This window comes from Priestia sp. P1_B12_1 (genome assembly GCF_056406695.1).
The window spans coordinates 339,230-396,900 of record NZ_JBFTZR010000001.1 but is presented as its reverse complement, the minus strand read 5'-3'; the positions used below and the strand labels follow the sequence as shown (position 1 = coordinate 396,900).

General features: G+C 39.5%; 57 protein-coding genes and 1 pseudogene (2 of these 58 running past the window's edge). All 58 read left to right on the top strand.

Annotated elements, in window-relative coordinates:
* Positions 1-242 carry the 3' end of a flagellar hook-length control protein FliK gene (locus AC1D0Y_RS02080; protein ID WP_477707318.1) on the top strand. Its footprint begins 2,398 nt before the window's first position, so only the last 242 of its 2,640 coding nucleotides appear in the window; its start codon lies off the left edge, out of view; the stop codon is at positions 240-242.
* Positions 243-251: 9 nt separating this feature from the next.
* Complete coding sequence (flgD, locus tag AC1D0Y_RS02075) at positions 252-680, top strand: flagellar hook assembly protein FlgD (protein WP_477707317.1); 429 nt, start codon at positions 252-254, stop codon at positions 678-680.
* A gap of 25 nt (positions 681-705) precedes the next feature.
* On the top strand, positions 706-1,509 hold the full coding sequence (gene flgG / locus AC1D0Y_RS02070; protein WP_028410817.1) for a flagellar basal body rod protein FlgG: 804 nt from the start codon (positions 706-708) through the stop codon (positions 1,507-1,509).
* Between the two features lie 35 nt (positions 1,510-1,544).
* Positions 1,545-1,754, top strand: coding sequence for a flagellar FlbD family protein (locus AC1D0Y_RS02065; RefSeq protein ID WP_025750317.1), 210 nt, complete (start codon positions 1,545-1,547; stop codon positions 1,752-1,754).
* 3 nt (positions 1,755-1,757) lie between these two features.
* A complete protein-coding gene (gene fliL / locus AC1D0Y_RS02060; protein ID WP_028410818.1) occupies positions 1,758-2,189 on the top strand; it encodes a flagellar basal body-associated protein FliL in 432 nt (143 codons plus the stop codon).
* A gap of 20 nt (positions 2,190-2,209) precedes the next feature.
* A complete protein-coding gene (gene fliM, locus AC1D0Y_RS02055) occupies positions 2,210-3,211 on the top strand; it encodes a flagellar motor switch protein FliM (protein WP_028410819.1) in 1,002 nt (333 codons plus the stop codon).
* A complete protein-coding gene (gene fliY / locus AC1D0Y_RS02050) occupies positions 3,201-4,331 on the top strand; it encodes a flagellar motor switch phosphatase FliY (protein WP_260505458.1) in 1,131 nt (376 codons plus the stop codon). The genes fliM and fliY overlap by 11 nt, the downstream gene beginning before the upstream one ends.
* A gap of 21 nt (positions 4,332-4,352) precedes the next feature.
* On the top strand, positions 4,353-4,715 hold the full coding sequence (locus tag AC1D0Y_RS02045; protein WP_028410821.1) for a response regulator: 363 nt from the start codon (positions 4,353-4,355) through the stop codon (positions 4,713-4,715).
* A gap of 63 nt (positions 4,716-4,778) precedes the next feature.
* Positions 4,779-5,420 carry a flagellar biosynthetic protein FliO gene (locus tag AC1D0Y_RS02040; RefSeq protein WP_060745980.1) on the top strand — a complete coding sequence of 214 codons (642 nt, stop codon included), beginning with the start codon at positions 4,779-4,781 and terminating at the stop codon, positions 5,418-5,420.
* Positions 5,413-6,081 (top strand): flagellar type III secretion system pore protein FliP, encoded by a 669-nt coding sequence (gene fliP, locus AC1D0Y_RS02035; RefSeq protein ID WP_013084783.1) that lies wholly within the window; start codon positions 5,413-5,415, stop codon positions 6,079-6,081. Before AC1D0Y_RS02040 ends, fliP begins: the two co-directional genes overlap by 8 nt.
* 10 nt (positions 6,082-6,091) lie before the next feature.
* Positions 6,092-6,361 (top strand): flagellar biosynthesis protein FliQ, encoded by a 270-nt coding sequence (gene fliQ, locus AC1D0Y_RS02030; RefSeq protein ID WP_016765390.1) that lies wholly within the window; start codon positions 6,092-6,094, stop codon positions 6,359-6,361.
* 2 nt (positions 6,362-6,363) lie between these two features.
* On the top strand, positions 6,364-7,140 hold the full coding sequence (gene fliR / locus AC1D0Y_RS02025) for a flagellar biosynthetic protein FliR (RefSeq protein ID WP_028410823.1): 777 nt from the start codon (positions 6,364-6,366) through the stop codon (positions 7,138-7,140).
* A 2-nt stretch (positions 7,141-7,142) separates the two neighbouring features.
* The gene (gene flhB, locus AC1D0Y_RS02020; protein ID WP_060745981.1) at positions 7,143-8,225 is read left to right on the top strand and encodes a flagellar biosynthesis protein FlhB; all 1,083 of its coding nucleotides are present in this window, start codon (positions 7,143-7,145) and stop codon (positions 8,223-8,225) included.
* A 30-nt stretch (positions 8,226-8,255) separates the two neighbouring features.
* On the top strand, positions 8,256-10,292 hold the full coding sequence (gene flhA, locus AC1D0Y_RS02015; RefSeq protein WP_060745982.1) for a flagellar biosynthesis protein FlhA: 2,037 nt from the start codon (positions 8,256-8,258) through the stop codon (positions 10,290-10,292).
* On the top strand, positions 10,292-11,389 hold the full coding sequence (flhF, locus tag AC1D0Y_RS02010; protein WP_217598338.1) for a flagellar biosynthesis GTPase FlhF: 1,098 nt from the start codon (positions 10,292-10,294) through the stop codon (positions 11,387-11,389). Before flhA ends, flhF begins: the two co-directional genes overlap by 1 nt.
* Positions 11,382-12,251: a MinD/ParA family protein gene (locus AC1D0Y_RS02005; RefSeq protein ID WP_060745984.1), complete on the top strand. Its 870-nt coding sequence runs from the start codon at positions 11,382-11,384 to the stop codon at positions 12,249-12,251. The genes flhF and AC1D0Y_RS02005 overlap by 8 nt, the downstream gene beginning before the upstream one ends.
* Before the next feature lie 9 nt (positions 12,252-12,260).
* Complete coding sequence (locus AC1D0Y_RS02000) at positions 12,261-13,304, top strand: protein-glutamate methylesterase/protein-glutamine glutaminase (RefSeq protein WP_060745985.1); 1,044 nt, start codon at positions 12,261-12,263, stop codon at positions 13,302-13,304.
* 14 nt (positions 13,305-13,318) lie between these two features.
* Entirely contained in the window at positions 13,319-15,298 is a 1,980-nt protein-coding gene (locus AC1D0Y_RS01995; RefSeq protein ID WP_028410829.1) for a chemotaxis protein CheA, read from the top strand.
* A gap of 30 nt (positions 15,299-15,328) precedes the next feature.
* Positions 15,329-15,757, top strand: a complete 429-nt coding sequence (locus AC1D0Y_RS01990; RefSeq protein ID WP_014458457.1) for a chemotaxis protein CheW — start codon at positions 15,329-15,331, stop codon at positions 15,755-15,757.
* A 50-nt stretch (positions 15,758-15,807) separates the two neighbouring features.
* Positions 15,808-16,302, top strand: a complete 495-nt coding sequence (locus AC1D0Y_RS01985) for a chemotaxis protein CheD (protein WP_028410831.1) — start codon at positions 15,808-15,810, stop codon at positions 16,300-16,302.
* Between the two features lie 49 nt (positions 16,303-16,351).
* On the top strand, positions 16,352-17,113 hold the full coding sequence (locus tag AC1D0Y_RS01980; protein WP_025750299.1) for a FliA/WhiG family RNA polymerase sigma factor: 762 nt from the start codon (positions 16,352-16,354) through the stop codon (positions 17,111-17,113).
* A gap of 15 nt (positions 17,114-17,128) precedes the next feature.
* Positions 17,129-17,656, top strand: coding sequence for a hypothetical protein (locus AC1D0Y_RS01975; protein ID WP_028410832.1), 528 nt, complete (start codon positions 17,129-17,131; stop codon positions 17,654-17,656).
* Between the two features lie 158 nt (positions 17,657-17,814).
* Entirely contained in the window at positions 17,815-18,534 is a 720-nt protein-coding gene (gene rpsB, locus AC1D0Y_RS01970) for a 30S ribosomal protein S2 (protein ID WP_013058850.1), read from the top strand.
* A 107-nt stretch (positions 18,535-18,641) separates the two neighbouring features.
* A complete protein-coding gene (tsf, locus tag AC1D0Y_RS01965; protein ID WP_013058849.1) occupies positions 18,642-19,523 on the top strand; it encodes a translation elongation factor Ts in 882 nt (293 codons plus the stop codon).
* A 76-nt stretch (positions 19,524-19,599) separates the two neighbouring features.
* Positions 19,600-20,322, top strand: coding sequence for a UMP kinase (pyrH, locus tag AC1D0Y_RS01960; protein WP_013058848.1), 723 nt, complete (start codon positions 19,600-19,602; stop codon positions 20,320-20,322).
* 2 nt (positions 20,323-20,324) lie between these two features.
* Entirely contained in the window at positions 20,325-20,882 is a 558-nt protein-coding gene (gene frr / locus AC1D0Y_RS01955; RefSeq protein ID WP_013058847.1) for a ribosome recycling factor, read from the top strand.
* Positions 20,883-21,016: 134 nt separating this feature from the next.
* Positions 21,017-21,799 carry an isoprenyl transferase gene (locus AC1D0Y_RS01950; protein WP_028410833.1) on the top strand — a complete coding sequence of 261 codons (783 nt, stop codon included), beginning with the start codon at positions 21,017-21,019 and terminating at the stop codon, positions 21,797-21,799.
* An 18-nt stretch (positions 21,800-21,817) separates the two neighbouring features.
* Complete coding sequence (locus AC1D0Y_RS01945) at positions 21,818-22,609, top strand: phosphatidate cytidylyltransferase (protein WP_014458463.1); 792 nt, start codon at positions 21,818-21,820, stop codon at positions 22,607-22,609.
* 35 nt (positions 22,610-22,644) lie between these two features.
* The gene (gene dxr / locus AC1D0Y_RS01940; protein WP_028410835.1) at positions 22,645-23,793 is read left to right on the top strand and encodes a 1-deoxy-D-xylulose-5-phosphate reductoisomerase; all 1,149 of its coding nucleotides are present in this window, start codon (positions 22,645-22,647) and stop codon (positions 23,791-23,793) included.
* Between the two features lie 78 nt (positions 23,794-23,871).
* The gene (rseP, locus tag AC1D0Y_RS01935; protein ID WP_028410836.1) at positions 23,872-25,131 is read left to right on the top strand and encodes an RIP metalloprotease RseP; all 1,260 of its coding nucleotides are present in this window, start codon (positions 23,872-23,874) and stop codon (positions 25,129-25,131) included.
* A 104-nt stretch (positions 25,132-25,235) separates the two neighbouring features.
* Positions 25,236-26,933, top strand: coding sequence for a proline--tRNA ligase (locus AC1D0Y_RS01930; RefSeq protein ID WP_025750291.1), 1,698 nt, complete (start codon positions 25,236-25,238; stop codon positions 26,931-26,933).
* Between the two features lie 118 nt (positions 26,934-27,051).
* On the top strand, positions 27,052-31,362 hold the full coding sequence (locus AC1D0Y_RS01925) for a PolC-type DNA polymerase III (protein ID WP_060745987.1): 4,311 nt from the start codon (positions 27,052-27,054) through the stop codon (positions 31,360-31,362).
* Positions 31,363-31,726: 364 nt separating this feature from the next.
* Entirely contained in the window at positions 31,727-32,197 is a 471-nt protein-coding gene (rimP, locus tag AC1D0Y_RS01920) for a ribosome maturation factor RimP (protein ID WP_013084764.1), read from the top strand.
* Positions 32,198-32,234: 37 nt separating this feature from the next.
* Positions 32,235-33,347, top strand: a complete 1,113-nt coding sequence (nusA, locus tag AC1D0Y_RS01915; protein WP_477707316.1) for a transcription termination factor NusA — start codon at positions 32,235-32,237, stop codon at positions 33,345-33,347.
* Positions 33,348-33,360: 13 nt separating this feature from the next.
* Positions 33,361-33,642, top strand: a complete 282-nt coding sequence (gene rnpM, locus AC1D0Y_RS01910; RefSeq protein WP_013058838.1) for an RNase P modulator RnpM — start codon at positions 33,361-33,363, stop codon at positions 33,640-33,642.
* A complete protein-coding gene (locus tag AC1D0Y_RS01905) occupies positions 33,642-33,941 on the top strand; it encodes a YlxQ family RNA-binding protein (protein ID WP_013058837.1) in 300 nt (99 codons plus the stop codon). The genes rnpM and AC1D0Y_RS01905 overlap by 1 nt, the downstream gene beginning before the upstream one ends.
* Before the next feature lie 22 nt (positions 33,942-33,963).
* Positions 33,964-35,832, top strand: a pseudogene (gene infB / locus AC1D0Y_RS01900) (translation initiation factor IF-2); the annotation flags it as partial.
* Positions 35,829-36,107, top strand: a complete 279-nt coding sequence (locus AC1D0Y_RS01895; RefSeq protein WP_028410841.1) for a DUF503 domain-containing protein — start codon at positions 35,829-35,831, stop codon at positions 36,105-36,107. The pseudogene infB and the gene AC1D0Y_RS01895, both read left to right, overlap by 4 nt.
* 14 nt (positions 36,108-36,121) lie before the next feature.
* Positions 36,122-36,487 (top strand): 30S ribosome-binding factor RbfA, encoded by a 366-nt coding sequence (rbfA, locus tag AC1D0Y_RS01890; protein ID WP_013058834.1) that lies wholly within the window; start codon positions 36,122-36,124, stop codon positions 36,485-36,487.
* A gap of 92 nt (positions 36,488-36,579) precedes the next feature.
* Positions 36,580-37,497, top strand: a complete 918-nt coding sequence (truB, locus tag AC1D0Y_RS01885) for a tRNA pseudouridine(55) synthase TruB (RefSeq protein WP_028410842.1) — start codon at positions 36,580-36,582, stop codon at positions 37,495-37,497.
* A gap of 28 nt (positions 37,498-37,525) precedes the next feature.
* Positions 37,526-38,482 carry a bifunctional riboflavin kinase/FAD synthetase gene (gene ribF, locus AC1D0Y_RS01880; RefSeq protein WP_060745988.1) on the top strand — a complete coding sequence of 319 codons (957 nt, stop codon included), beginning with the start codon at positions 37,526-37,528 and terminating at the stop codon, positions 38,480-38,482.
* 149 nt (positions 38,483-38,631) lie between these two features.
* Positions 38,632-38,901 carry a 30S ribosomal protein S15 gene (rpsO, locus tag AC1D0Y_RS01875; protein WP_013058831.1) on the top strand — a complete coding sequence of 90 codons (270 nt, stop codon included), beginning with the start codon at positions 38,632-38,634 and terminating at the stop codon, positions 38,899-38,901.
* 168 nt (positions 38,902-39,069) lie between these two features.
* Entirely contained in the window at positions 39,070-41,196 is a 2,127-nt protein-coding gene (pnp, locus tag AC1D0Y_RS01870) for a polyribonucleotide nucleotidyltransferase (protein ID WP_028410844.1), read from the top strand.
* Positions 41,197-41,338: 142 nt separating this feature from the next.
* A complete protein-coding gene (locus AC1D0Y_RS01865; protein WP_016765374.1) occupies positions 41,339-42,319 on the top strand; it encodes a polysaccharide deacetylase family protein in 981 nt (326 codons plus the stop codon).
* Positions 42,320-42,347: 28 nt separating this feature from the next.
* On the top strand, positions 42,348-43,592 hold the full coding sequence (locus AC1D0Y_RS01860; RefSeq protein WP_060745989.1) for a M16 family metallopeptidase: 1,245 nt from the start codon (positions 42,348-42,350) through the stop codon (positions 43,590-43,592).
* A 98-nt stretch (positions 43,593-43,690) separates the two neighbouring features.
* Positions 43,691-43,957 carry a YlmC/YmxH family sporulation protein gene (locus AC1D0Y_RS01855; RefSeq protein ID WP_028410846.1) on the top strand — a complete coding sequence of 89 codons (267 nt, stop codon included), beginning with the start codon at positions 43,691-43,693 and terminating at the stop codon, positions 43,955-43,957.
* A gap of 188 nt (positions 43,958-44,145) precedes the next feature.
* Positions 44,146-45,045 (top strand): dipicolinic acid synthetase subunit A, encoded by a 900-nt coding sequence (gene dpaA / locus AC1D0Y_RS01850; protein ID WP_013058826.1) that lies wholly within the window; start codon positions 44,146-44,148, stop codon positions 45,043-45,045.
* Positions 45,045-45,650: a dipicolinate synthase subunit B gene (locus AC1D0Y_RS01845; protein ID WP_013058825.1), complete on the top strand. Its 606-nt coding sequence runs from the start codon at positions 45,045-45,047 to the stop codon at positions 45,648-45,650. Before dpaA ends, AC1D0Y_RS01845 begins: the two co-directional genes overlap by 1 nt.
* A gap of 191 nt (positions 45,651-45,841) precedes the next feature.
* Positions 45,842-46,885: an aspartate-semialdehyde dehydrogenase gene (gene asd, locus AC1D0Y_RS01840; protein WP_013058824.1), complete on the top strand. Its 1,044-nt coding sequence runs from the start codon at positions 45,842-45,844 to the stop codon at positions 46,883-46,885.
* Positions 46,886-46,924: 39 nt separating this feature from the next.
* Complete coding sequence (gene dapG / locus AC1D0Y_RS01835) at positions 46,925-48,157, top strand: aspartate kinase (protein WP_060745990.1); 1,233 nt, start codon at positions 46,925-46,927, stop codon at positions 48,155-48,157.
* 75 nt (positions 48,158-48,232) lie between these two features.
* Entirely contained in the window at positions 48,233-49,105 is an 873-nt protein-coding gene (dapA, locus tag AC1D0Y_RS01830; RefSeq protein WP_060745991.1) for a 4-hydroxy-tetrahydrodipicolinate synthase, read from the top strand.
* 194 nt (positions 49,106-49,299) lie between these two features.
* Complete coding sequence (locus AC1D0Y_RS01825; RefSeq protein ID WP_098331914.1) at positions 49,300-50,967, top strand: ribonuclease J; 1,668 nt, start codon at positions 49,300-49,302, stop codon at positions 50,965-50,967.
* A 105-nt stretch (positions 50,968-51,072) separates the two neighbouring features.
* Positions 51,073-51,825 carry a ClpP family protease gene (locus AC1D0Y_RS01820; RefSeq protein WP_013058820.1) on the top strand — a complete coding sequence of 251 codons (753 nt, stop codon included), beginning with the start codon at positions 51,073-51,075 and terminating at the stop codon, positions 51,823-51,825.
* Entirely contained in the window at positions 51,822-52,031 is a 210-nt protein-coding gene (locus AC1D0Y_RS01815) for a YlzJ-like family protein (RefSeq protein ID WP_025750284.1), read from the top strand. Before AC1D0Y_RS01820 ends, AC1D0Y_RS01815 begins: the two co-directional genes overlap by 4 nt.
* A 138-nt stretch (positions 52,032-52,169) precedes the next feature.
* On the top strand, positions 52,170-54,527 hold the full coding sequence (locus tag AC1D0Y_RS01810; RefSeq protein WP_060745993.1) for an FtsK/SpoIIIE family DNA translocase: 2,358 nt from the start codon (positions 52,170-52,172) through the stop codon (positions 54,525-54,527).
* A 357-nt stretch (positions 54,528-54,884) separates the two neighbouring features.
* Complete coding sequence (locus AC1D0Y_RS01805; protein ID WP_477707315.1) at positions 54,885-55,610, top strand: GntR family transcriptional regulator; 726 nt, start codon at positions 54,885-54,887, stop codon at positions 55,608-55,610.
* A 134-nt stretch (positions 55,611-55,744) separates the two neighbouring features.
* Entirely contained in the window at positions 55,745-56,833 is a 1,089-nt protein-coding gene (locus AC1D0Y_RS01800) for a BMP family lipoprotein (protein ID WP_013058816.1), read from the top strand.
* A gap of 119 nt (positions 56,834-56,952) precedes the next feature.
* Positions 56,953-57,671, top strand: partial view of an ABC transporter ATP-binding protein gene (locus AC1D0Y_RS01795; RefSeq protein ID WP_028410852.1) — the beginning only. 811 nt of this gene lie beyond the right edge of the window; 719 of the gene's 1,530 nt are visible here — the first part of the coding sequence; its start codon is at positions 56,953-56,955; its stop codon lies off the right edge, out of view.

The window sequence follows — 57,671 nt, the reverse complement described above, 5'->3', positions numbered from 1 at the left end:
TGGACTCCAATCTTTCAACTTTGCGGCACGGTCTCGCGTCTCAGCATGTATCAATTGATAAAATCGATGTGCTACTGTCGGAACAAGCGGTGTCGTATAACAATGAAAATGATCAGCAAAAAGAAAGACAGGAAAAAGAAGCGTTTAAAAAAGAAGAAGAAGATCAAGATTCACAACAATTGGAAGAATCGGCTTCCTTTCTATCTTCTTTTGAATCAGCGCTCATTAACTACAACGTATAGGTGATAACAATGACAAATGAAATTACGTCTGACTTGTATTTAAGCAATAGGAACACACAAGTGAAGCAAACGGGAAACAGCTCGATTGGCAAAGATGACTTTTTGAAGCTTTTGATTGCTCAGCTTCAAAATCAAGATCCAATGAATCCAATGGAAGACAAAGACTTTATTGCTCAAATGGCTCAGTTTTCATCTCTTGAACAAATGACAAATATGAGCACATCGCTCAATACGTTTGTAACGCAGTCTCAGGCTTCTCCTATTTTAAAAGGAAGCGAATTAATTGGTAAAACGGCTGCATGGTTAGATGAAGAAGGAAATAAAAAGCAAGGAGTCATTTCAACAGCATCCGTCAAAAACAATGAGGTATCGTTTACGATCAACGATGAAAATCATACGGTACTTTCGCTAAACGATATCTTAGAAATAAGCAGTTAACCAACCAAATTTAAGGAGTGATTTTATGTTACGTTCGATGTATTCAGGAATCAGCGGCATGAAAAATTTTCAAACCAAATTAGATGTCCTAGGAAATAACATTGCCAATGTTAATACATACGGCTATAAAAAAGGACGTACAACGTTTCAAGATTTAGTAAGTCAGCAGGTAGCAGGAGCGACGGCACCGGCGGGGAACCGTGGAGGTGTTAATGCTAAACAAGTCGGGTTAGGTTCACAGATTGGCACAATTGATACAGTTCAAACGGCGGGAAGCATTCAGTCAACGGGACGTCCGCTTGATTTAGCTATTTCTGGTGACGGCTATTTTGTTGTAAATGATGGAACATCAGACTATTACACAAGAGCGGGGAACTTCTATTTAGATAAAGATGGTTATCTAGTGACAGGTGATGGACTATTTGTACAGGCCACTAATGGGAAAATTAGGATTGATCCAACTACGGCTAAAAGCTATAGCATTGGGTCAAACGGAACCGTTAATATTGTTGGGCTAAATGGAAACATGCTTCCGAATCCTCAAACTATCAAACTTGCAAAGTTTGCTAACAATGAAGGACTTCAAAAAGCAGGAGGAAATTTGTTCACTAATACTCCAAATGCAGGATTGGTTACAACTCCTGCAAACATTACTCCTGGAAACAGCGGTACAGGAACATTAATTTCAAGCGCCCTTGAAATGTCCAACGTTGATTTATCGGAAGAATTCACGGATATGATTGTTGCACAGCGCGGATTTCAAGCGAACACAAGAATTATTACAACATCCGATGAAATACTGCAAGAGCTAGTGAATCTAAAACGATAGGCGGGAGGAAGGAGTAGGTATTACTCCGGTTAATTATGATTACTTTAACAAGGCTAAACGGCAAAACATTTACGTTAAATGCGCTCTACATCGAGCAGGTTGAGGCATTTCCTGATACGACCATTACGCTAACGAATAACAAAAAGCTGGTGGTAAAGGATTCAGTTGAAGAAGTGAATGAGAAAGTGACGAGTTATTATCAGCGAATTAACGTATTAGGGCTGCAGCAAACGACGGAGGAATAAAGTGTGTTTAAAAATAAGCTAGTTAGTAAGATGATTATTATTCTGCTTTCTTTTACGTTAATAGGAAGCGTTGCTGTTATCGTGACGTTAAAGTATACAGAGCAGGCAAGTACTGAAAAAGGTCCATCTATTGACGATGTGATCAAAGCTTCTGTGGATGTAACGGATATTAAAACAAATTTAAAAAGCAATAACTACATCAGCATCTCTTTTAAAATTCAAATGGATAGTAAAAAAGCAGCGGCAGAGCTTCAAAAAAGAGATTTTCAAGTAAGGGACATTATTATCAAAAGGCTCTCAGATATGAGTGCTCAAGATTTTGAAGGAACGCAAGGACTCAGCACGTTAGAAACAGATATTGCGAAGCAAATTGATCAATTAATGGAAAACGGACATGTTGTTAAAATTTATACAACGTCTAAAGTGTTGCAGTAAAGAAAAAGGGAGGGAAGCTAGTGGCAGGGGATGTATTATCACAAAATGAAATTGACGCCCTATTATCCGCGTTATCAACCGGAGAGATGGATGCGGATGAGCTAAAAAAGGAAAATAAAAAACAGCGTATTCGTACATATGATTTTAAACGCGCCCTGCGTTTTTCAAAAGATCAGATTCGCAGTTTGACGCGAATTCATGAAAATTATGCGCGCATGTTAATCAACGTCTTTTCGGCGCAGCTTCGTAACGTTGTACAAGTGTCCGTTGTATCAGTGGATCAAATTCCGTATGAGGAGTTCATTCGCTCTGTTCCCAAAGTAACCATCTTAAACGTGATAGCCGTCCCTCCTTTAGAAGGGCATATCATTATGGAAGTCAATCCGAACATTGCCTATGCGATGCTTGATCGCTTGCTTGGGGGACAAGGCGAGAGCGGTGGGAAAATTAGTAACTTAACGGAGATTGAAACGAGCTTGGTTCGAAACTTGTTAGAGAAAACGTTAGACAGTATGAGAGAAGCTTGGAGTTCTATTGCGGAAATTGAACCTGAAACATCAGAGTTTGAAGTGAATCCTCAGTTTTTGCAGGTAATTTCACCAAATGAAATTGTCATCGTCATTTCATTAAACGTACAAATTGGAGATGAAACGGGCATGATCAATCTATGTATTCCGCACGTGACGCTTGAGCCGATTGTGTCCAAACTGTCCGTTCATTACTGGATGCAATCTTCGAAAAAAGAACCTAACGTACAAGAGGTTGAGCAGCTAAAGGAACAAATCAATGATGCGGAATTGCAGGTTGTAGCCGAGCTAGGAAAAGCGGATATTTCAATTGAAGATTTCCTAGCATTAGATGCGGGAGATGTCATTCGACTGCAAACAAGCGTTCATAATCCGTTAACTATTTACGTCGGAGAACAACCTAAATTTATTGCACAGCCTGGAAAAGTCAGTCGGAAAGTCGCTGTGCAAATTCTAGATGATGTTAAGAGGAGGAACGAAAGGAATGAACGATGACATGCTTTCGCAAGATGAAATTGATGCGTTGTTAAAAGGAACTTCTTCACTTGACGAGTTTTCAGAGCCGAATAAGTCAAGTCAAGTAGATGATTACTTTACGGAAATGGAAAAAGACGCGCTTGGCGAAATTGGAAATATTTCGTTTGGCAGTTCAGCAACAGCGCTATCGGCTTTATTGAATCAAAAAGTCGATATTACCACACCGTTTGTATCGCTCGTATATAAAGAAGAGCTGACGGATGAATTTCCAAATCCTCATGTCGCTGTGCAAGTTCAGTATACAGAAGGCTTTTCTGGTACGAATTTGTTAGTTATTAAACATGAAGATGCAGCTGTTATTTCAGATTTGATGCTTGGTGGAACGGGTGAGAATCCGACAGAAATCATGGATGAAATTAAGCTGAGTGCAGTGCAGGAAGCGATGAATCAAATGATGGGTTCTGCAGCGACGTCTATGTCTACGGTATTTCAAAAGAAAATTGATATCTCTCCGCCGAGCTTAGATATTTTAAATATTCAAAAAGGGGAAGGCACAGAGTTGATTCCCCAAGATGACGTCTTTGTAAAGGTCTCTTTTAATTTGAAGGTAGGCACATTAATCGATTCGAATATTATGCAGCTTTTATCGATATCTTTTGCCAAAAGCTTGGTGGAAGAGCTCTTAGTTCCAAGCGCAGAAGATACGGCAGCTTCTATTGAAAAAGAATCAGACCTTAACGAAAAGCAAACAGAACCGCCAGCAGCTGAATACATACAGCATGAAGAAACACAGCAGGCAGAATCTGTTCATGTACCAGTTGATATTCAGCCCGCATCGTTTTCAGAGTTCGAGCACGTGTCTTCTCCTCAAGGAGATTCACGAAATTTAGACATGCTGCTTGATATCCCGCTTCAAGTTACCGTGGAGCTTGGAAGAACTAAGCGAACGGTTCAAGAGATTTTAGCATTATCTTCTGGTGCAATCATTGAACTTGATAAACTAGCAGGCGAACCAGTAGATATCTTGATTAATAGCAAATTAATTGCAAAAGGTGAAGTGGTCGTCATTGACGAGAATTTTGGCGTTCGCGTAACCGATATTATTAGTCAAAGAGACCGTATTAACAAACTAAAGTAATGATTTTTAGGAGGAGTAGAGATGGGAAACCGAATTTTAATTGTAGATGATGCTGCATTCATGCGCATGATGATCAAAGATATTTTAACGAAAAATGGATATGAAGTAGTAGCGGAAGCGGCAGACGGCCAGCAGGCTGTGGAGTTATTTAAAGAGCATGCACCAGATCTTGTCACAATGGATATTACGATGCCTGAAATGGATGGAATTACGGCCTTAAAAGAAATTAAAAGCATAAAAAGTGATGCTAAGGTGATTATGTGTTCAGCCATGGGCCAGCAGGCAATGGTGATTGATGCGATTCAAGCAGGGGCAAAAGATTTTATCGTTAAGCCTTTTCAAGCAGATCGAGTATTAGAGGCAATTTCAAAAGCAATTGGATAAACAACAGATTGGCGGGGCTTTCCCGCTAATCTTACACTATGTTGAAGTAAGAGGTGGCAGGCATTGCTGCGAAAGTTCGTAATTGCTGCGCTGTTAATAAGCGTGTTAGCAGGATCAAATCAAATCGTCTATGCAGAAAGTGGATCTGCATCGGTAAAAGAATGTTTGGAAAAAACGGAGAAGTGTTTAGAAAGTGAGAGTGCTGATTCAAAAGAAAAAACTGCACTCCAGGTGACGCCTACGCTCTCAGCTGGAGATATTATGAAGATGATATTCGCGTTTTTACTTGTAATTGGGCTGCTTTTTGCACTCTTAAAATTTGTCAATAAAAAAGGAAGGCTGCTGCAAAAAAATAAAATAGTACAAAACTTGGGAGGGACAAATGTTGGAAGCAGCAAATCTGTACAAGTAGTCAAAGTTGGAGATCAGCTTTTAATCATTGGAGTCGGTGAAAATGTGCAGCTTCTTTCAGAAATTACAGGGCAAGAGAAACAGCAGCTGCTCACGCAGTATGAGGAACAACAGAAAAACGAGAGCGAATATAAAGTCGTACTACCGTCTTTTTTAGAAAAATTGACTTCTAAAAAAGAAGAGAAATCCAGCCATTCTTTTCAACAGCTTTTTCAGCGAGAAATGAATGAAATGAAAATAAAAAGGCAAAACGTACTAAAAGAGTTAGAAAGGAACAAAAAGAACGATGAATGAAGTGATGAACCTCTTTAACTCGAGCAGTCCTACAAATATTTCCACGTCTGTCCAGCTTTTGTTGCTGCTGACGGTGTTTTCGGTAGCTCCTGGAATTTTAATTATGATGACCTGCTTTACACGCATTGTCATTGTGCTGTCATTTGTACGTACATCGCTCGGGACACAGCAAATGCCTCCTAATCAAATATTAGTTGGTTTATCGCTGTTTTTAACGTTTTTTATTATGGCGCCAACTTTTTCTCAGGTAAATGAACAGGCGCTTCAGCCGCTTTTAAAAGAAAAAATCACGCTGAATCAAGCCTATGAAAAAGCAGCTGAACCAATGAAAGAATTTATGAGTGCTCATACAAGACAAAAAGATTTAGCTCTTTTTTTAGAATATGCGGATATAGATAAGCCATCCTCTGTTCAAGATATTCCCTTAACTGCGCTCGTTCCGGCTTATGCAATCAGTGAGCTAAAGACAGCATTTCAAATTGGATTTATGATTTTTATTCCTTTTCTCATTATCGATATGATTATAGCAAGCGTGCTGATGTCTATGGGAATGATGATGCTTCCTCCCGTTATGATTTCGCTCCCGTTTAAAATTTTACTATTTGTACTGGTTGACGGCTGGAATTTAGTTGTTAAATCATTATTAATAAGTTTTCAATAGGTGATAGACAATGAATGGAGAATTTGTCATTTCGTTAGCAGAAAAAGGCGTGTATACAATCCTAATTGTATCTGGCCCTTTATTACTGCTGGCCCTTGTAGTTGGGCTCATTATTAGTATTTTTCAAGCAACTACCCAGATTCAAGAGCAAACTCTTGCTTTTGTTCCTAAGATTGTAGCGGTCTTAGTAGGGATTGTATTTTTTGGTCCGTGGATGTTATCAAAAATGATTTCATTTACATATGAAATTTTTTCAAATCTGTATCGGTACGTAGGATAGCTATGAGTCAGTTGATCTTATCCTATCCCGCGTTTTTACTAGTGCTAGTGCGGGTAACGTCTTTTTTTATTACGGTTCCGCTATTTTCATACAAAACGATTCCCGCAGTTCATAAGGTAGGTTTGTCTGCCTCGCTATCCGTTATTATTGCGACAACAATTGATTTACCCGTCGTTTCGTTAGATGCACAGTTTGTACTTTTAGTAGTAAAAGAATGTGCTGTTGGGTTGTTTATTGGTTTGATTGCGTATGTATTTATTATGGCTATTCAAATTGCCGGAGGTCTCATCGATTTTCAAGTTGGGTTTGCGATTGCCAACGTAATAGATCCGCAGACAGGGGCCCAAAGTCCGATACTAGGTCAATATTTATATGTATTTGCTCTCCTATTTTTATTATCGACCAATGGACATCATTTATTAATAGACGGCATCTATAATAGTTATTTAATTATTCCGTTAGACAAAGTAGCTTTCCCTGTGGGAAGCCAAGCATTTGCTACACACATCATAACTGTTTTTTCATCGATGTTTTTAGTAGCTGTTCAAATGTCTTTGCCTTTGGTAGGTTCATTATTTTTAGTCGATATCGCGCTTGGAATTGTCGCGAGAACCGTTCCGCAGTTAAATATTTTCGTAGTGGGGTTTCCGGTAAAAATTATTGTTGCCTTTATTTTGCTGATTGTCGTGATGGGGAGCATGTTTTATATGATGCAAATCATATTTGAACAAATGATAGAAGCGATGCGCGCGATGATTCGCATATTAGGAGGGGTGTAGCTTTGTTTTTAGTAAAAGTTAATTTGCAATTTTTCGCGGGAGAAAAAACGGAAAAAGCTACACCTAAAAAAAAGCAAGACTCTAGAAAAAAAGGACAGGTAGCTAAAAGTCAAGACGTTACAACTGCGCTCATCCTTTTAATGGTTTTTCTTTATTTTTTGTTTGGAGCCAAACAGTTTTTACAGCAAATGATGAAGTTGTTAAGAGAAGCTTTTCAAACGTATATGCTTGAGGAAGTGACGGCAGAGCGCGTATTTGCGATGTTTAAGCACCTTCTTCCTTCAATAGCTCTTGCAGCAGGTCCTGTTATGCTCGCAGCTTTTATTGCTGCGCTCGGAGCGAATTATATGCAGGTTGGTATTCTTTTTTCCACGGAGGCTCTTCAGCCTAAGTTAGAAAAGATTAACCCTATTAGCGGAGCCAAACGGATTTTTGCCATGAGAGCGCTGGTAGAACTAATCAAGTCAACGCTGAAAATTATGTGTATCGGAGCCGTCACGTTTTTTATCTTATGGATTCACATAGAAGATGTATTAAATTTATCTCAAAAAAGTATAGGGGACTCGCTGATTGTTCTGTCTAAGCTTGTTTTTCAAATGGGACTTGCAGCCTCGCTTATGCTTTTATTTTTATCGCTGCTTGATTATTTGTACCAAAAGTTTGATTTCGAGAAAAATATTCGAATGTCAAAGCAAGATATCAAAGATGAGCATAAAAACATTGAAGGGGATCCTCTAATCAAATCAAAAATAAAGCAAAAGCAACGGGAAATGGCAATGTCTCGCATGATGCAAGAAGTTCCAAAAGCGGATGTCATCATTACAAACCCCACTCATTATGCCATTGCTTTAAAATATGATGAAGAAAAAATGGATGCTCCCTATGTTGTAGCCAGCGGCGTAGATTTTATTGCTCAAAAGATTAAAGGAATTGCCAAAAGCCATGAAATCATTATGGTAGAGAACCGTCCGCTGGCAAGAGCACTTTTTGACCAAACCAAAGTAGGAGATGCAGTACCCGAAGAGTTTTTTAAAGCGGTGGCTGAAATATTAGCTTACGTATACCGCATTCAAAATAAAATGTAACGTTACGCTATTGTAAGGAGAGAAAAATTAATGTCTGCAAGAGAACTGCCAGTTGTTATAGGTGTTGTACTCATTATCGTTATGCTTGTTATTCCGTTGCCTTCATGGTTATTAAGTATTTTAATCATGATTAACATTTCTCTTGCGCTGCTTGTACTGCTCGTTTCCATGAATATGAAAGAACCTTTAGAGCTGTCGGTATTTCCGTCTTTGCTGCTGGTTCTTACGCTGTTTCGATTAGGTTTGAATGTATCCACGACACGTTCAATCTTAGGAACAGGAGAAGCAGGCGGAGTGGTGGAAACATTTGGCCACTTCGTTATTGGAGGCAATCCTTTAGTGGGCTTTGTTGTCTTCATTATTTTAATTATCATTCAGTTTCTCGTTATTACAAAAGGAGCGGAGCGTGTTTCTGAAGTAGCCGCCCGCTTTACCTTGGATGCGATGCCGGGTAAACAAATGAGTATTGATGCAGATTTAAATGCAGGTATGATTTCAGAAAAGCAAGCAATTGACCGCCGTGAAAAAATTCAGCGCGAAGCAGATTTTTACGGAGCAATGGATGGAGCCAGTAAATTCGTCAAAGGTGACGCCATTGCAGGGATTGTCATCACCCTTATTAATATCTTATTTGGGATTATTATCGGCATGCTGCAAATGGGAATGTCCATCACGGAAGCATCCCAAACCTTTACTTTGTTAACAGTAGGCGATGGGTTAGTGAGTCAAATTCCAGCCCTTATGATTTCAACAGCGACAGGTATTATCGTCACTAGAGCTGCTTCAACAGGTAATTTGAGCGAAGATATTACACAGCAGCTGTTTGCTTTTCCAGTTATGCTTTATGTCACTGGAGGAACGATTGCGGCTCTTGGTTTAATTACGCCAATTAATGATGTTATTACAATGCCTATTGCTATTTTGTTAGGAGTGGGAGGTTATTATTTGTCTCGGGCTAAGCATCAGGCGGTTCGCGAAGAAATGGCGCCTACTGAAGAAGAGATGGAAGACAATGAAATGAAAAGTCCGGAGAGTGTTGTCAATCTATTAAGCGTTGATCCAATTGAATTTGAATTTGGGTATGCATTAATTCCGCTTGCTGATACGAATCAAGGAGGCGATCTGCTCGATCGAATTGTGATGATTAGGCGACAGCTGGCACTTGAGCTAGGATTAGTCATTCCGGTTGTTCGCATCAGAGATAACATTCAGCTTCAGCCCAACGAATACTGTCTTAAAATAAAGGGCAATGAAGTGGCAAAAGGGGAGCTGCTGCTCGATCACTATTTAGCAATCAGTCCGGGAATGGATGATGATTTGATTGAAGGAATTGATACGTTAGAGCCAGCTTTTAAGATGCCTGCAAAATGGATTAGTGAGTCGGTGAAGGAGCAGGCTGAGATGTTCGGGTATACCGTTGTTGACCCGCCCTCGGTTGTGTCTACGCACATAACAGAAGTTATAAAATCGTATGCGCATGAGCTGATTGGAAGGCAGGAGACAAAGCAACTAATCGATCACACAAAAGAAACGTATCCTATTTTAATTGAGGAAGTAACGCCTAATCCTCTTTCCGTTGGAGACATTCAAAGGGTACTGGCAAAGCTTTTAAAAGAAAGCGTCTCAATTCGAAATTTACCCATTATTTTTGAGGTGCTGGCCGACTACGGAAAAATGACGTCAGACACCGATTTGTTAACTGAATATGTCCGGCAAGGGCTCGCAAGACAAATTACCAGTCAATATACGGTCCAAGAAGGTCTGCTTCGAGTTCTTACCCTTTCAGGAAAAGTTGAAAAAACGATGGCGGAAGCTGTTCAACAAACGGAGCATGGGAATTATTTATCACTAGACCCTAACGTTTCACAAGCTATCGTAGAAAGTATAGCCAAGCAAACAGAAACACTTTCTTTTCAAGAACAGTCTCCAATTGTGTTATGTTCTCCTGCGGTGAGGATGTACGTGCGCCAAATCACTGAGCGGTATTTTCCCCATATGGCAGTTTTATCATATAACGAGCTAGAAGCAAATGTTGAAGTTCAAAGTGTTGGAGTGGTGGATATCTGATGAAAGTAAAAAAATACGTAGTAGCATCTATGCCGCAAGCTATGAAAGCCATTCGTTCAGATTTAGGTGAGGAAGCGGTTATTTTACATTCAAAACAAATTCGAACAGGAGGGTTTCTTGGCTTATTTACTAAGGCAAAAATAGAAGTATTGGCAGCTGTCGATTCCGTAGAAAAGCTGAGCGTAAAGAAGAATTCGTCGCCGCCAGAACCCAGTACGGAAGATAATCAATCTTTTATGAAGCAGCAGCTCAGTGAGTTAAATACTCTTGTTTCACAAATGAATCAAATGCCAAAGGTTTCTTCAGGTTCATATCCAAAAGCAGTGGAGGATGTGCTTGCCTATTTGCGTTTGCAAGAAATAGACGAAGCTATTTTAAAAAGCATAGAGGCTCCTATGCTAGAGTACTACTACTTACATCGCCCTAACTCAAATCAACTTATGGAGTGGACGAAGAGCTGGTTTGTCAATCAGTTTAAAGCAAGTGAATGGAGCGGTCCTTTCAAAAAATATGTAAGTGTAGTAGGACCAACAGGTGTCGGTAAAACAACAACTCTTGCTAAATTGGCCGCAAAATGTGTCCTGGAACACAATCAAAAAATAGCATTTATTACAACTGACACGTATAGAATTTCAGCGATTGAGCAGCTCAAGACGTACGCTTCGATCTTAAATGCTCCTTTAACGATTTGTTATAACGGAGCAGATTTTAAAAAAGCTTTGCTAGAAACGGAAGCATACGATGTGATTTTTATTGACACAGCAGGCCGTAACTTTTTGGAACAGCAATATGTAAATGATTTAAAGAAAATTATTACGTTTCAAGAAAATTTGCAAACGTTTCTTGTTTTAGCCCTAACGTCAAAAGTATCAGATATGAAAGCTGTATATGAACGTTTTGCTAGTTTGCCTGTTGATCACTTGATTTTTACGAAGCAAGATGAAACCATCCGCAAAGGCTCACTTTTAAATATGTTATATCATTACGGCCAGCGAGCTGCTTTTACAACAAACGGGCAGGATGTACCAGAAGATGTTTCGGCATTTAAAATAAAAGAGTTTATTGACGATGTGTTTGGAGATTGGAAAGATGAATGATCAAGCAGCAGTTTTAAGAGAAAAAGTGTTAAAGAAGCATCAAAACTCTTTAAGGAATTGTAAAACACTAGCCGTGTTAAGCGGAAAAGGGGGAGTTGGAAAGTCGAATCTATCATTAAACTTATCTCTTGCGCTAACGAAGCAAAAGCAAAGAGTTCTTCTTTTTGACATGGATATAGGGATGGGAAATATTGATATTTTGATTGGGCAAACTGCTTCATATACGATGGTCGATTTGCTAGAAAAAAAGCTTTCCATCCAGCAAATTATTAAAAAAGGTCCTCAGAATTTAGCTTATGTGGCTGGTGGAACAGGAATTTCCTCTGTATTTGAATGGTCTCCATTAGACCTTGCTCATTTAATACAAGAATTGAATTCGTTAACAAATCAATATGATTATATGATTTTTGATATGGGAGCGGGCATGTCAGAGAGTGTGCTTAAGTTTTTAAAAGCTGTAGATGAAATGATCGTGGTCACAACACCAGAACCTACATCTATAACAGATGCCTACGCTGCTATTAAGCTAGCAGCTTCCTATTCTGTATCAGCACCGGTTCGTCTTATTATTAACAAAACGCTTTCTGACAAAGAAGGAAATGAGACGTATGAACGATTTAACCGAGCTGTTCAGCAGTTTTTGAACATATCTATTTCTCTATTAGGTATTGTCCCAAACGATCAAGCTGTTCAGAAAGCGGTCAATCGCCAAATACCTTTTTTGCTTCAAAATCCAGCATCTAAAGCGAGTATATCACTAATAGAAATGGTGAATATTCTTATTCCTCAAGACAATAGGGTAACGGCTAAAAACGAGGGAATGTTTATTCGGCGCCTCAAACGATTTTTTCTTGAAAGGTAGGAAATTAGAGTGAATGAAATAAAGGTGCTTATTGTAGATGATTCTGCATTTATGCGAAAGCTAATCGGCGATTTTTTAGCATGTGACAGTCGTTTTCACGTTGTGGGTACCGCGCGTAACGGTGAAGAAGGGTTGAAAAAAGTGTTCGAGCTGTCGCCGGATATTGTGACACTGGATATTGAAATGCCCAAAATGAATGGCTTAGATATGTTAAAACAGCTCATGCATGTGAAGCCCCTTCCTGTTGTCATGTTATCGAGTACAACAATAAAAGGTGCTGAAAATACGTTGGCCGCTATGCAGTACGGCGCAGTTGATTTTGTTGCTAAACCTTCGGGAGCTATTTCGCTGGACTTACATAAAGTGAAAGATGAGCTTATCTCTAAACTTTTGCTTGCTAGCAAAGCCAACATATCTTCAAGCAGTCATCAGCACGTGCAAAACAGCAGTGTATATAACCTCCCAATGGGGACGAAAGTGAACAAAATGATTTGTATTGGTACTTCTACTGGAGGACCGCGTGCGCTGCAAGAAGTATTATCAACTGTTTCAAAAGACATAAACGCACCTATTTTTATTGTGCAGCATATGCCTCCAAATTTCACAAAATCATTAGCGGTTAGACTAAATCAGCTAGCTGATATTGAAGTGAAAGAAGCAAAAGACAATGAAATCGTTCGCTCAGGATGTGCTTATATTGCGCCTGGAGGTTTTCACATGACGGTTGTAGAGAAAAAAGGACAGCTCAGCATTTGTTTAGACACTTCTTCACCTGTAAAGGGACATCGCCCCTCAGTGGATCGTTTGTTTCAGTCGATTAGTAAAATTTCAGGTTATCAAAAACTTGCTATTGTGTTGACAGGAATGGGAGCGGATGGAACGGAAGGTGTTATTGATTTAAAGAAAAATAAAGACGCGCTTATATTAGCTGAATCTGAAGAAACAGCTGTCATTTATGGGATGCCCAAATCAGCCGTTTCTACAAAACTTGTTGATTATATTGAACCGCTGCGAAACGTTGGAAGCTTTATTTCTCGCTACGCACAGAAATAGGAGGGAAAGTTACGATGGATATGAATCAATATCTAGAAGTGTTTATTGAAGAAAGCAGGGAACATCTTCAAAACGTTAATGACCAGCTAATGCGTTTTGAAAAAAATACCGATGATCTTGGCTATGTAAATGAAATTTTTCGGTCTGCTCATACGTTAAAAGGTATGTCTGCAACAATGGGATTTGATGATTTAGCACAATTAACTCACAAAATGGAAAACGTGTTAGATGCTGTTCGAAATCACCAACTCGACGTTCATACGGAAGTTCTTGATGCTTTGTTTGAATCAGTCGATGCGCTAGAAATAATGGTTCAATCTATTTCTGAAGGCGGCGATGGTCAGCTTGATGTCAAATTGCTTGTTCAAAAGCTGCAGCGTATTGTGGCAGAGGAACCCGTAGCACATCATGCAGCTTCTTCGATAGAGTACGATGAATTAGTACAAACGCTGCTCAGCCAAACGGCAGACCAAGGATTTAACGCGTTTGAAATAACCGTACAGCTTGAACGCACCTGCTTATTAAAAGCTGCACGCGCTTATATGGTGTTTGATGTGTTAGAGCAAGCAGGAGACGTTATTAAGTCAGCGCCAACTGTTCAAGATATCGAACAAGAAAAATTCGAATCATCTTTTATCGTTATATTAGTAACAAACGAATCGCAAGAAAAGCTGCAGGCGAGCATTATGGAAGTCTCTGAAGTAGAAAGTGTGAAAATTGCGGCGGTCCCCGTAAAAAAGGAGACAGAAATGGAGGAGCTTGTCTCACCAGAAGTAGCAGCAGCCATACAGGAAGTTACTGTGTCAGCACCCTCTACATCGCCTGTTGAAGAGAAAAGACAGCCCTCAAATAACAAGACGATTCGAGTTAATATTGACCGTTTGGACAGTCTCATGAACTTGTTTGAAGAACTAGTTATTGATAGAGGCAGGTTAGAACAAATATCAAAAGAATTGAATAATAGCGAATTAGACGAAACGGTAGAGCGGATGTCTCGTATTTCTGGAGATTTGCAAACGATTATTTTAAATATGCGTATGGTGCCTGTAGAAACCGTTTTTAATCGTTTTCCCCGTATGGTGAGACAGCTTTCAAAAGATTTAGGGAAACAAATTGAACTTCAAATTGTCGGAGCTGATACAGAGCTGGACCGAACCGTCATTGATGAAATTGGAGATCCGCTTGTTCACTTATTAAGAAATGCCGTTGACCACGGAATTGAAATGCCTCAAGCACGCTTAGAGAACGGAAAGAATGAAAAGGGAACGATTCGCCTTAAAGCTTATCATAGCGGAAATCATGTCTTTATTGATTTAGAAGATGACGGGGCGGGCATCAATCGTGAAAAGGTACTGCAAAAAGCGTTAGATCGAGGAATTATTGATGGAAAAACAGCTGAAACGCTGACGGATAAACAAGTGTATGAGCTCATTTTCGCTTCGGGCTTTTCCACGGCTGAACAAATTTCAGATGTTTCCGGACGAGGAGTAGGTTTAGATGTTGTGAAAAACACGATTGAATCGCTAGGGGGTTCTGTAACGATCGATTCTAACGAAGGATACGGTTCGCGTTTTTCTATTCAACTGCCGCTCACTCTTTCTATCATTTCTGCTTTACTCGTGCAAATGAGTGAAGAGCGCTATGCCTTGCCGCTTTCTTCGATTATTGAAACAGCTATTGTTCAGCCCAAAGAGGTCATGCATGTACACGGTCAAAAGGTTATTGACTTTCGAGGAGCCATTATTCCTCTTATTGATTTAAAAGAACTATTCACTGTGCCTAACTCAGTACAAGGCGATCATTATTCAGTAGTCATCGTGAAAAAAGGAGAAAAGACAGCCGGGCTAATTGTTGATTCATTTATCGGTCAGCAGGAAATTGTTTTAAAATCTTTAGGGCATTATCTGCCGGGTGTGTTTGCTATTTCAGGAGCCACGATTTTAGGCGATGGACAAGTAGCACTTATCATTGATTGCAACGCTTTGATCAAATAACAAATGCTGTAAAAAGAAAGGGAGAAAGGCATGAAAATTATTGTGTTTCAATTGGGAGACGAGGAGTACGGAATCTCAGTAGAAGAAGTGCAGTCGATTGAAAAGATTCAGCACATAACACGCGTTCCTGGAGTGAAAGAATATGTAAAAGGTGTTATTAATCTTCGCGGTGTCATTACACCGATTATTGATTTGCGCACTCGTTTTAACTTGCAAGAACAGCTTAACCATGAGCTGACACGTATTATTATGGTTCGTCTTAATGATGTAGAAGCAGGTTTGATTGTCGATGCGGCAAATGATGTAGTGGATATTGATGAGAAAACGATTGCTTCAGTGCCTGAAACAGTTGAAGGAACAGCTGTAGAATATTTAAACGGAGTCGTTAAAGTAGATAGCCGTTTAATTGTTCTTCTAAATTTACCTAAAGTGCTCTCTTTAGAAGACCACCTCCAGTGAGCCAAACGAATAATGGATATCACGCTGAAGGTTCTAGGAGTTGAAGAATCGTGAGAAATGATAAACAAGTGATTAAGGTAGGAATTGCCGAGATGAATGTTACACATGCACCTGCAGTGCTTCGAACAGCGGGATTAGGGTCATGTGTAGGAGTTGTCGTTTATGACTCTGTTCACTCAGTAGCTGGGCTCGCTCATGTGATGCTTCCGGATTCAAGCGGGGCTAAATGTCCTTTTAATAGAGCTAAATATGCAGATACAGCCATTTTTGATTTGATAAATATGTTGATTAAACAAGGCGCACATAGAAAATTGTTAAAAGCAAAAATAGCAGGAGGCGCGCAGATGTTTCAATTTGAACCAAGAAATGATGTCATGCGAATTGGTCTTCGAAATGTTCAAGCAGTAGAGAGAGAGCTGCATAGAAACAGTGTAGACATTGCAGCAAAAGCTACAGGAGGACACAACGGACGCACAATTGAATTTGATCCTCAAACGGCTATTTTAAAGGTTCGTACGATTAACGAAGGGATAAAAACGATATAAAGCGCGCTCTGACCGTTTAATAGCGCTATAAAAAGGAGTTGAAAGACCCTTGAAAAGTATACAAGAAGTTGAAGAACATAAAATTTGGCAGGAATGGATAGAGACGAGAGACTCACATGCAGGAAACATGCTTGTTAAAAAGTACATGCCGCTCGTTAACTATCACGTTCAGCGGATTAGCGTGGGGCTGCCGAAGAATATTCATAAAGAAGAGCTTCGGAGTTTAGGGTTAATCGGCCTTTACGATGCTTTGGAAAAGTTTGATTACGGTAGAGACTTAAAGTTTGATACATATGCGTCTTTTCGAATTCGAGGGGCGATAATAGACGGGCTTCGCAAAGAAGATTGGTTATCAAGAAGCGCAAGGGAAAAGACGAAAAGGATTGAGCAAGCAACAGAAGCACTTGAACAAAGATACTTGCGCAGAGTTGCACCAAGTGAGGTTGCAAAAGAAGTAGGCATGACAGAAGCAGACGTTGTTCATACAATGAACGAAGGCTTTTTAGCCAACGTGTTATCAATGGAAGAACAGCCGAAAGAGTATGAAGATGGAGAGCAAAAATATACGATTAAAGATGAAAAAACGCTCTCTCCTGAAGAGGAGCTAATTAACGACGAACGATATCAAGAGCTTGCTGAAGTTATCGAGCAGCTAAATGAAAAAGAGCAGCTCGTGGTTTCATTATTCTATAAAGAAGAGCTGACTTTCACAGAAATCGCACAGCTGTTAGGGCTATCTACTTCACGTATTTCTCAAATTCATTCGAAAGCGCTGTTTAAAATGCGTACGAGTTTAAGCAAAATAATTTAGCAAAGAGGTAGAAGGATGGGGTTTTTACTCACAGTTAGTTTTTTAATTCATGGTCTATCACTGTTTTGCATTATTCTTTTATATATGCAAGTGACCAAAGTGAAAAGGATTGAACGCTTGCACCAGCAAAATATAAATAAAATGGAAGCTGCAATGAGTTCGTATCTTGCTGAATTTCAGGAACAAAACGAGCAGTTTTTAAGGCAGCTTCGAGAGCGTTCCACTTCGCTTTCTTCGGAAGTGGAAAAAAGTAGCGTAAAATCACCTTTGGTAGATGAAGAAGACGTGCCTGTTCAAAGGGTGGATCTAAAAAGTGAGCCTTCCCAGTCGCTGCATGAACTTCTTTCTATAGAAGAAAATCAGAAGCGTATACGCACACCTTTTGATGAATTAACTACAGACCAAATTCAAGATTTGTCAGGTGAAGAGATAAAAGAATTTTCCGTTTATTTAAAGGGAAAAGGTTTAACAATCGAAGAAATTGCAAAACATTTACACAGAGGGAAAACTGAAATTGAATTATTATTGAAATTTCATCAATAAACTTAATGAAACGCTTGCTTGTGAAAAAGGAGTGTGCTATATTTGTTTTTGGTGTTATTACACACGCTTGTTGATTCGGTTGATGGTGCTACTTTTTGTAGTTTCGGCTGAAGATGAAATGAGCGGAGGAGACTTAAAACCATTAGGAGGAAAAACACATGTCAGTAATTTCAATGAAACAATTACTAGAAGCTGGTGTACATTTCGGTCACCAAACTCGCCGTTGGAACCCAAAGATGAAGAAATACATCTTCACTGAGCGTAACGGCATCTACATTATCGATCTTCAAAAAACAGTTAAGAAAGTAGAAGAAGCGTACAAATTCGTTAAAGAATTAGCTGCAGACGGCGGTACTGTTTTATTCGTAGGTACGAAAAAACAAGCTCAAGATTCTGTTAAAGAAGAAGCAGCTCGCGCTGGTATGTACTTTGTTAACCAACGTTGGTTAGGTGGTACATTAACTAACTTCTCAACTATCCAAAAACGTATCAAACGTTTAAAAGATATCGAAAAAATGCAAGAAGACGGTACTTTCGAAGTACTACCTAAGAAAGAAGTAGTTCAACTTAAAAAAGAGTTAGAGCGTCTTGAAAAATTCTTAGGCGGCATTAAAGATATGAAACAACTTCCAGATGCATTATTCATCATTGACCCTCGTAAAGAGCGTATTGCAGTAGCGGAAGCTAAAAAATTACACATTCCAATCGTTGGTATCGTAGACACTAACTGTGATCCAGACGAAATTGATTATGTAATCCCTGCAAACGATGATGCAATTCGTGCTGTTAAACTTTTAACTTCTAAAGTTGCTGATGCTATTCTAGAAGCTAAACAAGGTGAAGAAACAGCAGTTGAAACTGAAACAACTACTGCTTAATTCCGTGAAAGGTGATAAGAGGGAATAGCCTTTTATCACCTTTTTTTGAAAAGATTTAACCCATTTATATACATTAATTACATACCCAAACAAGGAGGCTACACATTATGGCAATTACTGCTCAAATGGTAAAAGAACTACGTGAAAAAACTGGCGCTGGTATGATGGATTGTAAAAAAGCGTTAACTGAAACTAACGGTGATATGGAGCAAGCAATCGATTTCTTACGTGAAAAAGGTATTGCAAAAGCTGCTAAAAAATCAGACCGTATTGCTGCTGAAGGTCTAACTTACATCGAAACTCAAGGTAACGAAGCTGTTATCTTAGAAGTTAACTCTGAAACTGATTTCGTTGCGAAAAACGAAGGTTTCCAAAAATTAACAAAAGAATTAGCTGCTCACATCTTAGCTAACAAACCAGCTGACGCTGCTGAAGCTGCTACTCAAAAAATGGAAAACGGTGCAACTGTTGAAGAACACATCAACTCTGCAATCGCTACAATCGGAGAAAAATTATCTCTACGTCGTTTCGCTGTAGCAACAAAAACTGATGCTGATGCATTCGGTGCTTACCTACATGCTGGCGGACGTATCGGTGTGTTAACAGTATTATCTGGTACAACTGAAGAAGCTGTTGCAAAAGACGTTGCTATGCACATCGCTGCAATCAACCCTAAATACATCTCTCGTGACCAAGTTTCTGCTGAAGAAACTGAGCGTGAGCGCGAAGTATTAACTCAACAAGCATTAAACGAAGGCAAACCAGAAAAAATCGTTGCAAAAATGGTTGAAGGTCGCCTTGGCAAATTCTTTGAAGATATTTGCTTACTAGATCAAACATTTGTTAAAAATCCTGATCAAAAAGTACGTCAGTTCGTTGAGAGCAAAGGCGCTACTGTTGAAAGCTTCGTTCGTTTTGAAGTAGGAGAAGGTATTGAGAAACGTCAAGACAACTTCGCTGAAGAAGTAATGAACCAAGTTAAAAAGTAAGGGTTTGACCGTATAGGGAACACTGTGTGTTCCCTTTTTTACAAAAGAGATCTCACCGTTAACGATGGAGGTAAGCATGAGTCAAGCAAAATATAATCGTATCGTATTAAAGTTAAGTGGAGAAGCATTAGCTGGTGAAGAGGGTTTTGGTATTAACCCATCCATCATCAAATCTGTTGCTGAACAAGTAAAAGCCGTTTATGAATTAGGTGTGGAAATTGCTGTAGTCGTTGGTGGTGGAAACATTTGGCGTGGTAAAATTGGCAGTGAAATGGGTATGGATCGTGCCGCTGCTGATTATATGGGAATGCTAGCAACAGTAATGAACTCTTTGGCCCTTCAAGATAGCTTAGAGAACATCGGTGTGCAAACACGAGTTCAGACTTCTATCGAGATGAGACAAGTAGCAGAGCCTTATATTAGAAGAAAAGCTGTTCGTCATCTTGAGAAAAAACGCGTTGTTATTTTCGCCGCGGGTACAGGAAACCCTTATTTCTCTACAGATACAACAGCAGCTTTGCGTGCAGCTGAAATCGAAGCTGACGTGATCTTAATGGCTAAAAACAACGTAGATGGCGTTTATAATGCAGATCCTAAGCTTGTACCTGATGCTGTAAAATACGAAACATTAACGTATATTGATGTTTTAAAAGATGGACTAGCTGTTATGGATTCTACAGCTTCTTCATTATGTATGGACAATGATATTCCGCTAATTGTTTTTTCAATTACGGAAGAAGGCAATATTAAACGTGCCGTTACAGGCGAAAACATTGGAACAATTGTAAAGGGGAAATAAACATGCCAAAACAAGTGTTGCAAAACGCAAAAGAAAGAATGGAAAAAGCAATTCAATCATTTAGCCGCGAACTAGCATCAATTCGTGCTGGACGTGCAAGCGCGTCACTTCTTGACCGCGTAACGGTAGAATACTACGGTGCACCAACACCAATTAACCAATTGGCGCAAGTAAGCGTGCCTGAAGCTCGTATGCTTGTTATTCAGCCTTATGACAAATCACAAATTGGTGAAGTTGAAAAAGCTATTTTAAAATCTGACTTAGGGTTAACACCTACAAGCGATGGAACTATTATCCGTTTATCGATTCCTGCTTTAACGGAAGAGCGTCGTCGTGAGTTAGTGAAAATGGTGAAAAAATATGCTGAAGAAGCAAAAGTTGCGGTTCGTAACGTACGCCGTGATGCAAACGATGATTTCAAAAAGTTAGAGAAAAAAGGTGAAATTACTGAAGACGATTTACGCGGCTACAGTGATGACATTCAAAAACTAACAGATGATCATATCGTAAAAGTGGATAAAGTGGCGAAAGATAAAGAAGAAGAAATTATGGCAGTTTAAGTCATTTCAAGGTAAAATATATTGTAAAAGACCCTCTATTGTTTACAGGGGGTTTTTTTGTTAATAATGTGTAGTAAGAAAAAACTCACATAAGCCACACGTTTATGTGAGAGCGTACAACGGGGGACCTTTGCATGTTAAGAAAATTTCAAGCATGGAAGAAAAGTCAAGATTTAAATACACTGTCTTTGTCAGAACGAAAAGATCAAGTGAAACAGCACCCTGTTCCTGAACATATTGCAATTATTATGGATGGGAACGGTCGTTGGGCGCAAAAACGAGCTCTTCCTCGCATGATGGGCCATCATGAAGGAATGAAGGTAGTGCGTCATGTGACCAGATTGGCCAATGAATTAGGTGTTAAAGTATTAACTTTATATGCATTTTCCACTGAAAATTGGAAGCGCCCCAAAACTGAAGTCGAGTTTTTAATGAAACTGCCAGAGGAATTTTTAACAACCTTTCTGCCTGAGCTAATTGAAAAAAATGTGCAAGTTCGTATTATGGGGGATAAAAGTGAGCTCCCTGCCCATACGATTCGAGCCGTGGATAACGCAATTGAAAAAACAAAGCATAACACAGGGCTGATTTTAAACTTCGCGCTCAATTACGGTAGCCGTCACGAAATCATGGGCGCTATTCAGTCATTGGTAGAAGATGTAGAACAGGGAAAAGTAGCTTCCTCTTCTATTTCAGAAAATTTATTTTCTTCCTATTTAATGAGCAAAAGCCTTCCAGATCCGGATTTGCTTATTCGTACAAGCGGTGAGCTTCGCTTAAGTAATTTTATGCTTTGGCAGCTAGCTTACACAGAGTTTTGGTTTACAGAAGTATTATGGCCAGATTTTAAAGAAAATCATTTAATCGAAGCAGTCGAGGCGTTTCAAAAGCGCGGTCGCCGCTTTGGTGGTGTATAAGAAGGTGTGGAAAACAAGATGAAACAGCGCATTATCACCGCGATTGTAGCACTTGCGGTATTTGTGCCGATTGTTTTAATTGGAGGGTTACCTTTTACCCTTATTATGTATGTAATCGGAACAGTTGGTGTAATTGAGCTTTTAAAAATGAAACATTTGAAAGCAATGTCTTTTCCAAGTATCATTAGTTTATTGCTAACCTGGGTGTTTTTACTACCAAATGGAAGAGATGTTGCATTTCAATTCTTAAGTGAACATAAGATAGAAGTAGCGCTTGCTGCTGTCCTTCTTTTATTAATGTACACGGTTGTAGTTAAAAATAAATTTACCTTCGATGACGTTGGGTTTATTTTATTAACGACAGTATATGTTGGCTTTGGCTTTCATTATTTTATCGAGGTTCGTCAAGAGTTCGGGTTAGCTTATTTGTTCTTTGCTTTTCTTATTATTTGGGCGACGGATTCCGGAGCTTATTTTATTGGACGAGCAATGGGGAAACGAAAGCTATGGCCGGAAATCAGTCCCAATAAAACCATTGAAGGTTTTGTTGGTGGCGTCGTATGCGCTATTGTAGTAGCCATTGTATTTAAGCTGTTAGCAAATATTGATCAAACTATGATTGAACTACTCGTAATTGGTATTATCGTATCGTTATTTGGACAGATGGGTGATCTTGTACAATCAGCGTTCAAACGTCACTATGGCGTAAAAGATTCAGGAAAGATTTTACCGGGTCATGGTGGGATTTTAGACCGTTTTGACAGTTTGATGTTCATCATGCCAATTTTAGCTTTTTTATTATCTTTATAAAAAAGATGTCTTTGTTTTAATAGGAGTGAATATACTTGAAGAAAATTTCCTTGTTAGGAGCTACAGGTTCAATCGGTACTCAAACCGTGGATATTGTTCGAGCGCATCCGGAGCATTTTGAGCTCTCAGCAATCTCTGTAGGTCGAAATATTAATGAAGCAAGAAAGATTATTCAGCAGTGTAAGCCAGCCCTGGTTTCTGTGATGAAGCAAGAAGATTGTCTGTCACTGCAAGCAGAATTCCCTTCTATTCGATTTGTTTATGGAGAAGAAGGGCTTGTGGAAGTGGCAACTCATCCATCCACAGAAGTTTTAGTAAATGCGGTTCTTGGAAGTGTAGGGTTGACTCCTACGCTAGAAGCAATCAAAATGAGAAAAACGATTGCTATTGCAAATAAGGAGACACTTGTTACCGCTGGTCACCTTGTCATGGAAGCAGCCAAGGAATATGGCGCTGATATTTTACCGGTAGACAGTGAGCACTCAGCTATTTTTCAAAGTTTGCAAGGGCAAGATCAAAAAGCAATAGACCGTTTAATTTTAACGGCTTCTGGAGGGAGCTTTCGAGATAAAACGAGAGCAGAACTACAGGGAGTAACGGTTGAAGATGCGTTAAATCATCCAAACTGGTCGATGGGAGCTAAAATTACAATTGATTCGGCAACGATGATGAATAAGGGACTAGAAGTGATTGAAGCACATTGGCTTTTTGATCTTCCCTATGAGAAAATTGATGTATTGTTACATAAAGAAAGCATCATTCATTCTATGGTAGAGTATTCTGATACAAGCGTTATTGCTCAGCTTGGAACGCCTGATATGCGCGTGCCAATTCAATACGCGTTAACGTATCCAAAACGCATGTCTTTACCTAACACCAAGCGTTTAAGTTTGGCGGATATTGGTCAGCTTCACTTTGCTAAAATGGATGAAGAGCGTTTTCGCTGTTTAGCTTTTGCATTTGAGGCGGGCAAAGCGGGTGGAACACTTCCGACTGTTTTAAATGCAGCTAATGAAGAAGCTGTTCAAGCCTTTTTAGATGGTCACATTACATTTTTACAAATTGAAGATGTGATTGAAAAAGCAATGAATGAACATACTGTAATACAGAAACCTTGTTTATCTACTATTAAAGAAGTAGATTTAGAAGCAAGAGAGTTTGTTAGATCCGCCATCTCTCGATAATGTGCGTGCGAGAGAAGCCACTCACTTATTTCTGGTGGGTGGAGGTTTGACTCTATTACATGAAGGGGGTAATACCCATTGAACACAGTCATTGCGTTTGTCGTCATTTTTGGAGCTCTTGTATTCTTTCATGAGCTTGGTCATTTAGTTTTTGCAAAGCGTGCAGGCATCTTATGCCGTGAGTTTGCCATTGGGTTTGGTCCCAAAATCTTTTCATTTAAACGAGATGAAACAGTTTATACCATTCGTTTGCTGCCTCTAGGTGGATTTGTTCGAATGGCTGGAGAAGACCCAGAAATGATCGAAGTTAAGCCTGGTCAAATGGTGGGCCTCATGTTTGATAAGGAAGACAAAGTAAATAAAGTCATTATTAACAACAAGGAACAGCATCCAAATGCAAAAGTTATTGAGGTAGAGCAAGCAGACTTAGAGCATAATCTATTTATTTCAGGTTATGAAGAAGGTGAAGATGAACGTCTGCAAAAATTTGAGGTAGCAGAAGAATCTTACTTCGTTATGGACGGAGAAGAAATTCAAATTGCACCTTACAGCCGTCAGTTTGCTTCCAAAACTCTTGGTCAGCGTGCGCTAGCCATTTTCGCTGGTCCGCTAATGAACTTTATATTAGCCTTTGTTATTTTTATCGTTCTTGGGATTTCTCAAGGATATGTTGTTGACAAACCTGTGATGGGCAAATTAACATCAGATGGAGTAGCCGTTGATGCGGGACTTAAACAAGGAGATAAAGTTCAAGCAATTGATGGACAAAGTGTTTCAACGTGGGATGATGTCGTAAAAGTAATTCAAAAACATCCTGAACAGCAAATTACATTCACGGTTCAGCGCGGCAGCAAAACGCTAGATATTCCGATTACACCTGAAAGTCGCAAAGTTGGGGAACAGACAATTGGACTAATTGGCGTATATGCACCGGTTGAAAAGTCATTCATTGGTTCGATCACGCACGGAGCTACTGAAACATATACGTGGATGAAAGAAATCTTAACGGGTCTAGGGAAGCTTGTGACAGGACAATTCAAACTGGATATGCTTTCTGGTCCTGTAGGTATTTACGCAGCAACCGATCAAGTAGCACAGTCAGGCATTTATTATCTAATGAAATGGGCAGCCGTTTTAAGTATTAACTTAGGGATTGTCAATTTGCTTCCACTTCCTGCTTTAGATGGAGGACGACTATTGTTCTTCGCTGTAGAAGGAATTCGCGGTAAGCCAATTGATCGTCAAAAAGAAGGCATTGTTCATTTTATCGGTTTTGCTTTATTAATGCTGCTGATGCTCGTTGTAACGTGGAACGATATTCAAAAGTTCTTTTTATAAGACATACGCTCAGCGAGGGATATTCCCTCGCTGATTATATGAAAATTGCGGCATGGTCCGCCTTAAAAAATAAGATAGAGAAGTAAGCAAAGAGGTGCGAGGTTATGAGACAAAGTTCTACATTGATTCCTACATTAAGAGAAGTGCCAGCTGATGCGGATATAAAAAGCCATCAGCTTCTATTGCGCGCAGGTTACATGCGCCAAAATGCAAGCGGTGTGTACAGCTTTTTACCGCTTGGTAAGCGCGTATTGCAAAAAGTTGAACAAATTGTTCGTGAAGAGATGGACCGTGCAGGTTCTGTCGAATTATTAATGCCTGCTTTACAACAAGCTGAATTGTGGCAAGAGTCTGGCCGCTGGTATTCATACGGACCTGAGTTAATGCGTATGAAAGATCGTCACGGCCGTGAATTTGCTTTGGGAGCAACACACGAAGAAGTTATCACAAGCTTGCTTCGTGACGAAGTGAAGTCATACAAACGTTTACCGCTAAATTTATATCAAATTCAAACGAAGTTCCGCGATGAAAAACGTCCACGCTTTGGCTTATTACGCGGTCGTGAATTTATTATGAAAGATGCATATTCGTTCCATGCTTCTCAAGAAAGTTTAGATGAAGTATATGACAAAATGTTTGCTGCCTACAGCCGCATCTTTGAGCGCTGCGGATTAAATTTCCGTGCGGTTATCGCTGATTCAGGTGCAATGGGTGGAAAAGATACGCATGAATTTATGGTTCTTTCTGAAATCGGGGAAGATACAATTGCTTATTCAGATACATCTTCTTATGCAGCAAATGTTGAAATGGCACCGGTTGTAAATACCTATGAAAAATCAACTGAAGCTGAAAAAGAATTAACAAAGGTAGAAACACCAAATCAGCATAGCATTGAAGACGTAGCTGCTTTCTTAAATGTTGAAGCGACTTCTTGTATCAAGTCACTTTTATTTAAAGTAGATGATCGTTTTGTGCTTGTACTTGTTCGCGGGGACCACGAAGTAAACGATATTAAAGTGAAAAATTATTTTGAAGCTTCCGTTGTTGAACTGGCAACTCCAGAAGAAACAAAAGAAGTATTAAAATGCGCAGTTGGTTCAGTAGGACCGATTGGAGTAAGTGATTCAGTAGAAGTGGTAGCTGACCATGCTGTAAAAGCAATTGCTAACGGTGTATGCGGAGCAAATGAAGAAGGTTATCACTACACAAATGTGAATGAACGTAACTTTAATGCAACTTACGAAGATTTCCGATTCATCCAAGAAGGGGATCAGTCACCGGATGGACAAGGCGTTATCAAGTTCGCTAAAGGTATTGAAGTGGGCCACGTCTTTAAGCTAGGAACTCGTTACAGTGAAGCGATGGGAGCAACGTATCTAGATGAGAACGGACGCAGCCAGCCAATGATTATGGGCTGCTATGGTATCGGTGTTTCTCGTACAGTAGCTGCGATTGCAGAACAATTTAATGATGAAAACGGTCTTCTATGGCCAGAAGCTGTTACGCCTTATCAAGTGCACGTTATTCCAGTTAACGTGAAAAATGATGAACAGCGTGAACTAGGTGAGAAATTATATAATGAGTTATTAGATAATCGCTTTGAAGTGCTGTTAGATGACCGCCAAGAGCGTGCAGGAGTAAAATTTGCAGATTCAGATCTAATTGGTCTTCCTGTTCGAGTAACAGTTGGTAAACGTGCATCTGAAGGAATTGTAGAAGTAAAAGTACGCAAAACTGGGGAGTCATTAGAAGTGTCAGTTGACAATCTTGTTTCAACAGTGAAAGAACTGCTAGCGAAGTAATGAAGCAGCGGGGATTTGTATCCCTGCTGTTTTTATGTTTATAAACAGAACATATGACAGAATAGAAGTCATTTATGTTAAAATAGATTGCACTCATTTATAAAAGGAGGCAGAAAACTTGGAAGCACAAACGCTAGGAAAAAAAGAGCGTTTTAAGTTGCTGCTGCAGCAGTTAGAGCTGACGAGTGATCAAATTGTTCCTTACTTTGAAAACGCAGCGATTGAAAAGCTCGTCATTCAGAAAGAACAAAAAAAATGGCATTTCCATTTTTCTTTAGAAGGGTTATTACCTTTTGAGATTTATGAGTTATTCCATGCTCGCATGTCTTCAGCTTTTTCTCATATTGCGAGTGTTTCTTTTTCTATTCAAACCGTTAATAAACAATGTACGGAAGAGCATGTACAGTCATATTGGAAGCATTGTATTGGAGAAATGCAGGGCATATCTCCGCTTTTACAGTCGCTTTTACAAGATCAAATGCCGAGGTTGAACGGCGCCAAATTGATTGTGAACGCACGACATGATGCAGAAGGAACGGCTTTACGTAAAAAGTATAGTCAGTTAATTGCTGATCAGTATGCGTCCTATGGGTTTCCGAACCTTCAGCTAATGACGGAAGTTGTACATTCAGAAGAAGCATTTCAGCAGTTTGTAGAGCAACGAAAACAAGAAGATACAGAAAAAGTATTACAAGCCATCACAGAAATGCAAAATAAAGAAAATGAAAAAAGTGATGGACCAGACCTACCAAAAGGTCCGCTTACAATTGGATATACGATTAAAGACGAGACGGTTCGCCTGGATTCCATTGTGGATGAAGAAAAGCGAATTGCCGTTGAAGGCTACGTATTTGATGCAGAAACGAGAGAATTACGAAGCGGACGTACGCTTCTTATTTTTAAAGTGACAGATTATACAAACTCTATTATGGTTAAAATGTTTTCGCGTGATAAAGAAGATATTCCTTTACTTCAAGCGATTAAAAAAGGAATGTGGGTAAAGGTTCGGGGAAGTGTACAAAACGATACATTTGTTCGTGATCTAGTTATGATTGGAAATGATGTTAACGAGATTACCGGTCCTGCTAGACAGGATACAGCGCCTGAAGATGAAAAGCGTGTGGAACTTCACTTGCATACGCCAATGAGTCAAATGGATGCCGTTTCATCTGTTGGAGCTTTAGTCGGACAAGCCAAAAAATGGGGACATCCGGCTGTAGCGATAACTGATCACGCGGTTGCACAGTCGTTTCCTGAAGCGTATGGAGCTGGGAAAAAGAACGGCATTAAAATACTGTACGGAGTGGAAGTCAATTTAGTAGACGACGGCGTGCCGATTGCCTATAATCCACAGCATGTGGATTTGACAGAAGCAACTTACGTCGTATTTGACGTCGAAACAACCGGTTTGTCAGCCGTATACGATACCATTATTGAACTTGCTGCCGTGAAGATGAAAGAAGGCGAAATCATCGATCGATTTGAACGGTTTGCAAATCCTCATCATCCTCTGTCTGCAACAACAATTGAGCTGACGGGTATTACAGATGATATGGTCCAAAATGCGCCTGAAATCGCAGAAGTACTTCGGGATTTTCACGAGTGGATGGGAGACAGTATTTTAGTCGCTCATAATGCAAGCTTTGATATGGGATTTTTAAATATGGGACTGCAAAAAATCGGATTAGAAAAAGCAGCTAACGGCGTTATTGATACGCTTGAACTCGGAAGATTTTTGTATCCGCATATGAAAAACCATCGTTTAAATACTCTTGCTAAAAAGTTTGATATTGAACTTGTGCAGCATCACCGCGCGATTTACGATGCGGAAACAACCGGCTATTTGTTAAATAAAATGCTGAAAGATGCATTTGAACGCGAAATTACGATGCACGATCGCTTAAATGATTATATGGGAGAAGGGAATGCATATCAGCGGGCCCGTCCTTATCATGCGACGCTTTTAGCACAAAACGACGTAGGTTTAAAAAATCTATTTAAACTCGTTTCTATTTCTCATTTAAATTACTTTTATCGAGTTCCGCGAATTCCGAGATCTCAGCTCGACAAATATCGAGAAGGTATCTTGATTGGAACCGCATGTGACCGAGGCGAAGTATTCGAAGGCATGATGCAAAAAGGAATTGATGAAGTAGAAGGAGCAGCTGAATTTTATGATTACATCGAAGTGCAGCCCCCTGACAACTACAAGCACTTAATTGAACTGGATTTAGTGCGGGATGAGAAAGCCTTAAAAGATATTATCAGCAATATTGTGAAGCTCGGTGAAAAGATTGGAAAGCCGGTTGTAGCAACAGGAAATGTGCACTATCTCAATCCGGAAGACAAAATTTACCGAAAAATTTTAATTGGTTCACAAGGCGGGGCTAACCCGTTAAACCGTCATCAGCTGCCGGATGTTCATTTTAGATCAACGGATGAGATGCTGAATTGTTTTTCATTTTTAGACGGGGACAAAGCGAAAGAAATTGTTGTTCATAATACGCAAAAAATAGCGGATATGATTGACGATATTAAACCAATTAAAGATGATTTATATACGCCGAAAATTGAAGGTGCAGACGAAGAAATGCGTGAAATGAGCTATGCGATGGCACGCAGCATCTACGGTGAAGAGCTGCCTGAAGTAGTAGAAGCTCGCCTAGAGAAAGAGTTGAAAAGTATTATCGGGCACGGGTTTGCCGTTATTTACTTGATCTCGCATAAACTCGTTAAAAAATCCTTGAATGATGGTTACTTAGTTGGTTCACGTGGTTCCGTAGGGTCTTCATTCGTTGCGACGATGACAGAAATTACAGAAGTAAACCCACTGCCGCCGCATTATGTTTGTCCAAAATGTAAGAAATCTGAGTTTTTTAATGACGGTTCCGTTGGTTCTGGATTCGACTTGCCGGATAAAAGCTGCGACGATTGTGGCGTACCATTTATTAAAGACGGACACGATATTCCGTTTGAAACGTTCTTAGGATTCAAAGGAGATAAAGTTCCCGATATCGATTTGAACTTCTCCGGAGAGTATCAGCCGCGAGCTCATAACTATACAAAAGTACTGTTTGGACAAGATAATGTATACCGCGCGGGAACAATCGGTACAGTAGCCGAAAAAACAGCTTATGGCTATGTAAAAGGCTATGCCGGTGACCGTGATTTACATTTGCGAAACGCAGAAGTGGATCGTTTAGTAGCAGGATGTACGGGCGTAAAACGTACAACGGGTCAGCATCCAGGGGGGATTATCGTTGTACCGGACTATATGGATATTTTCGATTTTTCACCGATCCAGTTTCCAGCTGATGACCGTAATTCCGAATGGAGAACAACTCATTTTGACTTCCATTCGATTCATGATAATTTATTAAAACTTGATATACTTGGACACGATGATCCGACCGTGATTCGCATGCTTCAAGATTTAAGTGGAATTGATCCAAAAACAATTCCGACAGATGATCCTGAAGTGATGAAAATTTTTAGCGGAACGGAATCACTTGGCGTAACAGAAGAGCAAATTATGTGTAAAACAGGAACGCTTGGCATACCTGAGTTTGGAACGCGCTTTGTGCGTCAAATGTTAGAAGATACGAAGCCAACGACGTTTTCAGAGCTTGTTCAAATCTCAGGACTGTCGCACGGGACGGACGTATGGCTTGGTAATGCGCAGGAGCTAATTCGCAATGATATTTGCAACTTAAGTGAAGTAATCGGCTGTCGTGATGACATCATGGTGTATCTGATTTATCAAGGTCTTGAACCTTCACTTGCCTTTAAAATTATGGAGTCTGTACGTAAAGGGAAAGGGCTAACACCTGAATTTGAAGAGGAAATGATCAAAAATGGTGTTCCGGACTGGTATATTGATTCTTGTAAAAAGATTAAGTATATGTTCCCTAAAGCCCATGCGGCTGCTTATGTATTGATGGCCGTGCGTATTGCTTATTTCAAAGTGCACCACGCGCTTCTTTATTACGCAGCATACTTTACGGTTCGTGCAGATGACTTTGATATTGATACGATGATCAAAGGCTCAACTGCCATTCGAGCGAAGATGGAAGAAATCAATGCCAAAGGTTTAGATGCATCTCCTAAAGAGAAAAACTTATTAACGGTGCTTGAGCTTTCTTTAGAAATGTGCGAACGAGGCTATTCGTTTAAAAAAGTAGATTTATATGAATCTAGCGCAGACGAATTTTTAATTGACGGTACGTCTTTAGTTCCACCGTTTAATGCCATTCCCGGTCTTGGCACAAATGCAGCGCTGAACATTGTAAAAGCTCGTGAAACGGGAGAGTTTTTATCGAAAGAAGACTTGCAGCAGCGAGGCAAAGTATCGAAGACGATTTTAGAGTATCTAGACAACCATGGATGCCTTGAATCATTACCTGATCAGAACCAGCTTTCTCTTTTCTAACATTTGCATAAAATAAGCGGTTATGATATAGTAATTGTGGAAATGCTAAGGATACGGACGAGAAAGAGTGGGGAAACCCGCTCTTTCTTATTGATATGAACTTACTGACATAGTAAGTAGTATGGAGAACGAATCGGCTTCTAGCATGATTCGTTTTTTCTGTAGATTTTCAATCACCATGATTGATTTATTATGTGACGTTTAAAATCCTGCAACACAAATGACAACATTTCCACTCTAGTAGGTTAGACCTCTTATAGAGTGCAAAATAAAAATAGCAAATAAACCACTCTTTTTTGATATAAGAGACATAAAAAACGCGTAACCTAAACATACCATGCAATGTCTCGAAGGGAGGATTAGAATGAGTAAAAATGTAAAACAAACAGTGGAAGAAATGGTTTCCCCTATCTTAGAGGAAATGAATTTAGAGCTTGTTGAAATTGAATACGTAAAAGAAGGAAAAGATTGGTTTTTGCGTGTGTTTATCGACTCTGATACCGGCGTGGATATCGAAGACTGCGGAGCAGTAAGTGAAAAATTGAGTGAGAAAATGGATGCAGTAGATCCAATCCCTCATAACTATTTTTTAGAAGTATCATCGCCTGGTGCGGAACGCCCATTAAAAAAAGATAAAGATTTTGAACGTGCAATTGGTAAGCATGTATACATAAAAACATATGAACCAATTGAAGGCGCAAAAGAATTTGAAGGCGAATTACAATCATTTGACGGAGAAACTGTCACATTATCTATTCGTATCAAAACACGCACAAAAACGGTGGTTTTACCATATGACAAAGTCGCTTTTGCTCGATTAGCGATTGTATTTTAATGTGTAGGGGCCAATATTAAAGGGGGATTATCCAACGATGAGCAGTGAGTTATTTGATGCCTTAGTCATTCTTGAAAAAGAGAAAGGCATTAGCAAAGATATAATTATTGAAGCAATTGAAGCAGCGCTAATTTCTGCTTACAAACGCAACTTTAACCAAGCGCAAAACGTACGCGTTGATTTAAATTTAGAAAGAGGTTCAATGCGCGTGTTTGCTCGCAAAGATGTGGTTGATGAAGTATATGATCCACGCCTGGAAATTTCGGTTGAAGAAGCACAAACAATCAACCCTAACTTTCAGCTAGACGATGTGGTTGAAATCGAAGTAACGCCAAAAGACTTTGGACGCATCGCGGCTCAAACGGCAAAACAAGTTGTTACACAGCGTGTTCGTGAGGCGGAACGAGGCGTTATCTATTCAGAGTTCAGCGATCGGGAAGAAGATATTATGACAGGTATTGTTCAGCGTCAAGATTCTCGCTTCATCTATGTGAGCCTTGGCAAAATTGAAGCATTGCTTCCTCAAAGCGAGCAAATGCCAAATGAGCAGTATAAACCTCATGATCGTATTAAAGTGTATATTACGAAAGTAGAAAAAACAACAAAAGGCCCACAAATCTATGTTTCACGTACGCACCCAGGTCTTTTAAAACGTCTTTTCGAAAAAGAAGTACCGGAAATCTATGACGGTACAGTTGAATTAAAATCAGTAGCTCGCGAAGCTGGAGACCGTTCAAAAATCTCTGTTCATTCTGAGTATGCTGAAGTAGATCCGGTCGGTTCTTGCGTTGGGCAAAAAGGTCAGCGCGTACAGGCTGTTGTAAATGAACTAAAAGGTGAAAAAATTGACATCGTTCGCTGGTCAAATGATCCAGTTGAATTTGTTGCCAATGCTTTAAGTCCATCTAAGGTAGTAGATGTGATTGTAGATGAAAATGAAAAAGCAACAACTGTTATCGTTCCTGACTATCAGCTGTCACTTGCAATTGGTAAACGTGGACAAAATGCACGTCTAGCTGCTAAGCTGACAGGCTGGAAAATTGATATTAAAAGTCAATCAGAAGCTGAACAAGAAGGTATGGTTGTAAAAAACAGCGATGATATGCTAGTAAGTCAACATGCATTTGATTCAGATGAAGATATGGAATAAGAGGTGAGCCAAGGTGAACAATCGTAAAAAAGTCCCGATGCGAAAATGTGTGGCCACTGGAGAAATGAAGCCTAAAAAAGAGCTAGTACGCGTTGTACGCTCAAAAGAAGGCGACGTTTCAGTTGATGTAACGGGTAAAAAGTCCGGGCGCGGAGCTTATGTAAGCAAGGATAAAGAAGCAATTTTATTGGCAAAAAAGAAAAATGTGCTTTCGACACATTTAGGCGCGTCAATAGATGAAGCGGTTTATGAAGAGTTGCTAGCGCTTGTAGAAAAGGAGAAACAGTCACGCTAATGAATGAACAATGGATCTCCTTTTTAGGGCTTGCAAACCGTGCACGCAAATTGATTTCTGGAGAAGAACTTGTGGTTAGAGAAGTTCGGAAACAAAAAGCAAAGTTAGTACTTTTAGCAAGCGATGCGTCTGAAAACACAAAGAAAAAAGTAACGGATAAATGTTCTTACTATAACGTTTCGGTTAAAATCGTTCCCGATCGCTATACGCTAGGTCAAGCGATTGGTAAAGATGCTCGAGTCGTGGTAGCCGTTATGGACGAGGGGTTTGCTAAAAAGCTAGCAACGATGCTCGGTTAATTTTATGGGGGTGAAAGTATTGAATAAAAATACAAAATCAACAGCTAACAAAGGAAACAATAAAGGTAACAAAAAGCCACAGGCACAAAAGTCACAGGCACCAAAAGGTAGACCAGCTCCAGCAGCTGCAAAAGAGTTACCGGAAAAAGTAACGTTTGTCGGAAGCTTAACGGTTTCTGAGTTAGCAAAAGAGTTAGGCAAAGAGCCTTCTGAAATTATTAAAAAATTATTTATGCTTGGTGTAATGGCAACAATTAACCAAGAGTTAGATAAAGATTCTATCGAACTAATTGCCGGAGAATACGGTGTAGAAGTTGAAGAAGAAGTAGTGGTAGATGACAATGCTTTTGAATCATTAGAAATCATTGATGACGAAAAAGACCTTCAAGTGCGTCCTCCAGTTGTTACAATCATGGGTCACGTTGACCACGGTAAAACGACGCTTCTTGACTCTATCCGTAACACAAAAGTAACGGCTGCAGAAGCAGGCGGTATCACGCAGCACATCGGTGCTTATCAAGTTGTGGTTGACGAAAAGAAAATTACATTCCTTGATACACCAGGGCATGCTGCATTTACAACGATGCGTGCTCGCGGTGCGCAAGTAACGGATATTACAATTCTTGTTGTGGCAGCAGACGATGGTGTAATGCCTCAAACAATTGAAGCGATTAACCATGCAAAAGCGGCAGAAGTGCCAATTATTGTTGCGGTTAACAAAATGGATAAAGAAGCAGCAAATCCAGATCGCGTTATGCAAGAACTAATGGAGCACGGCCTTGTAGCTGAAGAGTGGGGCGGAGAAACAATCTTCTGTAAGCTTTCAGCCATTTCGGGTGAAGGGATCGATCAATTGCTTGAAATGATTTTACTTGTAAGTGAAGTAGAAGAGTTAAAAGCAAATCCTAACCGTCGTGCAGCAGGTACAGTTGTAGAAGCACAGCTAGATAAAGGCCGTGGGTCTGTAGCAACGCTTCTTGTTCAAACTGGTACACTACGCGTAGGTGATCCAATCGTAGTCGGAAATACATTTGGCCGCGTTCGCGCAATGGTAAATGATATCGGCCGCCGTGTGAAGGAAGTAGGACCATCTACTCCGGTTGAGATTACTGGCTTAAACGAAGTTCCGTTAGCTGGAGATCGTTTCTTAGTGTTTGAAGATGAGAAAACAGCTCGTCAAATCGGAGAAGCTCGTGCTCAAAAGCAGCTTGAACAACAGCGCGGTGAAAAATCTCGCGTAAGCTTAGATGATTTATTTGAAAAAATTAAACAAGGTGAAATGAAAGACTTAAACCTTATCGTAAAAGCAGACGTACAAGGTTCTGTAGAAGCATTGGCTGCTGCTCTTCAAAAGATTGATGTAGAGGGTGTAAATGTTCGTATTATCCATACGGGTGTAGGTGCGATTACAGAATCTGATATCATTCTTGCAACTGCTTCTAACGCAATCGTTATCGGCTTTAACGTGCGTCCGGATGCTGGAGCAAAACGTACAGCTGACGTAGAAAACGTAGATATTCGTCTTCACCGCATTATTTACAAAGTAATTGAAGAAATTGAATCTGCGATGAAAGGAATGCTTGATCCTGAGTTTGCTGAAAAAATCATCGGTCAAGTGGAAGTACGTCAAACATTCAAAGTATCAAAAGTTGGTACAATCGCAGGAAGTTACGTAACAGACGGTAAAATTACACGTAACAGTGGAATTCGTTTAATCCGTGACGGAATTGTTATCTTTGAAGGTGAAGTAGATGTGCTAAAACGCTTTAAAGACGATGCAAAAGAAGTCGCTCAAGGATATGAGTGTGGTATTACAATTAAAAACTTCAATGATATTAAAGAAGGAGATATTATTGAAGCGTATGTAATGGAGCAAATTGATCCTAAATGATTGGACTAGTGGAGTGTGAATGCTTAATTTACGATGCTGCTTCTCTTAAAGAAAAACGTGCCGTGCTTCAGCGCATCTTGATGCGCTTGAAGCAGCGGTTTAACGTATCAGTTTCTGAAACTGATTTTCAAGATATGTGGCAGCGAACAAAAATTAGCATTGTCGCAGTCTCATCTAGCCGTGTCACAACGGAACAAGAACTGCAAAAAGCGCTAAGCTTGATTGATTCTTTTCCAGAGATTGAACGTACCATTACAACTTTTGATTGGTTATAAAAGGGGTGACACAGATGAACATAAGAGCAACTAGAGTCGGAGAACAAATGAAAAAAGAGATGGGCGAGATTTTAAATCGTAAAATCAAGGATCCGCGCATTGGTTTTGTGACTGTAACAGATGTTCAAGTATCAGGCGATTTACAGCAAGCGAAAGTTTATATCTCTGTTTTAGGAGATGCTGAACAGCGTGAGAACACGTTAAAAGGCCTTGCGAAAGCAAAAGGATTTATCCGCTCAGAAATCGGTCAGCGCATTCGCTTACGTAAAACACCTGAAATTACGTTTGAATTTGATGAATCAATTGATTATGGTAATCGAATTGAATCATTGCTTCATGAAATTAAAAAAGAAAGCGATGACCATCAAGAGAACGAATAAGATCAGTGAATGTAGAAACAAAAAAGGGTGTCTCAAAAGTGGTTTTTGCTTCTGAGACGCCCTTTTTTAAATGAAAAGGAGATGAAGAATGAGTGGACGGTGTTTTAGTTTTACATAAACCAGCTGGCCTGACTTCGCACGACTGTGTGTTTAAAGTCCGAAAGCTGCTTCGCACTAAAAAAGTAGGGCATACAGGCACATTAGACCCAGACGTTACAGGGGTATTGCCTATTTGTATCGGTAGAGCTACCAAAATTGTAGAGTATCTAACAGGAGCTACTAAAACTTATGAGGGAGAAGTTACACTCGGATTTTCTACAACAACAGAAGATTCTTCCGGAGAGATTGTAGAAGAAAAGAAAGTAGTGGATTCTTTTTCACGTGCTCAAATCGAAGAAGTGCTGTCTTCGATGACAGGAGAACTTCAGCAAGTGCCTCCAATGTACTCCGCGGTAAAAGTCAAAGGTAAAAAGCTATATGAATATGCAAGGCAAGGAATCGAAGTAGAGCGCCCTGTTAGAACCATTCATATTTATAGCTTTGAACTGCTGGACGATCGCGCTACATTTGAGGGAGAACAAATTTCCTTCAAATTCCGCGTAACGTGCAGCAAAGGTACATATGTGCGAACGCTTGCTGTGATGATTGGAGAAGCTCTTGGCTATCCGTCTCATATGTCTTATTTGCAGCGAACGGGTTCAGGGCAGTTTTCACTAGAAGATTGTGTGACATTTGAAGATATTGAACGGGCGGTAGAAGAAGAAACGATTAATGAGAAACTGCATTCGATCGAAGAAGCTCTTAATCATTTGCCGAAACTTCAAATTAGTGATACATTAGCAGAGAAAGTGAAAAATGGCGCGGTATTGCCGTGCACAGAAGATGAAGAGTTAAAAAAGGAACCATTCTTTTTAATGATAAATTCTGCAGGCAAGTGCTTAGCAATTTATGCTCAGCACCCAACGAAAAAACATTTAATGAAGCCGGTTAAAGTGTTGGCAATCGACTAGACCGGTTAGGGAAAAGGTGAACTGTGTTTTGGAAACGATTGAAATTCGACATCCACACCACTTTCAACGAGAAGCTGTTCAACAATCAGTGTTAGCGCTTGGTTATTTTGATGGTGTGCATTTAGGGCATCAGCAAGTGATAAATTCAGCAAAACGGTTAGCCGATGAAAAAGGCATAGCTAGTGCTGTGATGACGTTTACTCCTCACCCTTCTGTGGTGCTCGGGCGCAACGTGCAGCACATTGATATGATCACACCACTTCAAGAAAAAAAGAAACTCATTGAGGAAATGGGAATTGACTTTTTATATATCGTTCATTTTGATAAACAGTTTGCAGCACTATTGCCTCAAGAGTTTGTGGATCAGTATATTATTGGCCTGAATGTGCAGCATGTGGTAGCTGGATTTGACTATACGTATGGAAAGTTAGGTAAAGGAACAATGGAAATACTACCATTTCATTCTCGATCAAAATTCACTCAAACAACAATTGATAAGTTAACAAATGGCGAAGAAAAAATTAGTTCAACGCTTATTCGCGAAAATTTAGCAAATGGAGACATGCATCGAGTAAAAGAGCTGCTTGGGCGCTATTATGAAGTGTCAGGCACAGTAACTCACGGAGAAAAGCGAGGCAGGCAAATAGGTTTTCCAACTGCTAACATCGCCTTAGACGATGAGTATTTACTTCCGCGCATCGGCGTGTATGCTGTTGAGCTTCAGCTCCACGGCAAGTGGTATGCAGGAGTATGCAACGTGGGCTATAAGCCGACTTTTCACGAAAATTTAGAAAAGCCAACAATCGAAGTGCACTTATTATCATTTGACGAACAAATCTACGATCAGCACGTAACGGTGAAATGGCACCGAATGATTCGGTCAGAAAAAAAGTTCAGCGGCATCGAAGAGCTTGTCGGTCAGATCTCAAAGGACAAGGAAGAAGCCCTTGCTTATTTTGAAGGAATTCAAAAGCATAAGAAATAAAAAAATATATATAAATAGCTGCTACGACTTGCTTTTTGCTTCAATAAGTAGTAACATAACACTTGTATGTAAAACAACCATTGCTTGGCATTACGATTCACCAACGTTTTGCTCGGTAACTGGGGTTTAATAATAAGGAGGTGAATAGGATGGCTATCACACAAGAGCGTAAAAATGAAATCATTAGTGAGTACAAAACTCATGCGAACGACACTGGTTCTCCAGAAGTTCAAATCGCTGTCCTAACAGAGCAAATTAACAATCTAAACGGTCACTTACGTACTCATAAAAAGGATCACCATTCACGTCGTGGTCTTTTAAAAATGGTAGGTCGACGTCGTAACTTACTTAACTACCTACGTAACAAAGACGTTACTCGTTATCGTGAGTTAATCAACAAACTTGGTTTACGTCGATAATAAGAAGAAAGCGGGAGCATTCCCGCTTTTTTAGTATGTACATTTAAGAAACATTAAAGATGCTACATAATGTGAAAAAAGCTATTGTTTTTGGATATTTCGTTTATAATAAAACTATCACATTTGATTACATACATATTTTATATGTAGAGAGGGGTACTCGTCGATATGGAACAAGAAAAACGAGTGTTCTCCGTAGATCTAGCTGGACGAAAGCTAGAAGTTGAAGTTGGCCAGTTGGCAAAACAAGCAAATGGCGCAGCATTAATCCGCTATGGAGACACAGTTGTATTAAGTACAGCAACGGCTTCAAAAGAGCCTAAAAATGTAGATTTCTTCCCGTTAACAGTAAACTATGAAGAGCGTTTATATGCAGTCGGTAAAATCCCAGGTGGATTCATTAAGCGTGAAGGCAGACCAAGTGAAAAAGCAATCTTGGCTAGCCGTTTAATCGACCGTCCGATTCGTCCTTTATTCGCAGATGGTTTCCGAAACGAAGTTCAAGTTGTCAGCGTTGTAATGAGCGTAGATCAAAACTGTTCTTCAGAAATCGCGGCAATGTTCGGTTCTTCATTAGCATTATCAGTATCTGATATTCCATTTGAAGGTCCTATTGCAGGCGTAATCGTAGGCCGTGTAGACAATGAATTTGTTGTAAACCCAACGGTAGATGAGCTTGAAAAAAGCGATATTCATCTGACGGTTGCTGGTACAAAAGACGCGATCAACATGGTTGAAGCAGGCGCTGATGAAGTACCGGAAGAAGTAATGCTAGAAGCAATTATGTTTGGACACGAGCAAATTAAAAAATTAATTGCGTTCCAAGAAGAAATTGTAGCAGCAGTAGGCAAAGAAAAAGTAGAAGTTGCGCTTTATACTGTGGATGCTGACCTTGAGCGTCAAGTTCGCGAAATTGCAGAAGGTGACATGAACCGTGCGGTTCAAGTTCAAGAAAAGCATGCGCGCGAAAATGCAATTAAAGAAGTGAAAAGCGCCGTAGCTGCAAAATTTGAAGAGCAAGATGTAGAAGAAGAAGTACTAAATCAAGTGAATGAAATTTTATCAAAGCTTGTTAAAAGTGAAGTGCGTCGCTTGATCACAGAAGAAAAAGTGCGTCCTGATGGCCGTAGTATTGACGAAATTCGTCCACTTTCTTCTGAAACAAACTTGCTTCCTCGTACACACGGATCTGGATTATTTACGCGTGGACAAACTCAAGCGCTTAGCATCTGTACATTAGGTGCACTGGGCGATGTGCAAATTTTAGATGGTTTAAGTGTAGAAGAATCTAAACGCTTCATGCATCACTATAACTTCCCTTCATTTAGTGTTGGTGAAACTAGACCGATGCGTGGACCGGGTCGTCGTGAAATTGGACATGGTGCGCTAGGTGAACGTGCACTTGAGCCTGTTATTCCAAATGAAAAAGATTTCCCTTATACAATTCGTCTTGTATCTGAAGTATTAGAGTCAAACGGTTCTACTTCACAAGCGAGTATTTGTGCAAGTACGCTTGCAATGATGGATGCTGGGGTTCCAATTAAAGCACCTGTAGCAGGGATTGCCATGGGTCTGATCAAATCAGGTGAACACTATTCGATTCTAACGGACATTCAAGGAATGGAAGATCACCTAGGAGATATGGACTTTAAAGTAGCAGGTACGGAAAATGGCGTAACTGCGCTTCAAATGGATATTAAAATTGACGGGTTATCTCGTGAAATTTTAGACGAAGCCCTTCAACAAGCAAAAAAAGGCCGTATGCAGATCTTAAATCATATGATGTCAACGATTGCTACGCCTCGTCAAGAGCTTTCTCAATATGCGCCTAAGATCCTTACAATGGCGATTAACCCTGATAAAATTCGTGATGTTATTGGACCAAGCGGCAAGCAAATCAATAAAATCATCGAAGAAACAGGCGTTAAAATTGATATCGAACAAGATGGTACAATCTTCATTTCTTCTATTGATCAGCCAATGAATGAAAAAGCGAAGAAAATTATTGAAGATCTTGTACGCGAAGTTGAAGTCGGCCAAATGTACTTAGGAAAAGTAAAACGAATTGAAAAATTCGGTGCATTTGTAGAAATCTTCAGCGGAAAAGATGGGCTTGTTCATATTTCAGAGCTTGCAGAAGAGCGTATTGGAAAAGTGGAAGACGTTGTAGCGATTGGTGACGAGCTTTTAGTTAAGGTTATGGAAATTGATAAACAAGGCCGCGTTAACTTATCTCGTAAAGCAATTTTAAAAGAACAAAAAGAAAAAGAAGAAAAAGCAAAAGAAACAAAATAATCTTCTTTTACTACTATATAGATATTGTGAAATCGTCCATACATGAAGAAAATCCATGTGTAGGGCGATTTTATCGTTTGTAGATGTTTGTTCTACCTTGTCCTCTTTATACATATTTTAAATGGTAAAGGGGGAAGGATAAGTGAAGAGAACCATTGTGCAATTTACAGCATTTCTATTTTTACTGGCAATTACATATAAATCTATTTATAATCCTTTTGCTGAAGCATATATAGAAGCACTTAAATCCGATGTACAACTTGTATCAGCTCAGCATGATGCGTTATATCAAAAGATTGAAGAAAAAGCAAAAGATTATGAAAAGCCGGCAGCAAATGCACGAATCGATCCCGTATGGAAACGGGTTCCTGGCTATAACGGCATAAAAGTTGATCTTGCTGCTTCTTATAAAAATATGAAACCTGCGGGTAAATTTGATGAAAAAAAACTAGTGTACAAACAGGTTAGACCAAAGGTTCACTTGAAGGATTTACCACAGGAACCTATCTACCGTGGACACGATGAAAAGCCTATGGTATCGTTTACAGTGAACGTAGCATGGGGGAACGAGTATTTGCCTAAAATGTTAGAAGTGCTAAAAAAGCACCATGCTAAAGCAACTTTCTTTTTAGAAGGAAAATGGGTTAAAAATAATCCAGATATGGCAAAAATGATTGTAGACGCAGGGCATGAAGTAGGAAACCACTCTTATTCTCATCCTGATATGGCCACTTTATCGGCTAGTCAAATCAATCAGCAGCTTAAAAAAACGAATGATATTATTACGTCTACTACGGGACAAAAAGTAAAATGGTTTGCTCCGCCGAGCGGCAGTTTTCGCCCCGAAGTAGTAACGCTTGCTTCTCAGTTAAAAATGAGTACCATCATGTGGACAGTTGATACAATCGATTGGCAAAAGCCAAGTTCAGAAGTGTTAATTAATCGAGTAATGAAAAAGATTCACCCAGGGGCTATTGTACTGATGCACCCGACTGAATCAACGGCCGAATCGCTTGACCAATTGTTAACCGATATTGAACGCAAAGGCCTGAAAGTTAGCGATGTGTCAACAATGCTAGATGAAGAACGAATGATGAAAATACCTTCTTCTACTAAGAAGTAAGTGAGATAAGCAAAAGGGAGGCACTAGCTTGATAAAACGATATACGTGCAAAAATGGTGTAAGAATTGTATTGGAAAATATCCCAACTGTTCGATCTGTGGCCATTGGGGTTTGGATCGGAACGGGTTCTCGAAGTGAACACCCTGAAATTAATGGTGTATCACATTTTCTTGAACATATGTTTTTTAAAGGAACAAAAACAAGATCTGCTCGTGAAATTGCAGAAAGCTTCGACCGCATTGGGGGACAAGTAAATGCATTCACTTCTAAAGAATACACGTGCTACTATGCAAAAGTATTAGACGAACACGCAGATCAAGCACTCGATGTGCTAGCGGATATGTTCTTTAATTCTTCATTTGATGAAGAGGAATTAGCTCGTGAAAAAAATGTTGTATATGAAGAAATTAAAATGTATGAAGATACACCTGATGATATTGTACACGATTTATTAGGCAAAGCCGTATATGGCAATCATCCATTAGGCTATCCAATTTTAGGAACGGAAGATACGTTAAAAACATTTAACGGTGATTCGCTTCGTCAGTATATGGAGCAAATGTATATTCCCGAAAACATCGTTATTTCAGTAGCTGGAAACATTGATGAAAGTTTTATTCAGCAGGTGGAAAACTATTTTGGTACATATACGTCAAGTCATTCCGCTCATCAATATGTTCAGCCAGAGTTTCATACAAATCATATTGCGCGCAAAAAGGAAACAGAACAAGCTCATCTTTGCCTTGGCTTTAAAGGTTTGCCAATCGGTGGAGAAGGTGTATATAGCTTAATTGTATTAAATAACGTGCTTGGCGGAAGTATGAGCAGTCGTTTGTTCCAAGAAGTCCGCGAACAGCGCGGCTTGGCTTATTCTGTTTTCTCTTATCATTCTTCTTATCGAGACAGCGGTCTTGTCACGATTTATGGGGGGACGGGAAGCCATCAGCTCGACGTATTATATGATACCGTTCAAGAAACGCTTTATGATCTGAAAGACAAAGGGATTACAGATAAAGAACTTTCTAACAGCAAAGAGCAGCTGAAAGGAAACTTAATGCTGAGCCTTGAAAGTACAAATAGCCGTATGAGCAGAAACGGAAAAAATGAGTTAATGCTAGGCTATCACCGTTCATTAGATGAGATTCTAGACCTTGTTAATGCCGTGACTAAAGATAGTGTAAATGGTCTTGCACGAGATATTTTCAAAGATGAATTTGCTCTTTCGCTAATAAGCCCGAGTGGAGATTTACCTAAAGGTTTTAAAGGAAAGTAAACAGTAAAAGTAAGGTTGGCTAAAATAATTGAGCCAGCCTTATTTTTTTGTCATTTTTTGTATGGTTGTTCAATAAATTAGATGAAAGGAGGGATTCTATGAGATTAAGCGAACTGAGTGGAAAAGAAATTGTAGATGTTAAGCGAGCAGAACGTTTGGGTATTTTAGGGCAAACGGATCTTGAAATTAATGAACATACGGGACAAATTAATGCGCTGATTATTCCATCTGTGAAGTGGTTTGGGTTTCGAAAGCAAGGAGATGAAGTGCGAGTGCCGTGGGGAAATATCGAAAAAATTGGTACAGATATGGTGATTGTAAATGTCCAGCAGCTAGAAGACATAAACAATGAGTCAACAAAATAAGAAACGAGATGCTTCCTGCATCTCGTTTCTTTTATTTTCAGGGATAAAGATTCACCGATTCCTGTGTGTTTACATAGTATGTTGAAGAAAAGCAATAGGCATTCTAGGGCGTATTGATAGCACTTTACATCTCGATGGTTTAAGCGAAAGATACATCTATTTAATGTTAAAGAAGGTGAAAATGAAACATGTTAACGGATTTGCACATAGCTGTAATTGGCGGTGATGCTAGGCAGCTTGAAGTCATTCGAAAATTAATTCAATTAGATGCAAAAACCTCTCTTATTGGTTTTGATCAGCTAGATCATGGTTTTACAGGTGCGACGAAATATCAGATAGAGGAGCTGGATTTTTCAGATGTTGACGCCATCATCCTTCCAGTGCCTGGAACAAATCACGAAGGGCAAGTAGATACTATTTTTTCAAATGAAAAAGTAGTGCTGACTGAAGAAATACTTAAAAAAACGCCTGAGCACTGCATTATTTATTCTGGTATTAGCAATGGGTATTTAAACGAATTAGTCAAAACGACAAACCGTAAACTCGTTCAGCTATTTGAGCGTGATGATGTAGCAATTTATAACTCTATTCCTACTGTTGAAGGTACCATCATGCTTGTTATTCAACATACGGATTTTACCATTCACGGTTCAAATATTTCTGTCCTAGGTTTAGGAAGAGTAGGAATGAGCGTGGCGAGGTCCTTTGCTGCACTCGGTGCCAATGTAAAAGTAGGAGCTAGAAAATCTGAACATTTAGCACGTATTGCTGAAATGGGTTTGCAACCTTTCTATCTTTCTGAACTCGATAAAGAAATTGCTGATAGTGATATATGTATTAACACCATTCCATACCCCATCTTAACGGCTAAGACATTATCTAATGTCCCGACCCATGCACTCATTATTGATTTAGCTTCAAAGCCTGGAGGAACCGATTTCCGCTATGCGGAAAAACGAGGAATTAAAGCTATTTTAGCACCAGGTCTTCCAGGAATTGTGGCTCCAAAAACAGCAGGTCAGATTGTCGCTAATGTATTAGTGAATTTATTAAAAGACGCTGCGGATGCGAGAGAGGAGAAAAAATAATGTCATTAAAAGGTAAAAGAATAGGATTCGGCTTGACCGGGTCTCACTGTACGTATGATGCGGTTATGCCGGAAATTGAAAAGCTTGTTAATTTGGGAGCAGAAGTGTTACCGGTCGTTTCTTACACTGTACAATCCACAAATACTCGTTTTGGAGATGGAGAAGACTGGGTGAAGAAAATTGAGGAATTAACGGGTCACGCCGTCATCAATACAATTGTAAAAGCAGAGCCTTTAGGACCAAAGATTCCGCTTGATTGTATGGTGGTTGCCCCAATCACTGGGAATACGATGAGTAAGTTTGCAAATGCAATGACTGAATCTCCGGTACTCATGGCAGCTAAAGCAACGCTTCGTAATAATAAGCCGGTGGTACTGGGAATTTCGACTAATGACGCACTAGGGCTAAATGGTGTAAACTTAATGAGGCTAATGGCGACTAAAAATATTTATTTTATTCCATTTGGTCAAGATGACCCGGTGCTTAAGCCGAATTCAATGGTAGCGCGTATGACGATGTTATCAGACACGGTGTACGCAGCGCTTGAAGATAAACAGATTCAGCCTGTTATTGTCGAAAGGTTCCGCGACGGTCAAGAGTCATAGGACATATATGCCTCTTGCTGTTGCATGAATCTATTCAATACTGCGGCTGTAAGAGAACTCTCAATCTCAAAGAAGAGAAGATTTTAAAAATCTTCTCTTCTTTGACGCAATGAAGCATAATAATATGTTAAAATAGTCAGTATATGCAGATAAATGTTGAGTAGTTGAAAATTGTTGGAGGCGGTATTAAAATGACAAGAGAATTACATGTAGCAGTAGTAGGAGCAACAGGTGCAGTAGGACAACAAATGATTAAAACCCTACAGGAGCGTAATTTTCCAGTTGGTAAATTAACGTTATTATCTTCAGCTCGTTCAGCTGGTAAAAAAGTGTTGTTTAACGGAGAAGAAGTTGTTGTGCAAGAAGCAACTCCTGATAGCTTTGAAGGCGTAGATATTGCTTTATTCAGTGCAGGCGGGAGTATTTCAAAAGCACTTGCACCAGAGGCAGTAAAACGCGGAGCAATCGTTGTAGACAACACAAGCGCTTATCGAATGGATGAAAATGTCCCGTTAGTTGTGCCGGAAGTGAATGAAGACGCATTACACGCACATAACGGAATCATTGCTAATCCAAACTGCTCCACAATTCAAATGGTTGCAGCATTACAGCCGTTGCGCGAAACATATGGCTTATCTAAAGTACTAGTATCAACGTATCAAGCCGTTTCTGGAGCAGGCGCTGCTGCAATTAATGAATTAAAAGAACAAGCTAAAGCTATTTTAGAAGAAAAAGAGTTTACACCGGAAATTTTACCGGTTGGTGGAGATAAAAAACATTATCAAATTGCTTTTAATGCCATTCCGCAAATTGATAAATTTCAAGATAACGGTTTTACATTTGAAGAAATGAAAATGATTAATGAAACGAAGAAAATTATGAGCATGCCTGAATTGCCAGTAGCTGCTACTTGTGTTCGTCTACCGGTTGTAACAGGTCATTCAGAGTCAGTGTACATTGAAATTGAAAAAGACGGTGTAACGGTAGCTGATGTGAAAAATTTATTGGCTGATGCACCTGGTATCGTATTGCAAGATGATCCAGAAAATCAAGTATATCCAATGCCAGCAGATTGTGTAGGTAAACGAGATGTGTTTGTCGGCCGTATTCGTAAAGATTTAGATCGCGATAACGGTTTCCATATGTGGATCGTTTCTGATAACTTGTTAAAAGGTGCAGCTTGGAATTCTGTACAAATTGCAGAATCACTTATTAAGCTTAGCTTAGTAAAATAAGCGCAACCAGAGTGTCTCGGAACATGATGAGGTGTAAGTATGAAAATAATCGTCCAAAAATTTGGAGGAACTTCCGTTCGTAACGAAGAAGGAAGAGCGAGAGCAATCTATCATTTAAATAATGCATTAAGTGAGGGTTACAAAGTAGTCGTTGTTGTATCGGCAATGGGACGAAAAGGTGAGCCGTATGCAACGGATACATTGCTTTCACTTGTTGATGGAAATAAAGCGTCTCTTAATAAACGTGAGCTTGATATGCTTATGGCATGCGGAGAATTAATTTCATCGGTTGTGTTTACGAATTTATTAAACGAAAATGGTATTAAAGCTACAGCGTTAAACGGTGCACAGGCCGGGTTTGTGACGAATGATGATTTTACCAATGCCAAGATACTAGAAATGAAATGCGATCGTTTGTTAAAAGAATTAGAAGAATATGATGTCGTTGTTGTAACAGGCTTTCAAGGTGCAACTACTGAAGGTGATACAACAACGCTTGGACGCGGAGGCAGCGATACATCTGCTTCAGCTTTAGGTGCAGCCCTTATGGCTGATTACATTGACATTTTCACAGATGTAGAAGGTGTGATGACAGCGGACCCGCGTATTGTAGAAGATGCAAGACCGCTATCCGTTGTCACATATAACGAAATATGCAACATGGCTTATCAAGGTGCAAAAGTAGTTCACCCACGTGCCGTAGAAATTGCCATGCAAGCAAAAGTACCGATGCGCGTCCGTTCCACGTATGCTGATTCAACAGGTACGCTCGTTACATCTCAAGGTGAAGCACAGCAGCGTGGAAGCGATGTACAAGAACGCCTTGTAACAGGCATCGCGCACGTATCCAACGTCACTCAAATTAAAGTTTTTAGTAAAGAAGGCCATTATGATACGCAAGCAGAAGTATTCAAAGCAATGGCACAAGAAAAAATCAGCGTAGATTTTATCAATATTTCACCGAAGGGTGTTGTATATACGGTAACAGATGAAGCAACTGACAAAGCGATTGATGTGCTTCATGCGCTGGGGTATGAGCCGGCTGTTATTCGCAACTGTGCCAAAGTGTCAACGGTTGGAGCAGGAATTGCAGGGGTGCCTGGTGTTACATCTAAAATTGTTACAGCCCTTTCTGGCGAAGGTATTCAGATTTTACAATCTGCTGACAGCCATACGACGATTTGGGTGCTTGTAAAAGAAGAGGATTTAAAGAAAGCCGTTAATGCTCTTCATGGTGCCTTTGAGTTGTCAAAAGCACCGCAAAAGAGATAAACTACATGTTCCGTTAGCTATAAGCTAACGGTTCATTACATGAATAGGGATAATGCAATTTCAAGGAGTGAAAACATGATTGATTTTGGGAAAGTCGCAACAGCGATGGTAACGCCTTTTGATCATAAAGGAAATATTGATTTTGAAAAAACAACGCAGCTTATTAACTATTTAATCAGCAACGGTTCGGATGCGTTGGTTATTGCAGGAACAACGGGTGAATCTCCTACGCTTTCAACAGAAGAAAAGCTGGCGCTGTTCCGCCACTCAGTAAAGGTAGTAGATGGCCGTGTACCTGTTGTGGCTGGTACAGGAAGCAACAATACGTATGCATCAATTGAATTAACAAAAAAGGCAGAAGAAATCGGCGTAGATGCGATTATGATTGTAGCACCTTATTACAACAAGCCGAATCAGGAAGGCTTATATCAGCATTTTAAAACAATTGCTGAAAGTACAGAGCTGCCTGTCATGTTATACAATATTCCAGGGCGATCTGTTATCAATATGTCTGTTGATACAATTGTACGCCTAGCTGAACTGCCAAATGTTGTAGCGTTAAAAGATGCAAGCGGAGATCTTGACGCAATGACAGCTATTATCGCACAAACAAGCGATGATTTTGCTTTATACAGCGGTGATGATGGTTTAACACTACCGGTACTAGCAGTTGGAGGAACTGGTATTATTTCTGTTGCCTCTCACGTTATTGGGAATGAAATGCAAGAGATGGTTAAGCTGTATGAGTCGGGAAATCCGAAGGAAGCAGCAAAAATTCATCAGCGTATTGTACCCATTATGAAATCTCTTTTTGCGGCTCCAAGTCCAACGCCTGTTAAAACAGCTTTACAGCTAAAAGGGTTAGACGTAGGATCGGTACGATTACCTTTAGTTCCGTTAACGGAAGAAGAACGCCAAACGTTAGTCAGCACATTAAATACGCTATAAGCTATAAGTATGTTTTTTAAACGTCTCTTCATTGACCGTATATACGAGTCGATAAAGAGACGTTTTTTTCTTATAAGATAATAGAAGAGCAGATGACGGAAATAGACGAATGAAATTTCTTGTATTCCAATTCTTACTTCAGTTATAATGTAAGCAAATGAAATTGAACGGGTGAAAGTAAGTAGGAGGAGCTTATGGTACTAGAAAAGACAGAAAATATTAAAATTTCAGCCTTGGGTGGAGTCGGAGAACTTGGAAAAAACATGTATGTGGTGGAAATCAATGAAAACATATATGTGTTAGATGCAGGATCAAAGTTTCCGGGAGGGGAAATGTTAGGAATTGATATTGTCATTCCGGACATTACATATTTAGTAGAAAATCAGCAGAACGTAAAAGGCATATTTGTTACTCATGGACACGAAGAACAAATTGGCGCTATTCCCTTTATACTTCAAAAATTGGATGTGCCTGTATATGGTACAGAATTAACGCTAGCACTTATCAAAGAAAAGTTAAAAGAATATGGAATTAAAAAATATGAAGCTTTACATCCTATCACTTCGTCAACGGTTTTATCGTTTGAAGGAGTAGATATTTCATTTTTCAGAACGCAACACAGCATCCAAGATTCAGTCGGTATTTGTTTACAAACAAATCAAGGTGCGATTGTATATACAGGTGATTTTAAATTTGATCAAAATTCAGTCAGCATTCAAAGCGCTGATATTGGAAAAATGGCTGCCATTGGAGAACAAGGCGTGCTGTGTTTGCTTTCAGACAGTACAAATGCGGATAAGCCGGGCTATACAGTTTCCGAAGCCGTCATTGGACAAAATATTACCGACGCTTTTTATAAAAGCAAAGGTCGAATCATTGTTGCTGCATACAGTTCCAATCTGCACCGTATTCAGCAAATCATTCATGCCGCATATCAGCACGGCCGCAATCTGATCGTTATGGAAAAAAATATGCTGAAAATCATTGATATTGCAGCAAAACTTGGACATTTGCAGCTGCCTGAGGATTTAATTGTTCCTGTGCAAAAGCTAAAAGATCTTTCAGAACATGAAACGGTTATTTTAACAACAGGTCATCACGGAGAGCCGATTTTAGGTCTTACTCGAATGGCTAAACAGTCCCATAAATTTATTCAAATCAAACAAGATGATACGGTCCTGCTGGCTGCTACACCTGTGGCGGGGCACGAAACGACCTTTTCAAAAACAATTGACGTCATCTTTCGTTTAGGAGCAAGCGTAGTGTTTGCTCAGAAGAAAGTGCAGGCTTCCGGACACGGCAGTCAAGAAGAATTAAAATTTATGATTAACTTAACAAAGCCGAAATATGTCATGCCTGTGAATGGAGAGTATCGAAAACAAAAAGCTTATGCAAAGCTGGCCGGTCAATTAGGAATATCAGAAGATCATATTTGTTTGCTTGAAAAAGGTGAGCGAGTTGAGTTTAAAGATGCTCGCATGTACCCTAGCGGTTCTATTCAAGCAGGAAATACGCTTATTGATGGCCTAGGCGTCGGTGATATTGGAAATATCGTTCTGAGAGACCGCAGGCTGCTGTCACAGGACGGAATCTTAACGGTAGTAGTTACGATTAATAAACGCCAAAAAACGGTAGTAGCGGGGCCAGAAATCATCTCCCGCGGATTCGTCTATGTAAGAGAATCAGAAAAGCTTTTAGAAGAAGCAACGAAGATTGTTCAGCAAATTTTAGAAAAGTGTATGGAAGACAAAGTGATCGAGTGGTCTTCATTAAAATTAAAAATGAGAGAAAGTTTAAATCAATTTCTATATGAAAAAACCCGTCGTAAACCGATGATTTTACCGATTATTATGGAAATCTAATGTGAAGCCTTCCCGCTGGGAAGGCTTTTTATTTGCAGCTGATGCGGATGTAATAACTATGAGAAGTTCATACTACTACTATCAATAAGTGAAAGGAGCTAGAATATGTTTGAAAATAACGAAAGATTACATTCTGATGAAGCGCCTCAGCAGCCTAATAAAAATGAAGAAAGCAAGGGCGGGATATTAGATAAAATTCAACAATTAGGACAGACCAACGTGGCTCAGCTTCCTCAGGATTCTAATATTCACTGTTTAACGATTGTAGGACAAATAGAAGGGCACATGCAGCTGCCTCCTCAAAACAAAACGACAAAATATGAGCATGTCATCCCGCAAATTGTGGCGATTGAACAAAATCCAAAAATTGAAGGATTGCTTATTATTTTGAATACAGTAGGTGGAGATGTAGAAGCGGGTCTTGCAATTGCTGAAATGATTGCTTCGTTATCCAAGCCTTCTGTGTCCATTGTGTTAGGAGGCGGACATTCAATCGGTGTTCCAATTGCGGTTTCAACTGATTATTCGTATATTGCCGGTACAGCGACCATGACCATTCACCCTATTCGCTTAACAGGTCTTGTTATTGGTGTACCGCAAACATTTGAATACTTAGATAAAATGCAAGAGCGCGTGATTAACTTTGTGAGAGAACACTCTCATATTTCAGAAGAAAAGTTTAAAGAACTTATGTTTTCAAAAGGGAACTTAACGCGTGATATCGGGACAAATGTAGTTGGCGGAGATGCTGTTTCATACGGGTTAATTAACGAAGTAGGCGGAGTTGCTCAAGCGATCAAAAAGTTGAATGAACTGATTGAGCAAGGACGTCAGAATGAGGAGCAGCTGCTGCAATGATTTTGTATACAATGATGCCGCAAGAACTAATCTTTCAGCAGTCTTATCAACAAGAACAATCTCAGCCAAAGCTTATTAGCCATAATGGAATCCCGGTTATTGTTGAAGAAAATGAACAAAAGCAACAGCAAATTGTGAGGATTTTAAGCACGAATCCTCAAGATTATTTGAATGAAAATTATTATCCTGGTCAAATTTTGTCGTAAGGATTTCAGTATAATTATGGTGAATATGGTATAATGAATATGACGAAGAAGGCAGCCGCTGTATTGGCTGCTTTTTTATTCAACTGATAAAAGAAACAAAATCAACATAGAGCGTTGGACGTTGATTGGAGTGGAAAAATGGCAAAGAAAAAACGAAGAGGTCAAATAAAAAAGGATGAATGGAAACGCATATTGCGCTTTGAGCTTATTGGCTTATTTTTATTAGCATTAACGTTAATTGCCATGGCAGGACTTGGTGCTGTAGGACAGGCCCTTGTACTAGTGGTCCGCTTATTTATTGGCGAATGGTATATGCTGTGTTTAATAGGAATGGCTATTCTATCTGTTTATATTATTTGGAAAAGGGAAATGCCTCCTTTAGTGACGCGGCAGCTTATCGGTACATATCTCATTATTTTATCTATTTTACTGTTTAGTCATGTTACGTTATTTGAAAATTTATCAAAAAACGGAACGTTTACAGATCCGTCTGTCATTATGAACACGTGGGATTTGTATATGCTCGAAGCAACGGGCCAATCGAATCACAGTGATTTAGGCGGAGGGATGATAGGAGCTATTATGTTTGCCATGTTCTACTATCTATTTGATAGCTTAGGAACAGAACTTATCGCTGCCTTGCTTATTGTGATTGGAGTACTGCTTATTACCGGACGTTCGCTTCACGAAACGGTATTAAAACTTTTGTCACCTCTAGTGAATTTTTTAACAACGGAGTTAAAAGAAGGCTGGCAAGATATTCAGACGTGGAAACATAAAAAGAAAAAAGCTCCCAAAACAACAAAAAAGAGACGCCAAGAAAAAGCTGTTCAAGAGCCTGAAGAAAGCATGGACATAGAAGTAGAAGCACCTTCGCCTCCAATTATTGAACACTTTGACTACGGAGAGGAAGAGTCTAGTCAACCTGCTGCTGCTCCTATAGCTCCGGTGCCGCCGGTTGTGGAATCGAAGCCTGTAGCTGCTGCACCGCAACAGCCAAGGCCGCAAAAGGAACAGGAAGAAGAAAAAGCTCCTATGATTACATTTACTGAAACGGAAAATAAAGAGTATGAGCTTCCTCCTATCAAGCTATTAACGATGCCAAAGAAAAGCAACCAGGCAAAAGAGCATAAAAACATTTATAAAAATGCCGAAAAACTTGAAAAAACGTTTCAAAGCTTCGGCGTAAAAGCAAAAGTGGCAAAAGTTCACCTTGGACCAGCTGTTACAAAATATGAAGTATATCCTGATGTAGGAGTAAAAGTAAGTAAGATTGTTAATTTAAGTGATGATCTAGCACTTGCATTAGCTGCCAAAGATATTCGGATTGAAGCTCCAATTCCCGGGAAATCAGCGGTAGGAATTGAAGTGCCGAATGAAGAAGTAGCGATGGTTTCACTTAGAGAAGTACTTGAAGCAACTGAAAATAACCGACCGGATAAAAAGCTATTAGTTGGTTTAGGAAGAGATATTTCAGGTGAAGCTGTGCTAGCAGAGCTTAATAAAATGCCTCATATGCTTGTAGCAGGGGCAACCGGAAGCGGAAAAAGTGTATGTATCAACGGTATTATTATTAGTATTTTAATGAGGACAAAGCCTCATGAAGTAAAATTAATGATGATTGACCCTAAAATGGTTGAGCTCAATATGTACAATGGTATTCCGCATTTATTGGCTCCTGTTGTAACGGATCCGAAAAAAGCTTCTCAAGCCTTAAAGAAAGTTGTAAATGAAATGGAGCGACGTTATGAGCTGTTTTCACACAGCGGAACGAGAAACATTGAAGGATATAACGATTTAGTAAAACGTATGAATGACGATGGAGACGCCGATGCAAAACAGCCGACTCTTCCTTATATTGTGGTGATTGTCGATGAGTTGGCTGACTTGATGATGGTTGCTTCATCTGATGTAGAAGATTCGATCACACGTCTTGCTCAAATGGCTCGTGCTGCCGGCATTCATTTGATTATTGCTACACAGCGACCATCAGTAGATGTTATTACGGGAGTTATTAAAGCTAACATTCCTTCCCGAATCGCTTTTAGTGTATCTTCACAAACTGACTCTCGTACGATCTTAGATATGGGAGGAGCTGAAAAGCTTCTAGGAAGAGGAGATATGCTGTTCATGCCTGTTGGAGCTTCAAAACCTGTGCGTGTGCAAGGTGCCTTTTTATCAGATGAAGAAGTAGAAGAGATTGTTGATTTTGTAATTGCACAGCAAAAAGCGCAGTATCAAGAAGAAATGATTCCAACCGATGCTCCTGAACAAGTTGATGATTTTGCAGATGAGCTATATGACGAAGCGGTACAGCTTGTAGCAGAAATGCAAACAGCTTCTGTTTCTATGCTGCAGCGACGCTTTCGAATTGGCTATAACCGGGCTGCGCGCTTAATCGATGCAATGGAAGAGCGTGGAGTGGTGGGACCTTATGAAGGAAGTAAGCCGCGTTCCGTCCTGATTTCTCAGCAGAATGAGGATGTTGGATCTTAATAATGTTACTAGAAAAGATGACTTGCATATGTGCAAGTCATCTTTTTTATGAAACGAAAGAGAGGAAGAATAGTATCATACAAAAATATGTCATGCTAAATAAATGAAATAAAAACGAATATTAAAAAATTTAATGACTAAAATGTTTGGTTTTTATCTAATATTAGAAGAAAAGCAGGTTGTTAGGTATGCTGACATTAAAAAATAACAAAAATTCATTTTTTTAAAAAAATATTAAAAATTTTAATAAAAAATTAATATAACCTATTTATTTATCTGTCGAAAAATGATATATTATTTTCGATTAAGTAGTCGAACATCAGAGGTCTGATGACTTTTTAATATGGAGGAAGAGTGATGTCTATACGTGCGGATAATCGGCACTTGTATTTACAAGTGATTGATAAAATTAAACAAAATATAGAAAAAGGAATTTTTAAAGAAAAGGAAAGACTCCCTTCAGAGTTTGATTTATCAAAGCAGCTAGGGGTTAGCCGCGCAACGCTACGTGAGGCACTTCGCATATTAGAAGAAGAGAATATTATTGTTCGCAGACACGGCGTGGGAACATTTGTCAACACGAAGCCTACTTTTTTGTCAGGGATTGAGCAACTAAATAGTATAACACATATGATTGAACAAGCCGGTATGAAGGCTGGAACAATCTTCTTATCTTCTCAAATACAAGAGTTGTCTGAAAATGATTTAACACGTTTTGCATGCGGGGAAGACGAACAGATTTTATTTGTTGAACGGGTGAGAACGGCAAACGGAGAGCCGGTTGTATATTGCATGGACAAGGTTCCTCAAAGAATATTGACTGAAAATTTTGAATATAAACAAGAGTCTTTGCTAGAAATTCTTGAAAAACAAGCAGGAAAGCACATTGCATACGCCGTGGCAAACATTGAGCCTCTAGGCTATCATGAAAAAGTTTCTCCTATTTTACAATGCGAGCCAGAAACCGCTTTGCTTGTACTGAAACAAATGCATTATGACCAGCATGATGAACCCATTTTATATTCCATCAATTATTTTAAAGCAGATCAATTTAGTTTCCAAGTACTGCGTAAACGCGTCTAGTTTTTTTTGTGGTTAAATGTCAGAAAATTTCCAACTATTTAACATTGTCCTTTTAAGGAGGTGTCAAATGTAGGTCACAAGGACGAAATAGAAAATTGGCTTTATACTTTTAAAACTATTCAGGGGGTTAAAACATGTTAAAACGTAAAACGGGACTTGCATTATCACTAGTATTAGCGGCAGGAACACTTTTAAGTGCGTGTGGCTCAGACGACGCAGGTAAGAGCGGCGGAGATAAAAAAGCGGCAGATTTTAAAGTGGGAATGGTAACAGATACGGGCGGGGTAGACGATAAATCGTTTAACCAATCTGCTTGGGAAGGTCTTACAAAGTTTGGGAAAGATAACGGACTTGATGAAGGGACTGGATATAAGTATTTGCAGTCTACAAAAGCGTCTGAATACGAGAGCAATCTTTCTAAATTTGCTGAGAGTGGCTACAACTTGACGTATGGAATTGGCTTTTTGTTAAAAGAAGATATTAAAAAAGCAGCAAAGCAGTATCCAGACGCTAACTTTGCATTAGTAGACGATACGCTAAAGTCAGAGAACTTAGATAACGTGGCAAGCATTCTATTTAAAGAAGAGCAAGGCTCTTTCTTAGTAGGTGTAGTAGCAGCTAAACAAACGAAAACGAACAAAATCGGCTTTATCGGAGGTGTTGAATCTCCATTAATCAAGAAGTTTGAAAACGGATTTAAAGCAGGTGTTAAATCTGTAAACCCAGATGCTGAAGTTATCTCTCAATACGCAGAAAGTTTTAACTCTCCAGAAAAAGGTTCAGCTATTGCTTCTACTATTTACAGCAAAGGCGCCGATATTATTTATCAAGCGGCTGGCGGTACTGGAAACGGCGTATTTACAGAAGCTAAAAACCGTTCAAAAGGCGGTAAGGATAAAAAGGTTTGGGTAATTGGAGTTGACCGCGATCAGCATGAAGAAGGTATGCCTGAAAACGTAACGTTAACGTCGATGGTTAAACGCGTTGACTTGGCTGTAGAAGATGTTGCAAAAAAAGCAATGGACGATAAATTCCCAGGTGGTAAAGAAGTTGTGTTTGGCTTAAAAGAAGACGGAGTAGGAATTGCCCCATCACAAGATAATGTAAGTAAAGATGCGTTAAAAGCAGTTGATGAGTATAAGCAAAAGATTCTAGACGGTGACATTACAGTGCCTCAAACGGATAAAGAATTTAAAGAGTTTGAAAAAACGCTAAAAAAATAAGCTGACGTCTGTTAAGCAATGATTATATGAGTATAAAAGGCTAGTGAAAACTAGCCTTTTTCATAGCCAAAAAACCGAAGACAGAATCCTGTAGCAGGCAGGAATAGGGAGTGAAAGCAGTGGAATATGTTATTGAAATGCTAGATATTCGCAAAGAGTTTCCCGGTATTGTCGCTAATGACAATATTACACTCCAAGTGAAAAAGGGAGAAATTCATGCTTTGTTAGGAGAAAATGGTGCAGGTAAGTCAACGCTGATGAACGTTTTATTTGGACTTTATCAGCCTGAAAAAGGGCAGATTCGTGTAAACGGCCAAGAAGTCAAAATCACGGACCCTAACGTAGCGAACGACTTAGGAATTGGGATGGTTCATCAGCACTTCATGCTTGTTCAAAACTTTACAGTAACAGAAAATATTATTCTTGGGAACGAACCGACGCGAACGGGGAAAATCAACATTAAAAAAGCAGCTCAAGATATTCAAGAGCTTTCAAATCAATATGGATTATCGGTAGATCCATATGCGAAGATTCAAGATATCTCAGTTGGCATGCAGCAGCGAGTGGAAATTTTAAAAACGCTTTACAGAGGAGCCGATATTCTTATTTTTGATGAACCTACTGCCGCCTTAACACCTCAAGAAATTACGGAATTAATTCAAATTATGAAAAAGTTAATTCAAGAAGGAAAGTCAATTATTTTAATTACGCATAAATTAAAAGAAATTATGTCAGTGTGCGACCGCTGTACAATTATTCGAAAAGGTGTGGGAGTTGGCACGGTAAATGTGCAAGAAACGAACCCTGATGAACTTGCCGCTTTAATGGTAGGAAGAGA

Coding starts and splice junctions, on each gene's coding strand:
- flgD (WP_477707317.1), top strand. CDS start 252: ATGACAAATGAAATTACGTCTGACTTGTATTTAAGCAATAGGAACACA.
- flgG (WP_028410817.1), top strand. CDS start 706: ATGTTACGTTCGATGTATTCAGGAATCAGCGGCATGAAAAATTTTCAA.
- AC1D0Y_RS02065 (WP_025750317.1), top strand. CDS start 1,545: ATGATTACTTTAACAAGGCTAAACGGCAAAACATTTACGTTAAATGCG.
- fliY (WP_260505458.1), top strand. CDS start 3,201: ATGAACGATGACATGCTTTCGCAAGATGAAATTGATGCGTTGTTAAAA.
- AC1D0Y_RS02045 (WP_028410821.1), top strand. CDS start 4,353: ATGGGAAACCGAATTTTAATTGTAGATGATGCTGCATTCATGCGCATG.
- fliP (WP_013084783.1), top strand. CDS start 5,413: ATGAATGAAGTGATGAACCTCTTTAACTCGAGCAGTCCTACAAATATT.
- fliQ (WP_016765390.1), top strand. CDS start 6,092: ATGAATGGAGAATTTGTCATTTCGTTAGCAGAAAAAGGCGTGTATACA.
- fliR (WP_028410823.1), top strand. CDS start 6,364: ATGAGTCAGTTGATCTTATCCTATCCCGCGTTTTTACTAGTGCTAGTG.
- flhA (WP_060745982.1), top strand. CDS start 8,256: ATGTCTGCAAGAGAACTGCCAGTTGTTATAGGTGTTGTACTCATTATC.
- flhF (WP_217598338.1), top strand. CDS start 10,292: ATGAAAGTAAAAAAATACGTAGTAGCATCTATGCCGCAAGCTATGAAA.
- AC1D0Y_RS02005 (WP_060745984.1), top strand. CDS start 11,382: ATGAATGATCAAGCAGCAGTTTTAAGAGAAAAAGTGTTAAAGAAGCAT.
- AC1D0Y_RS01995 (WP_028410829.1), top strand. CDS start 13,319: ATGGATATGAATCAATATCTAGAAGTGTTTATTGAAGAAAGCAGGGAA.
- AC1D0Y_RS01990 (WP_014458457.1), top strand. CDS start 15,329: ATGAAAATTATTGTGTTTCAATTGGGAGACGAGGAGTACGGAATCTCA.
- AC1D0Y_RS01975 (WP_028410832.1), top strand. CDS start 17,129: ATGGGGTTTTTACTCACAGTTAGTTTTTTAATTCATGGTCTATCACTG.
- rpsB (WP_013058850.1), top strand. CDS start 17,815: ATGTCAGTAATTTCAATGAAACAATTACTAGAAGCTGGTGTACATTTC.
- tsf (WP_013058849.1), top strand. CDS start 18,642: ATGGCAATTACTGCTCAAATGGTAAAAGAACTACGTGAAAAAACTGGC.
- pyrH (WP_013058848.1), top strand. CDS start 19,600: ATGAGTCAAGCAAAATATAATCGTATCGTATTAAAGTTAAGTGGAGAA.
- frr (WP_013058847.1), top strand. CDS start 20,325: ATGCCAAAACAAGTGTTGCAAAACGCAAAAGAAAGAATGGAAAAAGCA.
- AC1D0Y_RS01950 (WP_028410833.1), top strand. CDS start 21,017: ATGTTAAGAAAATTTCAAGCATGGAAGAAAAGTCAAGATTTAAATACA.
- AC1D0Y_RS01945 (WP_014458463.1), top strand. CDS start 21,818: ATGAAACAGCGCATTATCACCGCGATTGTAGCACTTGCGGTATTTGTG.
- AC1D0Y_RS01930 (WP_025750291.1), top strand. CDS start 25,236: ATGAGACAAAGTTCTACATTGATTCCTACATTAAGAGAAGTGCCAGCT.
- rimP (WP_013084764.1), top strand. CDS start 31,727: ATGAGTAAAAATGTAAAACAAACAGTGGAAGAAATGGTTTCCCCTATC.
- nusA (WP_477707316.1), top strand. CDS start 32,235: ATGAGCAGTGAGTTATTTGATGCCTTAGTCATTCTTGAAAAAGAGAAA.
- AC1D0Y_RS01905 (WP_013058837.1), top strand. CDS start 33,642: ATGAATGAACAATGGATCTCCTTTTTAGGGCTTGCAAACCGTGCACGC.
- AC1D0Y_RS01895 (WP_028410841.1), top strand. CDS start 35,829: ATGATTGGACTAGTGGAGTGTGAATGCTTAATTTACGATGCTGCTTCT.
- rbfA (WP_013058834.1), top strand. CDS start 36,122: ATGAACATAAGAGCAACTAGAGTCGGAGAACAAATGAAAAAAGAGATG.
- rpsO (WP_013058831.1), top strand. CDS start 38,632: ATGGCTATCACACAAGAGCGTAAAAATGAAATCATTAGTGAGTACAAA.
- pnp (WP_028410844.1), top strand. CDS start 39,070: ATGGAACAAGAAAAACGAGTGTTCTCCGTAGATCTAGCTGGACGAAAG.
- AC1D0Y_RS01855 (WP_028410846.1), top strand. CDS start 43,691: ATGAGATTAAGCGAACTGAGTGGAAAAGAAATTGTAGATGTTAAGCGA.
- dpaA (WP_013058826.1), top strand. CDS start 44,146: ATGTTAACGGATTTGCACATAGCTGTAATTGGCGGTGATGCTAGGCAG.
- AC1D0Y_RS01845 (WP_013058825.1), top strand. CDS start 45,045: ATGTCATTAAAAGGTAAAAGAATAGGATTCGGCTTGACCGGGTCTCAC.
- asd (WP_013058824.1), top strand. CDS start 45,842: ATGACAAGAGAATTACATGTAGCAGTAGTAGGAGCAACAGGTGCAGTA.
- dapG (WP_060745990.1), top strand. CDS start 46,925: ATGAAAATAATCGTCCAAAAATTTGGAGGAACTTCCGTTCGTAACGAA.
- dapA (WP_060745991.1), top strand. CDS start 48,233: ATGATTGATTTTGGGAAAGTCGCAACAGCGATGGTAACGCCTTTTGAT.
- AC1D0Y_RS01825 (WP_098331914.1), top strand. CDS start 49,300: ATGGTACTAGAAAAGACAGAAAATATTAAAATTTCAGCCTTGGGTGGA.
- AC1D0Y_RS01820 (WP_013058820.1), top strand. CDS start 51,073: ATGTTTGAAAATAACGAAAGATTACATTCTGATGAAGCGCCTCAGCAG.
- AC1D0Y_RS01815 (WP_025750284.1), top strand. CDS start 51,822: ATGATTTTGTATACAATGATGCCGCAAGAACTAATCTTTCAGCAGTCT.
- AC1D0Y_RS01810 (WP_060745993.1), top strand. CDS start 52,170: ATGGCAAAGAAAAAACGAAGAGGTCAAATAAAAAAGGATGAATGGAAA.
- AC1D0Y_RS01805 (WP_477707315.1), top strand. CDS start 54,885: ATGTCTATACGTGCGGATAATCGGCACTTGTATTTACAAGTGATTGAT.
- AC1D0Y_RS01800 (WP_013058816.1), top strand. CDS start 55,745: ATGTTAAAACGTAAAACGGGACTTGCATTATCACTAGTATTAGCGGCA.